The sequence below is a fragment of the Candidatus Flexifilum breve genome, from assembly GCF_016713355.1.
The window spans coordinates 461,372-519,042 of record NZ_JADJPI010000035.1 but is presented as its reverse complement, the minus strand read 5'-3'; the positions used below and the strand labels follow the sequence as shown (position 1 = coordinate 519,042).

Genomic DNA, 57,671 nt, shown 5'->3' with positions numbered 1-57,671 from the left:
CGGCTCGTTTGCCCGCGCGAGACCTCGATGTAATAGCCGAAGACCTTGTTGAAGCCGACTTTGAGCGTCGGAATCCCGTACGTTCTTTCTCTTTGGGTTCCAGATTGGCGATCCATTCGCGGGCGTCGCGCGTGGCGTTGAGAATGTCATCCAATTCCTGCGCGAAGCCGGGGCGAATGATGCCAATCGTCTCTTTGATGACGGCGGGGGCATCCTCCGAAATCGCCGCCTCGACCTGTTCGCGGATGTGGTCGCACGGGTCGAGGCGCTGCGCGAGCGGTTCAAGCTGAGGCACTTTGGTGATCAACTCACGAATCGGCGCCACCGCTTCAAGGCTTTGCCGCAGCGCCAGCAGGTCGCGCGGACCGGCACGCCGGATGAGTAAGCGATTGGTCAGGCGTTCAAGGTCAGAGACGAGGCGCAGATAGTCGCGGATTTCTGTCCTCAGCACCTGATCGCTGGTGAGGGATTCCACCGCATCCAAGCGCGCGTTCAAACGCGGCAAGTCGAGCAGGGGCTGGCTGATCCAGGTGCGCAGCAGGCGCGCGCCCATCGCCGTGACCGTTCGGTCGAGCACGCTGAGCAGGCTGCCTTTACTGGAACGCGAACGCACTGTCTCTGTCAGTTCAAGGTTGCGCCGTGTGAACTGGTCGAGCACCATGAACGACGCCGTCGTGTACGGGCGCACCGTGGCGATTTGCGCCAGATTGCCGCGCTGCGTATCGCTCAGGTAGTGAAGCGCGGCACCCGCGGCGCACACGGCATAGGGCATCTCGGCGAGGCCAAAGCCATCCAGCGTTTTGACGCCGAAATGCCCGGTCAGCACGGTCTGCGCTTGCCCGAATTCGAAACGCCAGTCGGCAATTGGCGTGAGCGACACGCCCGGCGGCAGCGTGACGCCCCGATCCACCCAACTGGCGGGCATAATCACTTCGCGCGGGGCGAGGCGTGCTAGTTCTTCGAGCACGAGCACGGCGGCATTGTCGCTTTCGAGCTGCGTACACGCGAACTCGCCCGTCGAAATGTCCGCGTAGGCAATGCCCGCTTTCGACCACTGGCTCGCTTCGCCGACCGGGAAGATCGCCATGAGGTAATTCGGCTGGTTTTCGGCGAGCAGTTCGGGTTCGACGACGGTGCCGGGAGTGACGACGCGCGTGACTTCGCGTTCGACGAGCCCTTTGCCGTTCGGCTCAGTGACTTGCTCGCAAATCGCGACATGGTAGCCTTTTTCGATCAAGCGGGCGATGTAGGCGTCAATCGCGTGGTGGGGGACGCCCGCCATTGGCACGCGTTGATCGCGTGAGACCGGACGGCTCGTCAGCACGAGATCGAGCTCGCGCGCGGCGACCTCCGCGTCTTCATCAAACGTCTCGTAAAAGTCGCCTAAGCGAAAGAACAGAATCGCGCCAGGGTACTGGCGCTTGATGTCAAGATATTGCTGACGCAAAGGCGTGGTTTGGGACATTGCTGTACTCGCGGTAACACGGCAAAATTAGTACATATTGTCGATATGAACAGTTATTCTAACAGGCGCGCCTCGCCTGTTACAACTGTGCAGGAAAAGTGAGCGAACATGAACGAATGCATCATTGGTGTTGATCTCGGCGGAACGCGCCTGCGGGTGGCGCAGGTCGACCGCGAGATGAACATTGTCGACCGCAAAGAGATCCTCACGCTGGCATCGCAGGGGTCGGAGAGCACAATTGAACGCATGAAAGAGATGATCCGGCAGATGCTGCCGAGCGATCCGAACACGCATGTCGCCGGGATCGGCATTTCCGCGCCGGGGCCGTCGAATCCGAATACCGGCGTGGTGGTCGCGCCGCCTAATCTCCCCGGTTGGCATAACGTCCCGCTCGTGCAGATTTTGCAGAAGGAATTCGGTTATTCGACCTACCTCGGCAATGACGCGAATGTGGCGGCGCTGGCGGAAATCGCGCGGGGTGCGGCGCGCGGCTTCCGCCATGTGATCTTCATTACGGTCAGCACTGGGATTGGCGGCGGCGTGGTGAGCGATGGGCGTCTGCTGCTTGGCAAGGATGGGTTGGGTGCCGAACTCGGCCATATTCAGATGATTGTGGACGGTGACCGCGTCTCCTCGTTGGAACGCGAAGCGGCTGGCCCGGCGCTGGCGCGTAAGGCCGTCGCCGCGATGGAAGCCGGACAAACGTCGATGATGCGCGACATAGTCCACGGTGACCTGACGCAGGTCAACGGCAGCACGGTCGGCAAGGCCGCGGTGCAGGGCGACAAACTGGCGCTGGCGATTGTCGAACGCGCGGGCTTCATCCTCGGCCTGGGCATGGTGACGTTCCTGCACGTGTTCAATCCGGAAATCATCGTACTCGGCGGCGGCGTGAGTACGCTTGGCGACCTGTTGTTCAACCCCATGCGCGACGCGATCAAGAAACATGCGCTGGACAGCTCCTACTGGCAAGACCTCGAAATCCGCCCGGCGGAATTGGGCGAGAACGTCAGCCTCGTCGGCGCGGCGGCGCTGGTCGTGACGAAGGGCGGCATGGAAGACGTGGGCGCGGTTGCGCACAAGCTCGACAAACCATAGTAACCGAGTAAAGTAGGTTCTCGAAAGAAACCCACGAACAGATGTAGGGGCGCACCTGTGTGTGCGCCCGAAACGGGCAGACACGTAGGTCTGCCCCTACACTTAGTCATTTCTTCCGGAACTGGGAGTCGGCTTTGCGGTCGATAGTCTTTTCGGGCTTGAAGCGCAGGCATGACCAGGTGTCATCCAGCGAAACGTTCGACACCGGGCCATAATCCGCCCCGTAGACCGTCTCCCAACCGAAATCGCGCGTCACATCCGTCTTGATGCCGCTCGACTTCTTGGGGTAGGTGAACCACAGCACACCGCCCGGCTGCAGCGCCGCGATCGCGTCCAGCGCCTGTGTTTCGATGTCCTTGCGGCTGCGTACGAACACCTGCACGAAATCGTACACGCCGCGCACTTCCTCGACGATGCTCACGCGTTCCGGCAGCGGCTGCAGCCCCTCCAGATAGCTCTCGGGCGCGTTGAGGATGACGGCGCGATACCCCGGTTTTAAGCTCAGTTTTTGAGCGAGTGTTTTCTCAGCCATAATCGTCACCTGAAGAATTAGAATATGTGTTCTAGTATATAAGAACCGTATAGGAAATTGCAAATTAGAGACGTGGCTGATTGAAGCGCGTTGCGTCCTATGTTACAATGCCGCGCATGTTAATGCTGCTTGACTACCGCGTCCGCCAGCGCGATTTTCTGCTCGAAATTTCGCGGGCCATCACCGCTCAACTTGATTTGAGCGAGGTGTTGAAGCGCGTCTTGAACGCGTCGGTCGTGATGCTCGGCGGCACGGTTGGTTTGATCACCTTACGCGATGTGGCCGGGGATTATCGCATTCGCGCGACGGTTGGTATCGACAGCGAGCGTTACCCCGAACTCAACGAGCAGCTCAGCAAGATCTTTGAACTGGAGATGCCTGCCTTCGACGCGCTCGATGCGCAGCTCCGCGAAATGGCGGCGCTGTTGGATAAGCGGTTGCGCCAGTCGTTCGCGCTGCCGCTGGTGTTCGCGGGCGAACCACTCGGCTTGCTGGTGGTGTTTCGCTCGGTCGTGACGACGGCAACACCCGATGATATTCAGGTACTGCAAAGTTTCGCCGATCAGGCGTCGATTGCGGTGCACAATGCACAGCTCTATGAGCGCATTGACCACGAGCGCAAACAGCTCGCGGCGATTGTGCAGTACAGCGCGGACGGCGTGATGATCCTCGATGCGCGTGGGCGCATCGTATCGTTCAACCACGCGCTGGAACGCATGACTGCGTGGCACGCTGACGACGCTATCGGGCTCGATTACGACGAAGTCTTCGAATGGAAACGGCGCGACAGTACCGACCTTAAAGAGGCGCTGGAGCACGGCTATCCGTTCACCGATGTCAACGGTGCGAACAACAAAACGTTATATGTCGAGGGGGATCTGCTCCGTCGCGATGGCATGTCCATCAGCATTGGCATTCTGTATGCGCCGCTGCTTTCGGCGGATGGTCACCTGACCAACATCATCGCTAACGTGCGCGATATCACCAACTTCCGCAAGGCGCAGGAGATGCAGAACGTCTTCATCTCCACCATTTCGCACGAACTGAAGACCCCCGTCGCGCTCATCAAAGGCCATGCGGCGACGCTGCGCCGCGAAGATGTCGATTGGGACACGGAGGTCGTGCGCGAGTATTCCGGCGTCATCGAAGAGGAAGCGGATCGGCTCAACGTGCTGATCGAAAATTTGCTCACGACGAGCAAAATCCACGCGCAGCGGCGCTTGGAACTGAATCTCGACGATGTGCGTTTGAATCACGTCTGCGCGAGCGCTGCTGAGCGTTTCAGCACACAGACGCGCAAGCATACGTTGATTGTTGATTTCCCGGACGATTACCCCGTCATTCAGGCGGACGAGCAGCGTCTCCGTCAGGTGATTGACAACCTGCTGAGCAATGCGATCAAGTATTCGCCCGAGGGCGGTGAAATCCGCGTGGGCGGCTATTTTACCGATGACACGGTGAGCGTGTTCGTCAAAGATCAGGGCGTCGGTATCAGCGAAGCTGATCAGGAGCGCGTGTTTGAGCGCTTCTTCCGCGTGGATGGTAAACTGAGCCGCCGCACGCAGGGAACAGGGTTGGGGCTGTTTCTCGCACGGTCCATCGTCGAAGCGCACGGCGGGCAAATCACCGTCGAAAGTCAGCCGGGAAAAGGATCCACGTTTACCTTCACATTACCGCAGCAATAACCACTTCTAGTTCTGGAGATAACTCTTGGCTCGACAAATGAATATCCAATGCCCAAACTGCCGGAATCCGATTACGGCAGTGGTCGAATCGGTCATCGATGTCACGTCCGATCCGCAAGCTAAAGCCCGCTTCCTCAGCGGACGGCTGAACGCTGTCACGTGCCCGAATTGCGGCACGCCCGTGAACATCGCCACGCCGATTTTGTACCACGACGGGAGCAAAGAGCTGCTGCTGGTGTATGTGCCGATGGAAACGCCGCTCCCCAAGCAGCAGCAGGAGAAGGTCATCGGCGAGCTGATGAAGGAACTGACTTCCAAGCTGCCGAAAGAGGCGATGAAGGGGTATTTGTTCAACCCCAAGCAGGCGCTCACTTTGCAAGGCATGATGGATACGATTTTGCAGGCCGACGGCGTCACGCCCGAAATGATGAACGAGCAGCGTGACCGTGTGCGTTTGATCGAGACCTTCATGTCGACACCCGCCGATCTGCTTGAATCGGTGGTACAGCAGAACGACGCCAAAGTCGACGCGCAGTTCCTGCAAACGATGTCGCTCATGGCGCAGCGCATGGTCCAGGAGAATCGCCCGGACCTCGCCGAGCAGGTGCTCGCCGTGCAGGAACGTGTAGCGACTTATTCCAGCTTCGGGCAGACGCTGCTGGAGGAGAACCGCCAGCAGGAAGAGATCGTGCGCGAAGTGGCGACCGAACTGCAGGCGCTCGGCAATGGGGCGACCCGCGCCGATTTCATCGAGCTGGCGCTGCGCTACGGCGCGGACGCCAACCGCTTACAGGCGCTGGTTGGTTTGGCGCGACCGGCGTTCGATTACCAGTTCTTCACCGAGTTTACGACCCGCGTGGGCAGCGCGCCCGCCGATCAACGTGACTATATGGAATCGGTACGCGAACAGCTCGTGCAGCTCACACAGTTGGTCGACCAGCAGCAGCAGATGGTCGTGCAGGAGGCGGCACAGCTCTTGCAGCAGCTCGTCAACAGTCCGGATGTCGACGCCGCGGTGGAAGAGAATATGCCGTATCTCGACGATACATTCATGGCGGTGCTCTCTGCCAACATCCAGGAAGCGCAGCGCACGGGCAACATTCAAATGTCCGCGCGGCTGAAGCAGGTCTACGACCGCGTGGTGGCCGCGCTGCGCGATAACATGCAGCCGGAACTGCGCTTCATCAACGATTTGCTCTCGCAGCCGGAAGCCGAGGCACGTAAAGCGCTGGCTGAACAAGCAGCTGATTTTGGCCCGGTGCTCATCGAGATGATGGATGCCGTGCACGAGATTTTGTCGTCGCGCGGTGAGGCGGAACTGCTGGAGAAACTCGCGACGCTGCGGCAGGACGCAGTGCAAGCGCTTCAATGACGCTGAACCTACGATTTTCCTACGCTATGGAAAATCGGTCGAAAGTGATGTAATCTTCATGACCGGATTACCTGTAAGGGTAGTCCGGTTTTTTGTTCGAAGATTTAGAGGATAATCCCACATGCCACGACGCATTCAATTTGCCAGCGCGCTGCTGCTTCTCGTGCTGGTTGCGCTGTTCTCGATGACGCCGATGACGGCGACCCAAGCGCAGACCGGCCCTACGCCGACCCCTAACGATCCCCTTTGGCGCGCTTTTTCGGCGGCGCGCACCGCAGTTGAAGAGAAGTTCAACGTCGACTTGACGATTGTCCAGAATTACTCGTTTGAAGAAGTCGAATTCGTCAACGGGATTGACGATTGCGTAGCGCTCGAAGACCCGACGACGGCTCGCAGCCTGTATTTCGGCTGGCGCTTCGTCATCACCGCGCTGGATGGCCGCCAATTTGAAGGCCGTACCAGCTTCGACACAACAATTGTGACCGCGTGCGATCAGGTAACGGCTCCGTCGGCACCCGAAGCAACCGCGGCTCCGGGCGCGGCTGGTCTGCCGGCTCCGGTGGCGGGCGCGGGGGCGACAGGCGCCTTTGAATTGGGCGGTCACGTCCTCGGCTTGAGCACGAACACGGTCAATGCGGCGCGCCGCGCTGGTATGTCGTGGGTCAAGCATCAGGTGCGGTACGCGGCGGGCGCTGACCCGAGCGGTGTCGCCAACCTGATCAATGGCGCGCACCAGAATGGCTTCAAGGTGCTGCTCGGCATCGTTGGTGATCCGGCGGCGCTCGGCGCCAGCTTTGACTCGTATGTCGCGGGCTTCGCGACCTACCTCGGCGGTGTCGCGGCGCTCGGCGCGGATGCCATCGAAGTGTGGAATGAACCGAACATCGACCGTGAATGGCCGGCTGGCCAGATCAACGGCGGCAGCTACACGCGCATGCTGGCGGCGGCGTTCAACGCCATCAAGGCGCGCAACCCGAACACCATCGTGATCAGCGGCGCTCCGGCTCCGACAGGCTTCTTCGGCTCGGCGGGCTGTGGCACTGGCGGCTGCAACGACGATACGTTCATGCAGCAGATGGCGGCGGCGGGCGCGGCGAACTACATGGACTGCGTTGGTCTGCACTACAACGAAGGCATCATCGCGCCGAGCCAGACCAGCGGTGATCCGCGTGGTGGTTACCCGACCTACTACTTCCAGTCGATGCTGGGCCGCGGCCTCGCACCGTTTGGCGGCAAACCGGCCTGCTTCTCCGAACTCGGCTACCTGAGCCCCGATGGTTTCAGCGCGCCGCTGCCTGCGAACTTCGCGTGGGGTCAAAATACCTCGGTCGCCGAACAGGCGTCGTGGTTGGCTGATGCGGCGACCCGCGCCGCGCAAAGTGGTCGCGTGCGTTTGATGATTGTGTGGAATGTAGATTTCACGCTGTATACGGCTGACGATCCGCAGGGTGGTTACGCGATGATCCGTCCGGATGGTTCGTGCCCCGCGTGCGACGCGCTCGGCACGGTCATGCGCCGCTGACCCAAAGTAATCCGCTTGTGAAGGGGCAAGGCACGCCTTGCCCCTACAGACAAATCAATCACCGGCTATCGGGAGCGTTTCTGCGTCGAGTTCATATCGGCGGAGGCGCTCCTGATATTTTCTGAGGATCGGATGCCCGTGATCGTTGAAGTGCCCTTTGACGTGTTCGGCATCGATCTGCGCGGCGCTGGTGGGCTGGTGCAGCTCCCGCGCAAAACGCCGCGATTTTCGCTTAAACTCCCACTGTTCTAGTCTGTCCCCCACTGCGCCGCCCAAAAGCGCTTCAGCCAGCCGTTTTAGCGCATTCCACCCCCGTCCGGCGGCAGGCTCGGGCTGCGGATAGAAGGGCGCCTTAGCATTTGGTAGATACGCGGTGACCCAACCATTGGCCGCGCGCAGCGCCGAATAAATGCCGGTGTCATAGAGCGGAATCATCTGCGTGATTTCGCGCGCCATGAACAGGTCGCGCCGGGTTTGTTCGAGCGCCGTGGCCGCGAGCACGTAATTGGGGCAGATCACAATGCCGCGGAGCTTAACCCAGCGTACCAGCAGAATCGAGCAGGCGCGCGCCAACCACACGCGATTCGGCGTTGTGACCAGCAGATAGTCGAGGTCGTCGGCCAGCCCAGCCGGATTGCGCAGCGCCAGCGCCCCGGTCAGCGCGACCATCCGTACGAAGGGCAGGCGCGCCAGCCACACGCCGTAGCGCTGCGCCTGTTCCCAGAGCTGCGCGGCGACTCGGTCGCGTTCCTGGCGCAGGGGAATGAGGTCGCGGCGGTGGCCGCAAACGACATAGCCCGCCTCGACGGTGAGGATGGAACGTAAATAGGTTGAGTGTTCGAGCGTGTGGACAAGTTCAGGGTAGGGGACAGGCTGATCCGCGATCAGGAAATGGTGGATTTCCGGTACGGTGAGCGCAAAGTCAAAGACATCTCCATACAGCACCGTGCGCAAGATCGCGGATTCAGTCGGGGTCACGTGGTGCCTTTCAGTCCCATTCCCACAGCCAGAGGTTCGTATAACTGCACGATGTGTTGAGGGCTTCAAAGTTGACGACGGCGATCCCCACCTGACCTTCGCGCGGTGGGTCGTCGACGGTGCCGACGTACTGGCGGTCAATATAGAAATAGAGTGTATTGTCGTCTGCGATGATGAGCAAGTGATGCTGACCCTGACCGAGCCCTTCGCGTGTTCCGTACAGGCCGGGGAGGAAGTCTTCGCCGTCGCGTTCGGAGATGCCATAACCCCCGCGTTGATCGATGTAGGCAAGGGTGTAGTGGGTCTCATCGGTGAAGCGGAAGACGATGCCGCAGCCGACGTCACCGCTCGGCGTGCCGCCCTGCATATTGACCGTGCCCCCGAGCGCGAAATTCGTGTAATTCGTCCCCCGACCGAGCATCAAGCGGTTGATGCCGGGGCGCGCGAACTGTACGGAGCTTTCCGGTAGGGTCAGCGACATGACGCCATCCGGCGCGATCAAGTTCTGGCGTTTGAGCGCCATGACCAAGCCGGTACCTTCGGCGAGTGGGATTTCGTTCGGGATGAGCCGCGCGCCGTTGACTTCTACGGGCGTCGTGATCACCAGATTGTCGAACTGCGCCGTGGTGGTGCTGGTGAGCGATGAGGTTGTGCCAATGGATAAGCCGACGGTTCCGCCTTCGGTCAGCGTGGCATCGTTGGCGCTGCCGACATACGCGGTGTTGTAGAAGAAGTCAAAGCCGACTCCATTCGCCATGAAACCGAGCGTGAAAGTCGGTTCGCCCGCAAGGATACTCGGATGCCCTGTCCAGTCGCGCAGCACAGTCGCGGTGCCGTCGGCATAGCGCGAGAAGCGCCACAACCCCTGCGCACTGATCTCGTACAGATAATAGGAATTGCCCTGCCGCCGCGCCGTGATGCCTGCCGTCCAACCGGATGGATTGGTCACCTCAATCACGTCGACCTGCGCCATGAAGTTGGCTGGCGCTGCGACATCAGTGTTCTGCGCGGTTCCGGTAGCGCGTACGCCCTCCACCGACATCGACAGAATATTACTCGAACGGGTCGCCTGTGCGTCGTCTGGGCTGTCCCAATCGCTCCCACTGAAGTCTTCGATGGTGAGCGGATTGCCGTAGCCGGGGAGCAGGGTGAGTGCGTAGTCGCCCGCGCTCCCCTCAAAGCCGGTTACGGTGACCGTGTAGGTTTCGGTGCGCGGCAGGGTGACGGCTTCGAGCAGGGCGTCAGGGCTATCGGGATAGGCGTAGTCATCGTTGCTGTACAGCGGTCGTCCGGCCTGATCACTCAGGGACAGGATCGGGTCAAGCTCCGGCGATTCAGCCTGCGCGATGAGCGACACGACCGCGCCGCTCTGCGCGCTGAAGGTAAATGTCTGCGAACCGCCCGCGGGCACACTGCCGGACATCTCCACGTAGGGTGTGAGAATCGTCTGCGCGCGGACGCCCACGAAGGGGATCAGCGCCGCGATGAAGATCAAGAAGATTTTGAGTCGAGCCATTCGGGATACTGCGCCTTCAGGCGGGCATAATAGGTCAGGAAGTCGTCGGCGGACATTTCGCCGCCATGCGACCAGCGGTGATTTTCGGCTTCACGCAGTCGTCGCTGCTCACCCGCGAGGCGCAAGTCTTCGCGTTCGCCCGCGGCCGCTTTGGAGCTGGCAAGTTTGGCGAAACGCTCGGCGTCCGCGAATGCTTCGACCTGTTTGGGCGAGAAGAATGTGTACACGGGGACGTAGGTGTCTTCGAAATAGACCGCACAGGCGAACACAGAGTGGCCTTTGGGCACGCGGGCGCGCTTGGTCACCGTGAAGCGCCACAGCGCCACTTGCGCCGGGTCTTCAGAGAGGATTTCGCCCTCGACCGTGCCTTTGCGCTTGAGGCGCACACCGTCCGCATCGACTTCAACCACCCGCCCACTCGTCCAGCGGCCCTGAAGGTAGCGTTCGAGCACCGCTGTGATCCCCCATGCGCCCGCAGAGGCGAGAAAAACGGCCAACAGATTGAAGCCGGCGTCGGCGATCACGCTGCTGAACACGAGGAACAGGATCGCCCACGAGGTGATGAACGCAACAATCACGGTCGCGCGCAGCGCCGAGTGTTCTTTGTCAAGCTGGACGACGAGTTTTTCGAACTGGCTCACACCGACTCCGGTTTTTGTGCGAAGAAGACGACACGCCCCGCCCGCATTGCGGTGGGGTCAAACTGCTGCATCTGTTCAGTCATGAGCGCCATTATGCCGAAACCCGCGCGTCCTAGCAAGGCGTTGACCACCTGAATCGGGAAACCGCGCAGGGTACGCGTCGTACTCCAGCGCCGCCACAGGTAACCCGCTCGCTCGAAGACGGTGTATTGGGCAATGTTGGCGAGGCGTTCATGGTCGAATTCTTCAGCGCGGAGGACAGTCAAGTCATCCGTATCAAGTATGTAGCTGAGCGGGGTCCGCTGCGCCAGACCTTCAATGGTGTGCAGGTCGAAGACGAACAGCTTACCGGGCGCGAGCGCTTTGAAGACGGCGCCGAAGACCATTTCCAGATCGCGCAGGCTGTTCAGCTCATTGAGCGTATCCAGCGAGAGCACGAGATCAATGTCGTGGAGATCATCCAGCGCCCGCATATCACCTTGCAGCCAGCGCAAACCGACGCCCGAGCTGGCGATCGATTTCTGCGCGAGTGTGAGCATCGCCGACGAGAGGTCGATGCCGACCGTGCTAAATTTGTTCGCCGTCAGCCAGCGGACGCTGGCGCCCGTGCCGCAGCCGAGATCGACGACCCGCCGACCCGCCCAATCCTGAGCTTGGGCGAAGGCGATGATCTGTGGCGTCACGATTTCAGCAAAACCGGATAAGCCCAAGCGGTCGTAAACCGGGGCGAGCGCGGCGTAGTCGTCAGTCATGCTCGGTTTTTACCCAACGCGCACGAACAGCGGCGCATACGTGTAGATCAGGTCGAGTTGGGGGCTGTAGATCACTACACTGCGCACCAGCGTGAGATCGACACTGGAGGGCAGCACATAGTTCTGGTTGCCAATCGCGCCACGCAGTTCCCCAACTTCGACCGCTGTCTCTTCGGCCAGCATCTCTTCGGAGGTCGCTGGTTCGGAGGCGGGCGAAAGATAGACGCGAGCATCGGGCGCGTTGGGCATGGCGAAGTCTTCGAAGCGCATGAGCAAACTGTTATCAGCTTGCTGGAAGATGGTCGCCGTCCCGCGTGCTGAGCGAATGGCGTCCAGCGTCAAGAAGGTGCCGGTCGCCGCCGTGATCGGCGCGTTTAGCTCTGGCATTTCCTGATCATCTTCGGGGGCGGCGCGGCGGGGCTGGAGGGCTGCGACCAGCATCGCCAGTGCTTGCTCGGGCTCGGTTTGGCGCAGATTCAGGTAGGCGCGCTGCTGTTCGGGCGGTAAGCTGAGGAACTCATCTTGCAGATCAAGCGCGAGACCGGGAAAGGCGATCTCTTGCACGGCGGCGTCTTGCTGTACGAGCGGCTGCCAGAAGGGGAACGTGTAGGTGGCGACCACAAGGATCGCCCCAATGAACAACAATAAGAGGCGTAAACGCATACTACGGACGCTTCAGCGGCATGATGTAGCCCTGACCGGGCACTGTGACCACATAGGACGGGTGGCGGGGATTCTCTTCTAGTTTCTGGCGCAGGCGGGAGATATTCACGCGCAGCACCGAGTAATCGCCTTGATACTGCTCACCCCATACGGCGTGCAGCAGCTCATCATGACTGACGACCTCGCCCGCGTTGCGCATCATCGTGACGAGGATGCCGTATTCGACGGGCGTCACCTGCAGTCGCTTGCCGCGAATGCTCGCCTGCCGCCGTGCCATATCGAGCTCGAGATGGCGGACGTTCAGCTTGGGATCGGGTATCGGCGTCCAGCCCACGCGGCGCAAGAGTGCCATCACCCGCGCGAGAAGTTCTTCTTGCGAGAAGGGCTTCCCCATATAGTCGTCTGCGCCCTGTTCGAGTGCCACAACTTTGTCGCGTTCCTGCGTTTTCCCACTGATGACGATCAAAGGGAGAAATGAACTGGCACGCACCTGCTTGAGGACATCCAGCCCCGACATATCGGGCAAGCCGAGGTCGAGTAGGACGAGGTCTGGCTGCTGCGCCGTGATTTCGTTCAGCGCGATCTCACCGCTGTCGGCAGTCGCCGTCGTATAGCCCGCAGTTTCAAGGAAGATGCTGACCATCTCCGCCGTATCTGCGTCGTCCTCTACGATTAGAATGTGTCGATTTTGCTCAGTTGCTGTCAACATAACATTTCTCGCAATACAGATTACGAGTTTGGAACATGAAACAAGACTAGTGTAATTAAATCACGGATTGGAGGGAAAAAGCAAACGCCAGTTTCCGACGTAAACAGAAAACCCGCCATCAGGACGGGTTCCACTGGGTCTATAAATGTGGGCGTTGGGCGGCCCTGGGCCGGGGCGGGGCCGCGGGGCCCGCCCCCGGCGGGGGCGCGGGCGCGGCGGCGGCGGCGCCCCGGCCCGGCGGGGGCCCGGGGGGGGGGCGGCGGGGGGGGGGGGCGGGGGGCGCCCGGGGCCCCGGCCCCCGCGCGCCCCCGCCGGGGGGCGCGCGCGGGGCCCCCCCCGCCCCCCCCGGCCCCCGGCCGCCGGGGGGCGGGGGGGGGGGGGGGGGGGGCCCCCCCCCCCCCCCCCCCCCCCCCCCCCCCCCGCGCGCCGCGCCCCGCCGGGGCGGGGCCCCCCCCGCCCCCCCCCCGCCCCCCCTCCCCCCGCGCGCCCGCCCCCCCCCCCCCGCCCGCCCCCCCCCCCCCCCCGCCCCCCCCCGCCGCGGCGCCGCCGCCCCGCCCCCCCCCCCGGCCCCCGGCCGGGGCGGCGGGGCGGGCGCGCGCCCCCCCCCCCCCGCCCCTCGCCGGCCCCCCCCCGTCGGCCGGGGGGGCGCTCGGGCCGTCCCCCCCCCCGGCCGGCCCCGGGCGCGCGCCCGGCGGGCCGGGGCGGGCGGCGGGGGGCGGGGGCGCGCCCGCCGGCCGGTCCCCCCGCGCCCGCCTGGCCCCCCGGCCGGCCCAATTCCGCCCCCCCGGCCGTAACCTGTCGGGGGGGGACGCCCCGGGCCCCGGCGGCCCGCTTCCCCCGGGCCCCCCCCCCCCGCGGGCCCCGGCCCCCCGGGGGCGGGCGGGGGCGCGGCGGCGGGCCCAAGCCTCCCTGTTAAAGCTTCGGTGGGGTGACGCCGACCTGCCCTTGATATTTACCTTTGCGGTCCGCATAGGTGACTTCGCACTGTTCGTCGCCTTCGAAGAACACGACCTGGGCGATGCCTTCATTCGCGTAGATTTTGGCGGGGAGGGGGGTCGTGTTGCTGATTTCGAGGGTCACGTAGCCTTCCCAACCGGGCTCAAAGGGCGTCACATTGGTGATGATGCCCGTGCGCGCGTAGGTCGATTTGCCGACGCACAGCGTGAGCACATTCGGCGGAATGCGGAAGTATTCGACGGAGCGCGCGAGCGCGAACGAGTTCGGCGGCACAATGCACACATCGGTTTCGACGTCGACGAACGACTGCGGCGAGAAGTTCTTCGGGTCGACGATGGCAGAGTAGACATTCGTGAAGATCTTGAATGAGCTGGCCACGCGCATGTCATAGCCATAGCTCGACAGCCCGAAGCTGATGACGCCTTCGCGTACCTGCCGCTCGACAAACGGCTCGATCATCCCATGTTCGAGCGCCATTTTGCGAATCCAGACATCGGCCTTGAGTCCCATGAGTTTCCCTCCAGTGTCAGAAAAGGGCGCAGCAGCGTGCGCCCTTACAGGATAAATCGATTTGCGAAAATTCGCCGCTTTACATGACTTCCGGCGCGGTCATGCCCATCAGGCGCAGCACCCGCTTCAGCACGATCTGCGCGGCACGGTAGAAGCGCAGGCGCGCTTTGGCGACTTCCGGCGGAACTTCGCTGTGCAGCACGCGAACATTATCGAAGATGGGGTGGAAGGTGTTCGCCAGTTCCAGCGCGAAGAACGCGACGCGATGCGGTTCAAGGTGCGTCGCCGCCAGTTCGAGCACTTCGCCGAGTTCCAGCGCTTTGCGCAGGAAGCTCATTTCGGCGTCGCCAAGCAGATTCAAATTCGCGCCGTCGTCGGTCACGCCGCGCAGCGCCGCTTCGCGGAAGATGCCCGCGCAGCGCACATGCGCATACTGGATGTAGTAGACCGGGTTTTCGTTCGTCTGCTTGACGGCGAGGTCAAGGTCGAAATTGAGGTGCGAGTCGCTGGTGCGCGCCAACAGACCATAGCGCACTGCATCGGCGCTGGTCTGGTCGATCAGGTCGTCCAGCGTTTCGAAATCGCCCTTGCGCGAGCTCATCTTGACCTTTTCGCCGCCGCGCAGCAGGTGCACGATCTGCACAATGATGACGCGCACCTTTGAGGCATCGAGGCCCAACGCAGTGAGGCCATGCTTGACCACCTGATGCTGCACATAATGATCCGCGCCGAGGATGTTCACGCAGATATCGAAGCCGCGTTCGATCTTGTTCTTATGATAGGCGATATCGGGAAGGGTGTAGGTCGGGTCGCCATTCGCCTTGACGAGTACGCGATCTTTCGCATCACCAAACTGCGTGCTGCGGAACCAGACGGCCTCACCCTTATCTCCCGCGTCGGCGCGTTCTTCGGCATCCGCGTCTTCAGGTACGGAGGCTTTATAGGTATAGCCGCGCTGGTCGAGTTCTTCGAGCGTATCCCACACCGCGCCGCTGTCGTACAGGCTGTTCTCGTTGAAGAACTGATCGTGCCGGATGTCCACGCGCTTGAGCGTCGTCTTGATGATCTCGAACATCTGCGCTTCGGCGTATTCTTTGAAGGGCTTCCAATCGGCGTCGCGCAGCGCTGCACCTTGATCAGCGACGAGTTTGGTGGCAATGTCTTTCAGGTATTCGCCCTGATACGAGAGTTCATTCTCGTCAATGGCATCGCCGAGCGCTTGCAGGTAGCGTAGGCGCAGACTCTTGCCGAGATTCGTCATCTGCACGCCGGCATTGTTGAAATAGTATTCGCGCTGAACCTCGTAGCCTGTCGCTTCGAGTACGCGCGCGACGGCATCACCGACGATGGCGCCGCGGCTGCGACCAATATGCAGCGGGGCGGTCGGGTTGGCGCTCACAAATTCGACCTGCGCGCGCTTCCCCTGGCCGAGTTCCAAGTGGAACAATTCATCGCCTTCCGCGATGATGGTCTCCACTTGAGACTTGAGCCACGCCGGATCAACGCGAAAGTTGATGTAGCCGGGCGGCGCAACTTCGGTTGAGGCGAGGAAGTCGGCGGTGGGCATATGCGCCGCGATCTTGTTAGCGATGTCGAGTGGATTGCCGCGGGCGAGTTTGCTCAGCGCCATGACGGCGACGCTGAAGTCGCCTTGATCGGCGCGCTTGGAGGGGCGCACGTCGAGCGTGGGAATGTCAAAGCTGGGCAGTGACGAATCGGCCTGCGCGGCGCGAATCGCCTCATTGACCATGCGGGTGAGTTCGTTGGGGAGGAGTTTCAAGATGTCCCTCATCAGTTGTAGTCCGAATTGGGACGCATTGTATGGATTTCAGCCGCGCCGCGCAAGGTGAGCCAGTTCGATCACGCCATCGTGACCGACGGGGGCGCGCGCCCCGCAGTTGGAACACACCCAGTGATCGCCTTCGTCGGTCAGGTGAGCGTGCCCACACCGCGGGCACAGCAGCAGTTCCCCGAGCGGACGGGCGAGGGTAGGCGTGGACTGGCCCTTTTTGTAGCCCAGCACGAGATCATAGTCGGCTTGCCAGCCCATGATCTCGACTTGCCCCATGCCGTTGCGCTGGAGCATGGCGGCCACGTCATCGTCGACGTAAGTCTTGCCGGGCATGAGCTTGGTGTTGATGCGGTTGGTCGCGAGCAGAATGCCGCCGGGGCGCAGCACGCGGATCAGTTCGATCAGCGTGGTTTCAGGGTGTCCCATGAATTCGAGGGCTTCGAGGCAGGTCACGACGTCGAAGCAGTTATCCGCGAACGGCAAATGCTCCGCCGGAGCCCACAGCAGATTGGCATGCGCGTCGTTGAACTTGACGGCGGCGTGACCTAACATGCGGCGGCTGAGATCCACGCCAATCACGCGACCCTGAAAATGCGCGTGCCGGAGCAGGGCGAGAGGTAAGCGCCCCGTCCCCGTAGCGGCATCGAGGACGAGCGGTGACTTGATCGGGGCGATGCGTTCCATAATGGGCTGCGCGAGGTACATGTGATCGTATTCGCGGCGGAAATGCTTGATGCCGTCGTAGCGTCCGGCGTACAGGTCATAGAGCCAGATCACCATACGGCGACCAAGATACACGCCTTCGGTGGCGATGAGCAGCCACCAACCAAGCGCGATCACCCCGGCCAGCAGAGCGGCGGCGAGGAGCAGCGTCAGGAGGTCGCTCACGTGAGTTTGCCGATGGAGCGCAGATAGTCGGCGGAACGGGCAATCCCGGTCGCGAGGTCGACTTGTGGCTGCCAGCCGAGCAGCTCACGCGCTTTGGTCATCTTGAACGTGATGTGACGACGGGCGAATTGAATCATGTCCGGCAGGTCGCGGCCCTCGCTCAACGGCGGTGAGACCAGCATGGCGATCCCGCCTACGGCGAGCATGAGCAGCGGCGGGATGGCCAGCCAGTTGTCGTGCCCAGCCAAGCGCGAATAGCTCTGGAGGTAGTCGCGCCACGTCGGTGACGGGTCGGGCGTGCAGTTAAACGCTTGATTGTGCGCGTTGGGGTGGGTCGCCACGAGGATGAGGAGATCAACTACATCATCAACATAAATCGGATAGGCGGAACCACTGCCATCACCGATCCACGGCGTTGGATTGAGACTGGCGAGGCGGAACATTTGCTCCGTCCACAGTCCCGACTTCGGCCCGTAGATCATGCTGGGGCGGATGATGGCGTAGGACAGGTTGTAGCGTGCGGCGATTTCGCGCACAACGTTTTCGCCCTGTGCTTTGGTGATGTTGTAGGGCATCGCGCCGGGGGCGAGTGCCATGTCTTCGGTGACATCGGTCGTGTAGTTTACGCCGTAACTGGCAATCGAGCTGACATGTACCAACCGCTTCACGCCCGCTTCACCCGCCGCGGCAGCGACGGAGCGCGTGCCGTCGACATTCACGGCGAACTGCGGCGCCACTCCATTGAAGACAGCCGCGACATGAAACACGACTGAACAGCCCTCGACGGCGCGGCGCATGCCGGCGGTGTCGGTGACATCACCCGGAAACCGTTCGATTTCCGGGGGGAGGAATTCGGCCTTCGCGGGGGTGCGCACGAGGGCACGGACGCGCGCGCCCTGCGCCGCCAACTTAAGCGCCAGCGCGCCGCCGAGAAACCCGGTCGCCCCGGTGACGAGAACTTGTTCACCTTGTAGAGACATTCTTTCTCCCTTAACGCCCTGTGATGTATACGCCCAAATGCGTCGCGACTGGGCGTTCACGCCCCGGAATACGCGTGTGAATCGGCGAATTGAGCACGCGCGGTTGACCATCGACTCCGGCGACTACGAGTGTACTCGATCCGCCGCCGTCGAGGTTTAGCGCATGATAAGCGCCATAACCGCGCAGCAGTTCCGCGAGTTCACTGAGGGTCACACCTTCGCTGTAGTTGGGCTGCCGTCCATCCACGATCATTAGGATCAATTTCTCGCCAGAAACATCTAAGCCGACGGCTGTCGCGGATGTAAGGCAGTGTCCGGCAGGTCAATTGCCTCGATAATGTTCACTCCATTGACTAGCAGGAATTGATAGCCGGTGATGGCATCGAAAATGTCGCCGCTACTGACACCAAACGAAACTTGGTGATCAGAGGAAATGTACAGCACATCTCTGGTGAGCTCGTCCTGCCAGTAGATCGTGCCGCGCGATGCATAGACGCCACTAATGGGATGTGCCGGATCGCCTGGGTGGGGGTAGTAGTCCCATGGGGTACGATCCCACCATGGATCGAAAAATCCACCATTGATCGCCAACTGCAGATCGAACTCGTCAAGGAACTCGGAGACGGTGCGGGCAGGCAAATCCTCACCCGGCATACCGGGAGTGACGAGGAATTCCAGACCGGGCGTGGTCAAGTCGATGGTGACAATATGGATCACCAGTGCGCGCGGATTGGCGCGAACCTGCCGCACATACTCGACGCCGGGGAATAGCTGCTCGTACACGGGGCTCGGCAGCGGTCGATGACCGTACCAGAAGCAGACCGCCGCCGTGACGCCACTGAGCAGAACCGGGATCGTCAGGACTACCGCGACAACACGGCGCCGCCGGAAGCGCCACAGGGCCACCAGCAGCAGCGCCAAGATGACCGTGGCGACTAGCGCGCCTGTGTTGACGATGATGCCTTCAGTGCTCATGCCTGCGCGGGTTCGCTTTCGTCCGGTTCGTCGCGGAACTGCAGATTGTACAGGCGCGCATACGTGCCGTTGAGCGCCATGAGTTCTTCGTGCGTGCCGACCTCAATCAGATTGCCTTTGTCGAGCACGGCGATGCGATGGGCGATGCGAATCGTGCTCAGGCGGTGCGCGATGATCACGGTTGTGCGGTTCTGCATCAGGCGGGCGAGGGCGTCCTGTACTTCGGCTTCGCTCTCGCTGTCGAGGCTGGACGTCGCTTCGTCGAGCAGCAGCACGCGCGGATCTTTGAGCAGGGCGCGGGCAATACTTACGCGCTGGCGCTGACCGCCGCTCAAGCGGATGCCGCGTTCGCCGACAATCGTCTGGTACTGGTCGGGCAGTTCCATGATGAAGTCGTGCGCGTTGGCGGCTTGCGCCGCGGCCATCACTTCGGCTTCGGTCGCTTCCAGCCGCCCATAACGGATGTTCTCGTAGATCGTGCCGCCAAATAACAAGCTTTCTTGCGGCACAATGCCGATCTGCTGGCGCAGGCTGGCCTGCGTCACCGCGCGCAGATCCGTGCCGTCGATGGTGATGCTGCCGCTGCTCGGATCGTAGAAGCGCGGGATGAGGTTGAAAACGGTGCTTTTGCCTGCGCCGCTCGGGCCGACCAGCGCAAGAATCTGCCCGGCCGGAATCGTCAGGTTGAGCGTATGCAGCACTTCCTGCCGTTCCTCATAGCTGAACGATACGTCGTTGAAACGGATTTCGCCATCTACCCGGTTGAGCGTAGCGGCGTTGGGTGCGTCCAGAATGTCGGACGGCTGCTGCAAAATGTCAAACACGCGCTTGGTCGCGCCCAGCCCCTGCTGGAACACGCTGTACAGGTTGAGCAGTGACCCCAGACTGCCTGCGACGGTCAAGCCGTAGACGAGGAAAGCGATTAGCTCGCCACCGGTCAGTCGTCCGGCGATGGCTTCGCGCCCGCCGAACCACAGCACCAGCGCCAGACTGGAGAAGGCCACGAACGCGATCAGCGAGCCGAGGGCTGCGCGGAGCCGCAGGGCTTCCAGGGCGACTTTGAAAGCGCCGCGAATGGCGTCGGTGTAGCGCACTTCTTCATACGGTTCGCGCACAAAAGTTTTGACTTCGCGCACGTTCTGAATGACTTCGCTGGCGACGGTCGTCGCTTTGGCGATTTCGTCCTGAATGCGGGTGCTGGCACTGCGTAGCCGCCGTCCCAAGACGAGCGCAATCACCGCCATGACCGGGACGAGAACGAGGATGAACAGCGTCAGCCGCCAATTGAGCGCCAGCATGATCACGATGGAGCCGATGGCGATGATGATCTGCTGAAGCAGCGTGTTGATGTTGTCCGTGAGCACCTGACGGATCATGGTCACGTCGCTCGAAAGGCGCGAAATGAGTTCGCCGGAACGCCGCTTGGTGAAAAAGGCAAGCGACATGGCGATCATGTGTTTGTAGAGGTCGGCGCGCAAATCCATGATGATGCGTTCGCCCACGTAGTTAAGGGTGAACGTTTCGATCATCTGGGTGACGGCGCGCAGCAGGAATACGCCGATCAGCACCAGCGTGATCTGGTCGAGCAGGCTGATGTCGTTCGCGACCAGCACCGAGTCGACCACGCGCTGAATCGTCGCCGGGAAGACCAAGCTGAGGACCGAACTGGCGACCAGCGCAACGAACGCGATGCCCATGTAGCCGAGATAGGGGCGGAGGTAGCCGAACAGCCGCCTCCACGGAACAGGAATATCCGGCGTTTCTTCTTCTGGCTGCGTGCCCCGCCGCGACCGCCGTGAGAACATACCCATGTGCTGTTTATCCGTAAACTGGTTGGACTACGCTTGTGCTGATGGCAGCCGGAAGGTGAAGGTGCTGCCCTTGTCGAGACTGCTGGAGGCTGAAATTTCGCCGCCGTGCCGCTGGACGATGCGCCGCGCGATGGTCAAACCGAGGCCACCGCCGGGAATCGCCTGCACGCGCTCGTCTTTGGACCGAAACAGCCGGTCGAAGACCATTTCGATTTCGTCTTCCGAAATGCCGAAGCCGCGGTCGGCGATAGAGCAGAAGGCGGCGGTGGTGTCGCCCCACGCATGCACGGCGACCATGCGTTCCTCATCGGAATAGAGCAGGGCGTTGTGCAGCAGCTTGCTAAGGACGACCTTGATGCGATCCGGATCGCCCATGACTGGGGGCAGCGGATCCTGAATGGCCACGAAGATCGAAATCGACTTTTTCTCGGCCAGCGGGTTGAGCGTGGCGATGACATCGCTGATCACATCGCGCAGGTTGATTGAGATATGCTTCATTGGCATACCCGCTTCCAACCACACGAGGTCGACGAGATCGCCCGCCACGTCATACAGCTTCTGGGTGGTCTGCTGCACGCGCTTGAGGAAATACGCCTGCTCATCGTTGAGTTCGCCGGTGCGCGCGACGAGGTCGGTGTAGCCCGTGAGCGCGCTGATCGGGTTGCGCAGATCGTGCGTCATTGTCGACGAAAGCGCTTCGCGGCGTGATTCAAGCTCGCGCTGCTCGGTGACATCGTGCAGGAGGATGATGCGGCGCCCGTCCGCCAGCGTCGCGGCCATGCCCGCCGCGAGCCGTTTGCGCGGCAACCGCACATCGAGAGTTTGGTCGCCTTCGCGATTGAACAGATTCATCAACGCGGGAAGTGCCTTGAAGACTTGAATCGGATAACGACCGATGACCGAGTCCGGGGTGACGCCCAACAGCGCGGCTGCCGCCGGGTTGATCTCGGTGATCATCCCCGTGTCATCCGCCAGCAGGATTCCATCAGGTGAACGACGATACAAAAATTCACTAACCAGAGCATCCACGATGTTACGCCTCGTCCAGCACCTGCTGCCACTCTGCAGTGGGTGGCAAATCTACCACGTTGCCTGATGCAAATTCGATGTGGGTTCCGTCCGCGCTGCGGGTGACGGTGACTCCGTATTGTGTCACAGAAACCGCTTTCCCCCAATGGTACGCGCCGCCTGTCCAGACCTGTTTCTTCGACTGGATGCGCACCCCGAGCACGCGCAGCAGCAAATGGACGGGGATGATCCCCTTGACGCTGCCGGGCTCACCGAGGCCGCGGGGTTCGTCCGGGTGGTAGAACTCGTAGAAGCGCTTGTCGCGGGTGAGCACGGTGACCTGCGCATTGATCAGTCGCTGGAGCAGATCAGTCGCCAGATCGACATGCCCTGTCTCGATCAAGCCTTCGCCGATGAGCGTCAGCCAATAGGGATGCACGCCCGCGCTGCCCTGCGCGGCCTGCGGATCGAAACGCGGGTCGTGCGTGGAGATCATGGTCACACCGTTGGGGCGCAGAAACTGCGCTTGGAGGTCGGCGACGAGGCGCGCGGCGCGTTCCGGCGCAATCTCCACGGACCAGAGCGGCAACAGCGCGTTGATATCGAACCCGGTCAGGTCGAGCGTGCGCACGCTCACGGTGAACACGCGGGACAAGCCCTCGACATGCACGCGGTCGACCTGCTGGAAGGCGTGTTTAGTGGTATACGTGCCGCGCCCGGTCGACCAGACAAAGTGGGTGCTGTCGGCGACTTCGCGAACTTTTTGCCCGCTGGAAGTGACACCATCAATGTATAGGCCGATCTTGGGCGTATCCACCCCGCCGTTGATCTGCACGATCAGGCGGTTGGGCGGAACCAGTTGTTCGGCGAGGAAGTGCTCGTCATCGCCGCGCCCGTTCTCCAACAGCGTGCGTCCGACGGGCGTCGCGTGCGTGTCGCGGTCGCGGTAGGTATAGCGTTCGCCGTTCCATAACGTGTCGAGCGCGGCCTTGAGCGTGGTAATGCGCTCGGTCAAATGCTGTTCGCCGGCCGGGTCGCCAATGCAGTAAGCGATTTCGCGCAGACTGACGGCTTCCGAGAGCAGATAGGCCAGCAAATCCGGCGTTTCGACGGCGCGAATATCGGCGTTTTGTCCCCACGGCAAGCCCTGCGCGAACGTTGGGAAGAACGGATAGCCCGTCTGCAGTTCGCTTTGCCATTCGGGGAAGCCGTCCTGATCGGCGTCGAGTTCGGACGCAAACCAGCGCTCGAAGAATAGGCCGAGCTTGGGGTAAACGTCGCGCAGCGCGGCAGAATCATCCGTATATTGGTAGAGACCCCATGCCAACCGCGCGAGCAGCGGCAAACTCAGCAAGCCTTGTTTCTGCCCGGCTAAACCCGGTCGCCAATCGATCCAGCCGTCTGGTCGCTGTATGGCGAGGTAATTCTTGAGCACGCCCCACGCCCATTTCGGCTGCACCGGCGCGATAGCGAGCGCGGTCAGGTAGGCGGTGGTCGGCGTTTGACCTCGCCACGAACGCGGGTGATCGGTGCCATCGCCGCGCGGGCTGAAGCCATGTTCTGGCTGCCGTGTCTCAACAAATGAGGCATACGGGAGGCTGGCGGTCGGCTTGAGGAACGACTGCACCAAGTGGTGATAGCTGAAGGCGATGGCCGCATTGAGGGCGAAATCCCCCGTCTCAATCTGCGGAATCTCGTTCAGTCCGCTGGCGACTTTGCGCAGCGCGGGCGTCCAATTGTCGGTGAGCAGCTTCTGGGCCAGACCTAGCGAGGCGTTTGCATCGGTCAAGCCAGCATGGACAAAGCGAATCACCGTTTGCCCCCGTGCGGGCAGCGGCAGCTTCACATTAAGTTTCGAGGTACTGTCCGGCGACGCCGACCCATTTTCCAGCAGAACAATTGGCTGCAAGCGGGGTAGGTTGCCCAGACTCAGCGCATGTCCGCCTTCGGGGCGTGCTACAACGTTGAGCCTGATTTCTTTGCCAGAGGCCGCCGCAAAGCCGACCAGATCGAGCGCGAATTCAGGTAGAGCACTGGCTGAGGTGTTCTTGACGGTGAAGCGCCCGCCCACCACATGCGATTCAATTGCCCAGTATTCGGCGCGGAGGCTGATGGTCGGCGTGATTTTGCCTTCAAGGCGCACGTATCCCGGCGCGAACTGCGTCACGACGGGCGGCGCGGCATAGGCTTGGTGTTGGTAGACGGGACGACGATCAACCAGCCACATGGGGACGAGGCTGGCCAGACCGACGCGCCCGCCGTAGCGCGTTTGCAGCGCCAGCGCGGGCGACTCAGCCTGGCCGAGCACCACTTCCCAGACTTGATCGTCGAGGTAGTCGGTTGAACTCAGGCGAGCGTCGGCAGCGATCTGCAGGGCTGTCGGGCTGTGCGGCGTCAACTGCCAACGTCTCTCGCTCATGTGAACTGTCCTATGCTCCGCCTAACTGCCACGTCGAATCAATCTCGTTAAAGCGGAACTGCTCTCCGCCTAGACTATATACGACGTGATAGCCCGTGCGGTTGCCCGCCGCGTCCAGTTGATCGGTGACATGGTACTCGTAGCGGCTGATGTAGCCGACTTCCGGCTGTACCGCCCAGCCGAGCAGGTCACGCAGGCCGGGGACTTCGCGCCACAGCTTGCCAAAGCCCCGTTCCGGTTGGATGCGGCCTTCCGGTGGTACGAGCGCGGGATCCGTTTCGGGTTCACCTTCGACGAAGTTATCTTCATACACATACCAGTCGCCGCGGCCTTCGCCCGTGATCACGAGCACCCAGATTTGGCGCACGCGCCCGACCCAGTACATGCGCCCATGTTCAAAGAGCTGCTCGGCGACCTGCACCTGCGTAATGTACGGAGTGGGGAAGTCGGCGGGCAGCAGCGTCGGCGCGCTGGCCGTGGAGGCGGGGGTGGTCGCCAGTGGGAGCGCGGACGGTGCTTCCGTCACAGTTGGCAAGGTGGGAACATTAGTGAGTGTGGTAGTTGCTGTCGGGAGGGAAACGACTTGGCTTTCATCGGTCGTCTCTGGGGTAGCGGTGACCACTACGTAAACCACCGTCGGAGTGCCGCAGGCCGCTGTTACCAGCAGCAACAGCAGAGACACGAGAAATAGACGCATACGTTGTTCTTCTCCAGCACAAGCATTGAGCGCTTGTGAATAGTTGGTTTGGCGCGGAAACGCCAAAAACCGATTGTATCAGAGCCTAACGCGTATGCAAGACAAATTGATATGTCCAGCCTTAAGCGAGAATGCTAAACTTCCCATGTTAGACTGTATATGAATTGCGAAGGATAGGTACAGACATGACGAACGCGTTGAAGCCGCGCTCCGTAACGCTCAATAAGACTGAAGGATTCCTTGAGATTATTTGGGGCGATGATCAATTGTGTCGTTATCCGCTTTCGGAACTGCGTGAGGCCTGCCCCTGCGTTGAATGTCGCGGTGGACACCAGTACATGGGACGACAGTACGACCCGGACGATATTCTCATGCTGACACCGAAGCGGACCTATACCATTCAAAACATCGAACTTGTGGGCAATTACGCACTGCTGCCTACCTGGGATGATGGACATCACACTGGAATCTACACCTGGGAATACTTGAGGCGTTTATGTCCGACAGCCGACGCAAAGTAAGCATGAACAACTTTGACAGCGAACCACTCGGGTTGTGGTCGCTGGCCTCGATGAATTCGCTCCGCCTTGAGGCGATGGAGCTGTTTGACCGATCACTGGCCGAACACAAGTCGTATCCGCTGGAAGGGTTCATTGAGCGCCAACTTGCCCAAGAACAGCCGCCGCTCGATCTGCTGAGTCAGGTCGCGGAGGACGTGCACCAGCGTTTGATGACACTGCGCCAGAATCACTTTGAAGTGCGCGATGATGTGTTGAAAACGCTGCGGGTCGACTTCAAGGTCGATCTCAGCCCGCTCGTCCCGCCGAATACGCTTGAGAACTACCATCTGCTCAGCCTAGAAGATGCGCTGTGCTATCTCCACCTGCAGAACTCGGGCTTATCCGATGATGATCGGCTGGTGCTCAAGAAGATGCTGCAAACCTCGCTGGATCGGGCAACGCAGCTCTACCACGATGTGATGATGGCCGAGCATCTCTACGACTACCTCAGCGACTGGCTGATGGGGCTGCATGTGCTGTCGGTGCGCGACTCATGGGCATCCACCGATTGTGACCGGGGGCTCGTTCACTAACGAAACGGGTTTGGGGCAGTCACGCGACTGCCCCGCTTTGTATCACGCGCCGGGCATGCGGGTGAGGGCACGCACCACGTAGTACACCCGGCCATCCGGCGTATTCACTTCCACCGTTTCGCCGACCCGCTTGCCGAGCAGCGCCTGCCCAACGGGCGATTCGATCGAGACCCCCGCGCGTCCATACGTCACTTCCGTACTGCCGACCAGATCAAAGGTGCGTTCCTCGCGCGCGTTGAGATCCCACACCGTGACACGGTCGCCGGGATCCGCCGTGGTCGGATCAGGATCTTCGTCGACGATGTCGGCGTGCGCCAGGACGAGCTGCAAGTGTCCGATCTGCTCGTCGAAATGCTCCTTCATCGTCTCGATTTCGAAAAACGCGGCTTCCTCATTCGGGTTATCGCCGACGTCGTCTTTGTAATCCGCCAACTGATCCAGGCGTTCCTGACGGCGGGCTTCGAGATCGGCCAATTCAACCTGCAGCCGCTCGTAGCCCTGCCGCGTCAAAGTGAAACGCTGAGCTGCCATACATCCTGCTCCTCACTCATTGGAGCAGTAATTATACCTGAAATTAAGGCATCAGGCCGGATGTCAGTTGATCGATGACCGGATTGCCCAGCAGTTGACACGTCTCCGAACCGCCTTCGGTGCGGATTTCCGTCATTGGTGCATCGGCATTGAAGTAGTTGTAGATCGTGAGCGACATGTTTTCGATGAGCGGCGCGGTCTCGAAGAATTCCAGATAGATGGGGTTGTGCAGCACCACCACGAAGATGTAATTGCCGCCGGGCGAATAAACGACCGCCGCGTCGCCGTGTGTGTCTTCGATCCAGCCGTGCTTGTGCGCCACGCGCACCGATTCGGGCACGCCCATTTCGATGAACGAGCCGATGCGGTTGTAGGTCATCAGGTTGAGCATTTGCGCGCATTCGGTCTGCGTGAACGCGGAACCGAGTGAGTCGATGAGCAGCCCGGTACCCTCGGTCGCGCACTGGTACATGCCATCCAAGAGCGTGCCGATTTCGGACACGTTGATTTGGTTGTACGGATCCGGTTCGGCGCGCACTTGATCGACGGTCGTGGTTTCGGTGCGCGGCGCCTGCGGCGTGATGAACGGGTCATTGGCATAAGGCGTGTAGATGAAGCTGTCCGCAAAGCCGAGTTCATCCATGAAGGCGCTGACGGTGTTTGCACCCGTGTAGGGGTTGCCGCTGCCGACTGCCGCGAGGATCTCGTTGGTCGAGATGTTCTCGCTGCAAATCATCGCTTCGGCCAGCATGTTGGCGGAGGCGTCATCCGGGGGCAGGGTGATCTGACTGTAGTAGGTGGCGAGGATAGCGATCTTGTTGACACTCATGCCGCTGAAGGCTGTGTCCGTCCCAATGGTGAAAGCTTCGCCTGTTTGCAGGTCTTTGACGAAGAACGCGCCGAGGCGGCTGGTCTGCGGGTCGAAGCCCGCGGCGATCATCTGATCCCACAGTTCGGCGCCAAGCGCACGGAATTCCGGGCTGAGCGGCACATCGCCAAACTGAGCCGAATCGACAGCGGAGGGTGTCGGCGTCAAGGTTGGCAGCGCAAACGTCAACTGGCTGATGGAGGGCAGCGCATACAGGTCACCTTGAATTTCGAGCAGATCAGTTGCCACCCACGCCAGTCCATTGGGCGAGGCATCGTAGCGGATCTGAATCCATTGGAGCTGCGTGTGCCATGCGAGGATCTCATACACCTCACCCGCACGTCCTACGCCGACCCGGTCGTACTCTGTGCCCGGGCCATAGCGGATGTTGATCTCGTTCATGACGGTACCTGTGACCGCGGCGGCGGGCGGCGGGGTGGTCGCGACGACTGCCGCGGAGAGCGTGGGCGTGGGCAGGTTGGGCGCAAGCGTTGCGGCGGGCACGGTGGGTACCATGAGCGCGCCCGTCAGCGTGGCTTCGGTGAAGGGAATCGTATTGAGGTTGCCCTGCACCGTGACGAGGTCTTGAAAGACCCAACCGAGCGGCTGTCCGCTGGTCGGATCGCCGAGCAGCAGCCACGGGTAGAACTGGCTGCGCCCCACGACCGGATAGCGAGTGCCAGCGGTAATTTGGCCGAGCAGATCGGCGTTTACATCGGTGGCGGCGCGGAGGTTTGCCTGTTGAATCGCTTCGGCGGTGACGCCTGTCTGGGCGCTAACGCTCATCGCGATCACGAGAACGAAAAATATCATGAGGAGCTTGAATCGCAAAGTTAAACATCCTTGAACTTCGTTCGGCAGGCCGCATTATAGCATTAACTTTTGTGGGAAACTTCCCCTTGACTCCCCGTTTGGCTCTGCTAGAATACCCTTCATTAGCGCCGAAGTGGCGGAACTGGCAGACGCGCTACGTTCAGGGCGTAGTTCTGGAAACGGAGTGTGGGTTCGAATCCCACCTTCGGCACTGACAAAAGACCCCGGGTTCACCTCCGGGGTCTTTTCTATTTCTGCTATAATAAGGCTCATGGCAGACAAACGGACACTCACAGACAAGAAAAAACGGGGCGGTAGTCAGATCTCCGGCGTACAGGTGATGTTCGCCGCGATTCTTTCGATCGGCCTCATCCTCGCGATCAACTTCAGCACCCGCATCTCCGCTGGGCAGCCGCTCCAAGCGGCATATAATCGCGTACAGACTGAGATCTCCGAGCTCCAGGCAGAACAAGCCGATTTGACCGCACTGCGGGATTATGTGCGCAGCGATGCGTATGTCGAGCAGTGGGCGCGCGATGATGGCAAGATGATTCGTCCCGGCGAAGTGCTGGTGGTGCCTGTGCCTTCGGGACGGTCGATTCAGGCGACTCCCGCGCCTCAGATCAGCCTGGAGGATGTGCGCACGACGGCTGATGAACCCGAGCCGTGGATGCTGTGGTGGCAGTTGTTCTTCGACAACGCGCCGCCCGAATTCTAGAGGGGCGGTTGAACGCCCGGCAGCCGTGTGACGCGCGCGCTGACGCCGTGCGCGGTGAAGACCTGATCAACTTCCGCCTGCGCCAGTTTGACGACCCCTATGCCAAGATGCTGACCATTGAGCGGTTCGGTGACGCTGCTCGTCAGCGTGCCGACTTCGCGCCCCTCATGCAGCAGCGGGCAGGGAGCGGTCACGGCGGCCTCTAGTTCGAGCGCGACGATGGTCTTGGCGATGCGTCCGCGGCTCTCCATGCGGGCGATGATTTCCTGACCGGTATAACACCCCTTTTTGAAACTCACTTCATCCCATAAGCCCAGTTCGAGCGGAATGTAATCGGCGGTGAGTTCGCGCCCCACACCGGGACGCGCTGCGCCGATGCGTAGGACGTTGTAGGTCAGCGAACCTGCCGGAAGCAACCCGAAGGCCGCGCCGGCCGTCAGCAGGTGATCCCAAACGGCTTCGGCTTGTTCAGCCGCTGGGAAAACGCGCCAGTGCGACCCGGCCAGCGGCTTGTCGCGGGCGACCAGCAGATCGTCCAGCTCGACCAGGCCCAGCACCGGGAGATCGGCGGCGGCGGGGAAGGCGGCGGCAATGACCTGATCAGCGGTTGGCCCGTGCAGCACGAACTGGCGGCGCTCAGTCGCTAGGCTGGCTACCTTCAGTTCATCGTTGAAGAAGACGTTGCGCTGCAGATACCCGCGCAGTGCGTCGCCGCGACCCGGTTCGGTGAGCACGAACACCCGGTCGGCGGGCAGCACATACACCGTTGCCCGGTCGAGCACGCGCGCGGTGGCGTTGGTGAAGATGGTCGGTCGCCCGCTGCCGACCGGGATTGACTCCAGATCGTTGGTTGAGATGCGATGCATGATGGCGAGGCGATCCCGCCCGGTGAGCAGGAGGCGGCCTTCATGCGACCGTTCCATGAGCACGGCGCTGTTGAGGGCGGCGGCATATTCACGCCGTTGGTCGCCGTAATGCAGGGGGATGCCGTCGTTCGCCAGCGCTGCCCCTAACGCGGTATGGCGCTCGACCAGACTCATCCGACCAACCCCTTGACGAAGTCCAGATTGGTCTGTTGCTGTATGGGTTCCCACTGCCAGCGCTGCGGCAGCGTCGCGGTGTCTTCCAAGCGGTACAGGTAATTGAACGTGATCACTTCACCAGTCGCGGTGAGCTCGTAGTCGAGCGAGAGCGGCGGCACATATTTGTCGTGCGGAAGTTCGGCGTGAATTAGGCGCTCAAGGCTCGGTTCGATACCGAGCTGGCTGCGCAGCGCGAACAGGGCGCGCTCGAACGGCTGATCATCTTTGCCAATCACGGCTGTCGGGAAACTGCCGTCACTGCACAGAACCTGATCGCCGCGCAGCGGAATCACGCGGGCAACGTATTTATACGGATGCGCGAGCTGGGCGCTAACACTGGCTGGGCGGTCAGGTGTGCCCGCGATTTCGGCGCGCACGATTTCCAACAGTCCGTGCGCCGCCTGCGCGAATTCGTCGTTGATGACGATATAGTCGCAGTTGGAGGCGAGATCCAGCTCCAGTGGGACGCGGAGCAGGCGCTTGCTAATTTCGGCTTCGCGATCCCCACGGGCGCGCATCCGCTCAATCAGGCTGCCGATAGACGGTGGCTGAATGAACACGGAGACGGTTTGCTCAGGGTAGCGCTGGCGGATAGTCATCGCGCCATAGATGTCAATATCGGCGATGATCGGTTGACCGTGGGTGAAAGCATTTTCCACGACGCGCCGCACCATGCCGTAGAATCGGCGGTGCACTTCCTGGTATTCCAACATCTGATCGTCAGCAATCAGTTTCAGGAATTCGTCGCGCGTGACGAAAAAATGTTCACGTCCTTCCAGTTCGCCGTCGCGAATGGCGCGGGTGGTGGCCGTCGGCAGTTGGGTGATTGGGCTGTTGGCCATCACGTGTTTCATCAGTTGATTCTTGCCGACTCCGGCAGGCCCAACCAGCGCAACCAGCAATCCAGCCATCTTCATGCTCACTGTGTATCGTCCTCGTTCTGCTTGATTGATCACCTAGTGTATCAGTCAGGTGCAGATCAGACGATGGAGAATTTGCCAGAAAAGATAGGGGATTGCTAAGAAAAAGCGGAGGGTGGAAACTGTCTGTTTCCACCCTCCGTTTGCTTGAGGTTAGTTCTCGATGACGACGATGTTGGTGACGTAGTAGCCGTCCCCACCTGTTGAGGCGCTGCGGGTATCCACTCGGAAGCGGAAGGTGACCGTCGCACTGCCGCGGTAGGCATTGAGGTTGACGGTGCGCGTCTGCCAGTCATTCGCCGGTCGGATATTTGCGCTCCCACCGCTAAGAGTTTCGCTGCCGACAGTGCTCCACGTGAAGCCGCCGTCCGTCGAGACTTCGAGATAGAACGCGTTGTTCGTCCCAGCATCGTACATGCGCAGGTACTGCATGTTGTAGTTGTTCGCCACGTTCGACATATCGATGAAGCCGTTGAGCATCAGCGACACGTTGCCGGGCACGGTCGATGTCACCACGTTCCAACCGCTGCCATTCCACGTGTTCGGGCTGTCAGAGATCGAGTAGCTGTTGACCGCCGCGGACAGCGAGACGATGGCATCACCGCCGTTTTCGAAGTAGTCGAAGTACAGGTAACGGTTAGTGAGGTCGGTGGCCGAGGTGATGGTGAGCTGACCGTAGTCGAGCGTGACCGAGCGGTTGTACCAACTGTTGATGATCAACCCGGCGGTGGCTGGAACTGCTGTACCATCGCCCGCCACCGTGCCTGACGTCCCCGACGAGTCGTTCAACCACAGGCGCACGCCGTCGTCGGAGAGCGACTGGAAGTTGTAGGTCGTCCCGGCGGAGAGCTGTACCTGTCGGATCCAGCGGGCAGCCCAGTCTTCGAAGAAGGCGCCGCCTGCCGAGTTCGGCGAGGAGATCATCGGACGCGTGCCCGTGCCGAAGTTGTAATTGATGTTGGACAGCGACTCCGGCCCGACGATCTGGTCTGATATCGGCGCAGGTGCGGCGATATCATGGCGATACAGGTTGAGGATGGGGTTCATGAACCCGCCCGTGTTCTCGCCCCAATCGGCGGAGTTGCACGCGCCCCCGTTGTTCTCACAGTCGAAGTAATAGCCGATCCAATTGGAGCTGCCGAGGTTGGCCGGATCGGTGCCCGTGCCCGCGAAGAACTGCTGCGTGATACCCCAACTGCCTTCGGTGATCCAGCGAATCAGGTTCTGTGCCGGTTCCGTGAAGGTGAGCGGGATCGTGTCGTAGCCGAAGGTGAAGGTCAGGTCGTCGATGTACGCGCCGTCGGCCTGATTCGTGTTATTCGGGACGTTCATCACGAAGCGGACGCGGATGCGCTTGCCAATATACGACGTGAGATTCACATCTTCGCGCACCCAGTTGACCACTTGCGAATTGGTCTTTTCCACTGCCGAGCTGCCCGTCACCGACGTGTTGACTGCCGTCCAATCCGACCAGCCAGCCAGATTGTCGTAGCCCAGCGTCGTGTTCGCGGTGTCTTCGTAGCTGATCTCGACCCGGAAGTTGTCGTTGTTGTTGATTTCGTAACGCGTCCAGAAGAACATGCGCGGCAGCGAACCCACAGGTGTGCTGCGCAGGTCAACCACGGGCATGTATTCCAAAATGTTGCGCGTGTTGACGGTGTACTGACCGGACAAGCTGTCGGTGATCGCCAGTGAGCCACGGCGCACAAAGCCCGCTGCGCTCGTCTGGTTCCACGCGGCACTGTACCAGCGCGCATCCCAGGTGCCCGCCACAATCGTCGGCGTGATGAAGTCGATGCTGTCTTCCAGCGTCCCGCCGCCGGTGCCAAAGGCCGTCGTCGTGGTCGTCGACCACAGGCGATGCGTGGCGGTTGGCGCGTCCTTGATCTCGATCTGGTCGAGGTAGACGCCGTCCGCCGTTGTGTCGCTGCCCGTATCAAAACGGAAGCGAAGGCGGAAGTCGTCGTTATACAGGTCACCGTCACCGGCGATAGTCGACCACGCCAAACCAGTCGCATTTTGCAGCGCGTAAACGAGCGAGATCTCCGCGCGTTCCCACGTGCTTTGCGTCCGATAGCTGGTATCCGCCGAGCTGTTGTAAGCCCAGATTTCCGACCACGTGTTAGTCACGGGCGAGAAGAGATCGACGGCGAGTTCCACTGCCGCGCCGTTCACCTGCCGCTGGAAGTAGAACGTGAGCCGCGGATCAATCGCTGCGGGACGAGCGGCCGTGTCTGCGTCATTCTCGGGCGTATCGTTCAGCAAATCGATGAGCTTCTTGAACTGCATGGACGTCGAGGCGTTCGCCGCGTAATTGCCCGCGGGGCTGTCACCATACGAATTCGCCGTGCCGAGCGCACCGAGGATGGGCGAACCGACCTGACCCCAGCGGGGACTGGAGCCGTTGATCTGCCAGAAGGCGGCGGTCTGCGCGGAGCTTTCAGCTTCATCCGCAAACGGGTAGGACGTGTAGGCGACCGTCGACGAGCGTTCGATGCGGATGTCATCTACATAGATGCCGTCGCCCGCAACCGATGAAGTCCCGCCGCCGACCGGATAGTACATGGTCGTGTAGAAGGCGAGCCGCAGGCGGAAGGGCGCGGTGTCGTAGTTCGGCACGTTCGTCAGCGGCACTTCGATGAGCTGCATCGCCATGTTGTTACGCGCGACCTGCTCGTTGAGCGCGGGCGTCCCACCGGGCGCGGCGAAGTCCAGGAGCAGACCACCGTTGATATCCGTCCAACTATCCGGATTCTGCACGTCCGGCGCGCCCGTTCGGTTGCGCGCATCACGCGTGTACTGCAAGCGTACGCTTGCGCCGACCGGGACATCGTAGGCAAACCAGAACGACAGGATCGGCGCGCCGGTATCGCCTTCATAGTCGGTCGTCAAACCGGAAATGCGCGCCGTCGTGATGTCGATATCGTTCTTGAATTCCAGATAATGGATCCGATACGGACTGTTGCTGGCGCTCACCGGTGAATTGGTCGTCGTGGGAATGGGATAGTTGCTGCCGGGGCTGTCATCCCATGCCGTGCCATCACGCGAGATATTGCTGGTCAGGTCCCAACGGCGCGCCGTCGATGTATTGCCGGGCAGGCTGGTATACACATCGGTCACGAGGTGATCGCTGTCGGCGTTGTAGACGAAATCACTCATCTGCGTGCGCGAGTTGAGGTTCCAGTAATCGCCCACCGTGAATGACGTGGGACTCGCTGGTTGATCCAGCAGTTCGATGTCGTCGATGCGCCAGCGGAAATTGCCGGAGGTCGCGCTCGAAGCGACGAAGCGCATGGTGATCGTATTGCCGAGAGCCGGGCACTGCGAGCGAACGTTGATCTGATTGCGCGTCCAGTTGTAATTGGCCGTGTTGCCGCTGTGCAGCGTGATTTCGCACCAGTTGAAGGCGCTGCGATCCAGCACGCCCGCGTTCAACACATAGTTCCCGATTTGCACTTTGAGGCTGGCGCCGGCGTTGGCATCGAGATCCCAGTAATCCCAGAAGCTGAGCACGGGGTTGGATGCGCTGGCCAGGTCGATTGAACCACGCAGTTCCAGATGGCAGGTCGTGCCCGCCGACCACGTATTGCTCGACGGATTTTCGTCCATGACGTAGATGCGGCTGTTGCTGTTGGTGTCGTCGGACTCTGGACCCCACGCGCAGTTACTGGCGCTGACGATATCGTCCGGGTTGCCGTTGACGACGGCCATCGTGAAGGTCAGACTAGCCGCACCGGAGTTATCGGCGTATTGAACGCGAATAGTGTGCGTTCCGGCAGCGAGATTGAGCACGAGCGTCTTCAGGCCATCGGCATTGTCAATTTCGAGATATTCCGTGCCGTCCACATAAAGGCGAGCAAAGTCATCTAAGCCGACCTGCAGGCCAAACTGAACCTGGGCGGCGCTGGCCAGCGTGATGCCGCGCGTATAATCTGCGCCCCAGGAATTGCTGCCTGTAAGACCGGAGCTGGCCGGTCTACCCGTGCCCCAGTTAAAGGTCAAGCCGGAACTGACGCCAATATTGACATCTTGCAGAACCGGCGTATCCATACTGAAATCGGATTTGACGGGCGTGCTGGGATCGGTATCGTCGTAGTAGTCGACGATCCATGGGTCAGTGCCCAAGTCGACGGCATAACTGCCGAATTGATCGATGCGCCACCACGCGGGCTTGTTCATCTGGTCGATGTGGGGCACGCTGAACGTCAAATCTGACGGAGTCGGCGAGGGGCCGGGCGAGGCCGTGAATGTTGGCGAAGGCGTGACCGTCTCGCTGGGCGTCATGGAGGGTGTGAGCGTCTGCGTCGGCGTCGCCGTGCGGAATTCGCGCGCTTCCGCTAACGGTGGGCGCAGCACGGGTGTCGGGAAGGGCGTTTCACCTTGCCGGTTCGCCGCGACCCACGTCACGGTGCCCCAGAAGAGATCCGGGCGTCCACCTTCATTGGACAGGACTTGGTCCGTCGCACCGCACAACCGGGCGTTCTCGCCCGAGAGATTGAAGGCGACGTTGCAGAAGACGTTCCCGATGGCGGGGCCAGTCGCCCACAGGACGACGCCCATCGAGATCGCGAGCAGCGCCATAATCAGCGCATACTCAACCATCGCTTGACCAACTTTATGAGGGAGAGAGGTCCCTGTAATCTTTGCGTTCATGCAGCCAACCCACGTGTATTTGGATGTTCCCACATTCACTATCTTAACGAACGCACCGTGATCGCGCGCGCATAAAATTGTTCTTAAGTTGTGCTAATGCCTAGACAATTCGTCCTGTCCAAGCGAGAGTGTTATCCTCAGGCTTAATTGTACGCGTTCTCACAAAAGAGGTTTACATGAGCGCACAAATTATTGATGGACAGGCGATTGCAGATGAAATTCGCACTAACATTGCCGCAGAAGTCGCGCGTTTTCAAGCTCAATTTGGGTATCCGCCGGGGTTGGGCGTCGTGCTCGTCGGCGACAATCCCGCGTCAGCGCAGTATGTGCGCATGAAGCGTCGCGCGTGCGAATCGGCGGGGATGAAGTCGGTCGGACACATCCTCCCGGCCAGCGCGATCCAGGCCGAAGTTGAGGCAGCGGTCAAGGCTCTCAACGATGACCCAACGATTCACGGCATTCTCGTCCAACTGCCGCTGCCACCCCACATTGACGAACCGACTATCCTGAGCATGGTCAGCCTTGAGAAGGATGTCGACGGCTTCCATCCGATCAACATTGGCCGCCTGGCGATGAAGGGGCGCGAACCGCTGTTCACCCCGGCGACGCCGACCGGGTGCATGGTGCTGCTGGAACGCATGGGCGCGCAGTTGGAAGGCGCGAACGCCGTCGTGATCGGACGCAGCAACATCGTTGGCATGCCCGTCGCGCTGATGCTGATGAAGGCCAACGCGACCGTCACCGTGTGTCACAGCCGCACGCGTGACCTGCCGGACATTGTGCGCCGCGCGGATGTGGTGATCGCCGCGATTGGTCGCCCGAACTACGTCAAGGGCAACTGGCTCAAACCGGGCGCGATTGTCATCGACGTGGGGACGAACCAGATTGACGATCCGACCGCGCCGAGAGGCTACCGCTATGTAGGCGATGTCGAGGTGGCGACCGCGCAGGAGGTCGCTGGCGCGATCACCAAAGTGCCGGGCGGCGTCGGCCCGATGACGATCACCTTGCTCATGCAAAACACGCTCAAATCGGCGTGGCGGTCGGTGGGAGCGACAACGTAGCAAGACTGGTACAGGTGTGCTAGACTGTGCGCCAATATCTCTCCACTTTTTTAAGGTTAGTTCATGACGACGCTGCTGGTCAAACATATCCATACCCTCGTGACGATGGACAGCCAACGACGGGAGATCAGCGACGGGGCAGTTTTCGTGCGGGACGGGGTGATCGAAGCGGTGGGTACGCTCGCGGAGATGCCCGCGCAGTCAGCGGACCGCGTGATCGAACTGCGCCAGCACGTTGTCATGCCGGGGCTGGTCAACACCCATCACCACATGTACCAGAGCCTCACCCGGGCGCTGGCGCCGGACGCCGAACTGTTCGGCTGGCTGCGCACGCTCTACCCGATTTGGGGACGCCTGACGGGTGAGGCGGTCTATGTTTCGGCGAAGCTGGCGATGGCCGAGCTGATCCTCTCCGGATGCACGACTTCCAGCGATCACCTGTACATATACCCGAACGATGTTCGGCTCGAAGATGAAATCCGCGCGGCGCAGGAGATCGGGATGCGCTTCCACGCCGCGCGCGGTTCAATGAGCGTAGGCGAGAGCAAAGGCGGTCTGCCGCCCGACGAGCTGGTCGAAGGCGAAGAAGCCATCCTCATCGACACTCGCCGCGTGATCGAGGCGTGGAACGATGCGAAACGGCACTCGATGCTGCGCGTGGTCGTCGCGCCGTGTTCGCCGTTCTCGGTGAGCCAGCATTTGATGCGCGAATCGGCCACGCTGGCGCGGAGCTACGGCGTCCGCCTGCACACGCACCTCGCCGAAAACGCGAATGATGTGGCTTACAGCTTAGAGAAGTTCGGCGTGCTGCCCGGCGACTACGCCCGCGATGTCGACTGGGTGGGTGATGATGTGTGGCACGCGCACTGCGTCATGCTTAACGAGCGCGAGATCGGCCTATTTGGGCGGACGGGCACGGGCGTCTGCCACTGCCCCAGTTCGAATATGCGCCTCGCGTCGGGCATTGCGCCCGTACGCAAGATGCTGGATGCCAAAGTCAAAGTCGGCTTGGGCGTGGATGGTTCCGCATCGAATGACAGCGGGCATCTGCTGACCGAAGCGCGCATGGCTATGCTGCTGCAGCGGGCGGGTGGTAACCCGGCAGCGCTTTCGGCGCGGCAGGCGCTCGAACTGGCGACGTTGGGCGGCGCGGCGGTGCTAGGACGTGACGACATTGGCGCGCTCGCGCCGGGCATGTCTGCCGACATCATCGGCTACCGCGTTGACACACCCGCGTTTGCTGGGGCGCAGCACGATCCGGCGGCGGCGCTGGTGTTATGCCAGCCCGGCACTGTTGATTTTTCCATGATCAACGGGAAGGTGGTGGTCAAGGACGGCCACCTGCTCACCGTTGATTTGCCCGTACTGCTCGAAAAACATAATCAGATTTCGCGCCGTTTGATTCGAGGGGATTAACTGACTTATGTCACTGGCTGAACGCATCGCCGCCGCTCGGGGCGACCTGCCCGCGCATCTCGTGCTGAGAAATGCGCAACTCGTCAATGTGTTGTCGGGTGAAATCCATTCGACCGACATCGTCGTGCATGACGGCCATGTGGTCGCGCTCGGGGCAGGGTACAACGGCGAACAGGAAATCGATCTTAAGGGGCGCTATGTCGCGCCCGGGTTTATCGACGCGCACGTCCATATCGAAAGCAGCCTGTGCACGCCGCCGGAATTCGCGCGGACGGTGCTGGCGCATGGCGTGACCACGGTCGTCACTGATCCGCACGAGATCGCCAATGTGCTTGGGCTGGAAGGTATCCGCTTCATGCTGGAGCGGGCGAAGCACGGCGCGGTCAACATGTTCGTCATGGCGTCGAGCTGCGTCCCGGCGACGCATATGGAGACGAGCGGTGCGCGCCTGGAAGCGGACGACCTCGCGCCGCTGCTCAACAGCGAGTGGGTGCTCGGTCTCGCCGAGATGATGAATTATCCCGGCGTGATTTACGGCGATCAGGCCGTACTCGATAAGTTAGAGCTGTACGGCAAACACGTACTGGATGGACACGCTCCAGCGGTGACGGGCAAACCGCTCAATGCGTATGTCGCGGCAGGCATCAACAGCGATCACGAATGTACAACGGTCGAAGAAGCTCTCGAGAAGCTGCGCCTCGGCCTGACGATTTTCATCCGCGAAGGTACGACGACGCACAATCTGCGCCCGCTGCTGCCGCTCGTGAGTACCGAAAACCACTCGCGGCTGTGCTTCTGCACCGACGACCGCCAGCCGAAAAGTCTGCTCGACGAAGGCTCGATTGATCACATGGTGCGCGTGGCGATTGCGGCGGGCATCGACCCGATCATCGCCATCCGCATGGGCACGATCAACACGGCGAATTACTTCCGCCTGCACCAGCTCGGCGCGGTCGCGCCCGGTCGGCGCGCGGATATGATTGTGTTCTCCGATCTCAAAGACCTGCGCGCTGAACTCGTATTTCGCGGCGGTATGCTGGCGGCGGAGAACGGAGCGGTTGTCCAGCCGAAAGCGCCGCTCCGTCCGATTGATTTGCGTAGTTCGATGAACGTCAACCGGAGCGCGCTCGATTTTCGCATTCCGGCACAAAGCGGGCGCATCCGCGTGATCGGCGGGACAGACGAGCAGGTCGTCACCGGGCACGATTTCGCTGATGCGAAAATCGAGAATGGTTATGCTGTTTCCGACGTAGATCGCGATATCCTGAAGATGGTTGTGATCGAGCGGCATCGCGCGACGGGCGGCATGGGGAAGGCGTTCATCAGCGGGTTTGGTTTACGCCGCGGCGCGCTGGCCGGGTCAGTGGCGCATGATCACCATAATCTCGTGGTGATCGGCGCGAACGACGACGATATGCGCATCGCCGCCGAAGCAGTCAGCGACATGGGCGGCGGGCTGGTCGCCGTTGACAACGGTCAGGTGGTCGCGACGCTGGCGCTTCCGGTCGCCGGGTTGATGAGCGAAGAGCCCATCGACGAGGTGCGCCGCCAGTACGACGCGCTGATCGCCGCCGCGCACCGCATGGGCAGCGAGATGGCTGATCCATTTATGGCGATGAGCTTTATGGCACTGGAAGTCATCCCGAAACTGAAGCTGACCGATGTTGGCCTCGTCGACGTCGAGCAGTTCAATGTCGTGGACCTGTTTGTGTAGCCGAGAGGGGGAGTCACGATCATGGCTGATGATCTGTTGAGCGCACTGCGTAATCTGGCAAACCGGTGGGCAATGAAGGCGCGTGATTTCAACCGGGACGCCAAGACGGAGACCGACGAGGTCAAATCCTCGTACCACAAGGGCTATGCCGAAGGCTACTACCGCGCGGCGACGGAGCTCGCGGCGCTGCTGAAAGAGCAGGGCGATAAGCCGATCAGCGCGACTCCGGCTGCGCCTGTGGCTGTGCCCAAAGCCGCGGCTGCGGTCAGCGCACCTGCCGCCCCGACATACGCGACGATTACAGTCGGCGAAGTGCTGACCCTGCTCAGCTACGAAGGCATTGACCCGCGCGATATCGAACAGCGCAAGGATAACACCTTCCGCGCCGTGTTCTCCAAGTGGCAGAACACGATGGATCACGAGCGGATTGAGAAGATGAAACGAGCGGATAACCGGGTCATCATCCTGAGTTCGGGACGAACGAAGGACACCAACGACCCGTTCATTGAGTTTGCATTCAAGGGGAATTAGATGGTAGACGCGGCAAAAATCAGCGCGATCCAGTCCCGCGTGGCGGAACAGCGCGAAGACATTATTCAGTTCTTGAAAGATCTGTGCGCGATTCCGAGCTATGACAGCAAGATTCGCGACGTGTGCGAACGCGCCGCCGCCGAAATGCAGAAACTCGGCTTCGACAAAGTCTGGTTTGACCAGATGGGGAACATCGTCGGCAAGATCGGCGATGGCCCGAAGAAGCTCCTGTATGACAGCCACCTCGACACCGTGGGCATTGGCGATCCGGACTCATGGGAATGGGATCCGTTTAAGGGCAAGGTCGAAAACGGCGTGTTCTTCGCGCGCGGGGCATGTGATGAGAAGAACAGCAGCCCCGGCATGATCTACGGGCTGGCGATGGCGCGTGACCTCGGTCTGCTGGACGGCGTGACCGGCTACTACTTCGGCAATATGGAAGAATGGTGTGACGGGATCGCCCCGCACGCCCTGGTCGAGGCGGAAGGGCTGCGCCCGGATCTCGTCGTGATCGGCGAACCGACTAAGATGCAGGTGTATCGCGGGCACAAAGGCCGCGTGGAGATGCAGGTCGTCGCGAAGGGCAAGAGCGCCCATGCCGCCAGCAACTTCCTCGGCGACAACGCGATTTACAAGCTGCTGCCCGTGATTGACGGCATCAGCAAGCTGGAACCAGAACTCGGCGATCACCCGTTCCTCGGACATGGACGCATCACCGTGACGGATATGCACGTCAAGACGCCGAGCATCAACGCCGTGCCGGATGAAGCGCTCATCTACATTGACCGCCGCGTCACCTTCGGCGAAGAGCCGCAGGCCGAACTGCAGCGCATCAAGCATTTGATTGGCGACCGCAGTGACATCGAAGCGTCGATTCTGTTCTACGACGATCCGAGCTATACGGGCTTCGTGTTCCCGGTCGACAAAATTTTCCCGGCGTGGGCGCTGGAAGAAAGTCATCCGTTTGTGCAGGCGGGCGTCAAGGCGGGCGAACTGCTGTGGGGCACGCCGATCCCGACGGGCAAGTGGGACTTCTCCACGAACGGCATTTACTGGATGGGCAAGGCGGGCATTCCGAGCATCGGCTACGGGCCGGGTGATGAAATTCACGCGCACACCGTGATCGATCAGGTTAAACTCGACGATGTTGTCAAAGCGACCGAGTGGTACGCGCTTTTGCCGGGCTTGGTATAATTACAACACATTACATACTCTAGGAGACGGAAATGCAGACCGATTTGCGGGGTCGTGACCTGATCACGACTCAGGAATGGACCCGAGACGAAATTGACACGCTGCTCGACGTGGCGTGGGATCTGAAACGCAAGCGCGCATTGGGCGAATCACACGCGCTGCTGCGCGACAAAGTGTTGGCCATGCTGTTCTTCTTCACCAGCACGCGCACCCGCGCCAGCTTTGAAGCGGGGATGGCGCAGCTCGGCGGTCACGCGATGTTCATCGACAGCGAGACGACGCAAATCAGCCACGGCGACACGGCGAAGGAAATTGGTGAAATCATCGGTCGCTATTCGGACGGGATTGCCATTCGTCAGTGCGACTGGAACTTCGGCAACAAGTACATCCGCGAAGTCGCCGCTGCCAGCCGCGTCCCCGTGCTGAATATGCAGTGCGACGTGTACCACCCGTTCCAGATTCTCGCCGACCTCATGGCGATTCAGGAACGCTTCGGTCGCGACCTGCGCGGCAAGACGATCAATGTGAGCTGGGCGTATGCCGCCAGCTACCAGAAGCCGATCAGCGTGCCCCAAGACCTGATCCTCATGATGACCCGCTACGGCATGAACGTCAAACTGACGTACCCGCCGGAATACAAACTGATGCCGGAAATCGTGGAACAGGCGCAGGATAACGCCAAGAAGAGCGGCGGCGCGCTGGACATCAGCCATGACTTTGACTACGGCTTCAAGGACGCGGACATCGTCTACCCGAAGAGCTGGGGCTCGTGGCTGACCACGGAAGACAAGAACGAATCGGCCAAGATTGGCAAGAAATACACCGACTGGATCACCGACCTCGCGGCGTATGGCGCTGGCGAAGGATCACGCCGTGTATATGCACTGCCTCCCGGCGGATCGCGGCATCGAAGTGACCGACGAAGTCATCGACGGCCCGCAGAGCATCGTCTACGACGAAGCCGAAAATCGCCTGCACGTGCAGAAGGCGGCCATGGCGCTCACGATGCGCTAGGCGCGGTGCAGCAGCTAGTTTCGTGCAAAACAGCCGTTAGCTCGAACCGGGCTAACGGCTTTGTTGTAGAATATAGGTATTAGTGCTTTTTGCGAGAAGGTGATCCCAAATGGTTGGAAAATTAGCGGCGGTTGCCATTGGCGGCAATTCGCTGATTCTTGACCCGAAACGCCCGGACGTATCACATCAATGGGAAGCGGTCGACGAGACGTGCAAGCACATCGCCAGCATGATCGCAGAGGGCTGGAACGTGATCGTGACGCATGGCAACGGCCCTCAGGTGGGCTACATCCTGCGGCGCTCCGAACTGGCCGCACACGAAGTTCACACCACGCCGCTCGACCTGATCGTGGCGGATACGCAGGGCGCCATCGGCTACATGCTCCAGCAGTCGCTGGATAATGAGCTGCGCCGCCTCGGCATCAACCGCACGATTTTGACGGTGGTCACTCAGGTGCGCGTCGACCCTGAAGATCCGGCTTTCAAGAAGCCGACCAAGCCCATCGGCGGCTTCATGACCGAAGAGGAAGCGCGCAAGTACGAAGCCGAAGGCTGGAATGTGGTCGAAGATGCCGGGCGCGGGTGGCGGCGCGTGGTCGCTTCGCCGAAACCGCTGGCGATTCAGGAGATCAACGCCATTCGCGCGCTCATCATGAACGACTATCTGGTGATCGCGGTGGGCGGCGGTGGCATTCCGGTCATGCGCAATGAGCGGGGCGAACTCAAAGGCACGTACGCGGTGATCGACAAAGACCGCGCCAGCAGCTTGCTCGCGCAAACGCTGCGCGCCGACCTGTTCATCATCTCCACGGGCGTGGAGAAAGTCGCGCTCAACTACAATAAAGCGAATATGCAGGTGCTCGACCAGATGACGCTGACGGAAGCGAAGCGCTATATGGACGAGGGACATTTTGCGCCGGGGAGCATGCTCCCGAAGATCGAGGCCGCCGTCGAATTTGTGCGCATGGGCGGCCCACAGGCGATCATCACCGATCCGCCGAACCTCGCACGGGCGCTGCGCGGCGAAACCGGCACGCGCATTATCCCGGGATAAGTTCATGGCTGACGTTTTGAAGCTCAAGTGCAGTGTTTGCGACCGTGAATACGGCCCGAACGAAGTGGAATATACCTGTCCGGTATGCGGCGATGTTGGCACGCTGGATGTGCTCTACGACTACGAACACCTGCGTGCCACGCTGGAACGTGACACCCCGCGCTCGGAGCGGTCGATGTGGCGCTACCGTGATTTGCTGCCGATCAAGCCGGAGACCGTCGTGCCACCCCTGCGCGTGGGCGGGACGCCGTTGTTCCAGTCGCCGCGCCTCGCTGCCGATCTCGGTCTACGCGAAGCGTGGCTCAAAGATGACGGCGCGAACCCGACCGGATCGCTCAAAGATCGGGCGAGCGCACTGATCGTCGCGCGGGCGCTCGAAGCGGGCATCGACACAGTCAGCACGGCGAGCACGGGGAACGCGGCAGCGGCGCTCTCCGGCGTGGGCGCGTCGGTGCAAAGTGGTAAGATGCGCATCATCATCTTTGTGCCTGCCTCTGCTCCCGAAGCCAAGATCGCCCAGCTGCTAGTCTACGGTGCAGAAGTGATTCTGGTCGAGGGGACGTACGATCAAGCCTTTGACCTGTGCAAAGACGTGTGTCTTGAACAAGGGTGGTACTGCCGCAATACGGGCATGAATCCGTACACATCTGAAGGCAAAAAGACCGTCGCCTATGAGATCGCCGAAGGCTTGGGCTGGAATGTGCCGGATGTGGTCGCGGTGGGCGTGGGCGATGGCAACATCATCGCCGGCGTGTACAAAGGCTTCTATGATCTGTATCAGTTGGGCTGGATACAGCGGATTCCGCGGCTGATCGGTGTACAAGCATTGGGAAGTTCACCCCTTGTCAGCGCGTGGGAGCAGGGCTTGAGCGCCACCGACATACAGCCCGTGGAGGTCGACACCATCGCCGACAGCATTTCGGCGGGATTACCGCGGGATCGGTCGCGGGCATTGAAGGCAGTCCGCCAGACGAACGGCGCATTTATCGCCGTGCCCGATGACGAAATCATCGCGGCGATTCCGACGTTGGCGCGGCTGACCGGCGTATTCTGCGAACCTTCGTGCGCGGCGGTTTACGCCGGGGTGAGACGTGCGGTACAATTGGGCATGATCCGATCTGATGAACGGGTGGCGTTTCTCCTCACCGGCAACGGTTTGAAGGACATCAAACGCGCGCAGCAATCGGTGAGCGGTGGACTGCGCGTGGCTCCCAATCTTGATTCGGTGAGACGCGCATTGCAACTTGAGGTTTCATGAACAGCCAACCCCGGTATTCGATTGTCGCCCCCATCTACAACGAAGAGGGCAATATTGCACTGCTCTACGAACGCATCGTGCAAGTAATGGAGTCGACGGGCGAACCGTGGGAACTCGTCCTTGTCAACGATGGCAGCCGCGACCGGTCGCCGGAAATGATGGACGAACTGGCGGGGCGCGATCAACGCGTCAAGGTGCTGCATTTTGCGCGCAATTTTGGTCATCAGACGGCGGTCACCGCCGGGATGGACCATGCCAGCGGCGATGCTGTCGTGCTGATCGATGCCGATTTGCAAGACCCGCCCGAATTGATCCTCGAAATGATCGAACGGTGGAAAGCCGGGTATCAGGTGATCTACGCGGTGCGCGAACAGCGTAAGGGCGAAAGCTGGTTCAAGCTGTTCACGGCGAAGTGGTTCTATCGCGTGGTGTATCGCATTACCGAGATTGATATTCCACTGGATACGGGCGACTTCCGTCTGATGGATCGGCGCGTAGTCGACGTGATGCGGCAGATGCGTGAACACAACCGCTTCATCCGCGGCATGACGAGCTGGGTCGGCTTTAAGCAGACCGGCGTCAACTATGTGCGTGAGGCCCGGCATTCCGGCGAGACCAAATACCCGCTGCGGAAGATGCTGCGTTTCGCGATGGACGCGGTGACGGGCTTCAGTTTCTTCCCGCTGCAAGTGATGGTGTATGTGGCGCTGGTGCTGGGGATCTTGTCGCTGCTCGCGATCCCAGTGATCGCGTTCTTGCGCGCGACGCTCGGCGTGGCCTTCTTGGGGGGCCAAGCGACGACGATTGCGCTGTTGTTGTTCCTCAGCGCGTTCCAACTCTTTTTCTTGTTCATTCTTGGGCAGTATGTAGCACGGGTGTATGACGAGGCGCGCAACCGTCCGCTGTATGTGGTGGCGCTGCGCCGCAACTTCGACGAACAGTCGCTGCCATCGCCCCAGCATGCGCGTGAGCACCCGGAAACGGAATAGATCTATGACCGATAACGACAGTGATCAGAAGCAGCGAGTCGAAGATTATCAGCGGGTCGTCTTGCAGTACGAACAGCTTGACGAGGAGATCGACAATTTGCTGATGGCGCACCAAGGCCGCAGTGACCGTATGTCGCCGGAAGATCACGCGCGTTATCGCACGCTAGCCCGGCAGCGCGACGAACTCTACAACGAGATGCGCGCGCTCGAACAACTCTTACTTTCGGACGACGAATAAGCAAGTCGAGACAATCATGATTACGGGACCCCTGTTTGAAGAAATGCTCCACCCGCAGAAGATCGCGCCGCACATCCGCCAGAAGGCGTTGGCCGCGAAGCGGGATAATCCGCTGGATCCGATCAACCTGTTCAATATCACATGGCGCAATGAACATGATCAGGTCTATCACATTGTGCTGCCCAAGGCGCTGACGGGCGTCGATGCGAACATCGTGGTGATCTACGGGAATCAGTTCCCGTCGGGCAGCCACAAAGTCGGCGCGGCCTATTCCGTGCTGCTCGAAAAAGAGCTGTTCGGTGAAGTCGACCCGGCTGTCCACACGCTCGTGTGGCCATCGACGGGGAACTACGGCATCGGCGGCGCGTGGGTCGGCGGGCGCATGGGCTGCAAGAGCATCGTCGTGCTGCCGGAAGGCATGAGCCGCGAACGTTTTGAGCGCATCGCGACCTATGGCGCGACAGTCAACAAGACGGTCGGCTCGGAAAGCAACGTCAAGGAAATTTATGACGAGACGCACCGCCTGCGCCAAGACCCGAACATCCGCATCCTCAACCAGTTCGAAGTGATGGGCAACTATCGCTTCCACTACCATGTGACCGGCAACACGATTGTCGAACTGGCGGCGGAACTGGCGGCGAAGGGCGTGGGTAAGGGCAAGATTTCGGCGTATGTCTCTGCGATGGGCAGCGCCGGCACGATTGCGGCGGGTGACCGTCTCAAGCAGGTGTGGCCGGATCACAAGATCGTCGGGCTCGAACCGATTCAGTGCCCGACGCTCTACAACAATGGCTACGGCTCGCATGACATTCAGGGCATCGGCGATAAGCATGTGACGTGGATTCACAACGTCCTCAACATGGACGCGATGATGTGCATCGACGACATTGAGAGCAAGCTCGGCTTGCAGCTCCTCGCCGAAGAAGCGGGACGCGCGGCGCTCGTCAAGCGTTACGGCTTGGACGAGGCGCTGGTCGAGCATATGAGCCAGTTGTTCGGCATCAGCGGCATCTGCAACGTGCTCGGTGCGATCAAAACGGCCAAGTACTACGGCTATGGCAAAGACGATGTCATTGTCACGGTCGCGACCGATGGCATGGATCGCTACCCGTCGGTCATGCAGAGTATGGCGGAATGCTACGGCGCGCTGGATGAAGCGAAAGCGGTCGGGCGCGTTGAAGGCGTGTTCCACGGTCAGCGCACCGACTGGGTGCAGGCGGGAACCCCGGAAGCCCGGCAGCGCTGGCACAACCTGAAGTATTACACGTGGGTCGAACAGCAGGGCAAGAGCGTGCAGGAACTCGATGCGCAGCGTGACCCCGCGTGGTGGGAAAACCATCAAGCGATGGTGCAGGAGATCGACGCCCGCTTGACGGCACTGCGCGCGCAGGAATCGCTGTTTGCCTAAATCATGTTTCCCGAAGATCGCGTCCTCGTGGGTGTCATTCAGACCAAGCGCGATCTCGCGTTCGCCCGGGACGATCATTGGTATCGCATCCCGCAAGCGCAGATGCCGCGCGGCGTGACGACCGAGTACCTCGCCTTCTTTTTGAGCGGGAAGGTCTTTGGGGAGAAAAGCAAAGCCATTCAATATTACGCGCCGATGCGCGGGCTGGAACTGGTCTACCGTAAAGACCTGATTCCCGACCCCAAGCATCCGCGCGCGAACAACGTGTATTATCGGGTGGCGCTCGGTGATTTGGAGGCGAAAACGCCGCCGATCACCAACCCCACGCGCCGCCCGATCAGCTTTATCTACACGACGTGGGATCGGTTTTATCAGGCTCACACGGTTGCCGACCTGTACAGCACCGACGATTTTTTCGTGGATCGCATCTACTATGCGCTGCGGGATCATGGGGTGAACCCGGTGCGTATGTGGGCGGCGGAACACCGAAGCGATCCGTTCGCGCCGGGGTTGAAGATATTGTGTGAGAATGGCGCGAGCGTCATCGCCTCGACCGGGCGGGTGAGCGGCGCGTATTTTTTGGATGCGGCAGCGAACGACGACGAGATTTTGCAGGCGATCTTCAAGCAGATTGCCAGTAATGGCGGCGCAGTGACCATTAATATTCCGTCGGGAGAATAGACCTATGTTGATACTCAATGGACAAATTGTTACGCCGGACGCGATTCTCACCGATCATGCGCTGTATGTTGAGAATGGGGTGATCTCGGCCATCGGGCGCACTGGCGAACTGCGCGCGCGCTATCCGCAGGCCGAAACACTTGATGCGCGTGGGCAGTTGGTTATGGCCGGGAATATCTGCGCGCACACCCACTTCTACGGTGCGTATGCGCGGGGCATGGCGATCCCCGGCGATCCGCCGAAGAACTTCCCCGAAATCCTCACCCGTTTGTGGTGGAATCTCGACAAGGCGCTGGACAAAGACGCCGTGCGGGCGAGTGCGCTGGTCTGCCTCGTGGATGCAATCAAGCATGGCACGACGACGCTGTTCGATCACCATGCCAGCCCGAACTTCATCGAGGGCAGCCTCGATGTGATCGCCGATGCCGTGGATCAGGCAGGGCTGCGCGCGGTGCTGTGCTACGAAGTCACCGATCGCGACGGCCTCGACAAAGCTGAAGCCGGCATCGCCGAGAACAAGCGCTTCCTCAACGCTCAACGCGACCGCGTGCGCGGGACGTTCGGCCTGCATGCCAGCCTCAGCTTGAGCGATGCGACGCTCCGTCAGTGCCGGGACGCGCATCCGAAAGGTGGCTTTCACATCCACGTTGCTGAGCACGAGGCCGACGAAGAAGACAGCGTCGCCAAGTATGGCAAACGCGTCGCGCAGCGCCTCGCCGACCTTGATCTACTCAATGAGTGGACGATCACGGCGCACTGCGTGCATATCGACGCGGCGGAGCGAGCGCTCCTGCGGGAAAAGAACGTCTGGGTGACGCATCAGCCGCGTTCAAATATGAACAACGCGGTCGGCGCGATGGCGTGGGATACCCTGTTCAGCGAAGACTTCAAGCTGTGCATTGGCAACGATGGCTTCAGCAATGCCATGTGGGAAGACTGGAAAGCGGCCTACCTGCTGCACAAGGTGACCAGTCGTGATCCGCGGCAGGCGAACGGCGGGGCGATCTGGCAGGCCGCAGTCAATAACAATGCGCGCATGGCGAGCCAATTCTTTGGCGGTGCGCCAATTGGACAGTTGATCGAAGGCGCGCGGGCAGATATGATCTTGGTCGACTATCACCCCTTCACACCGCTCTCTGTCGGAAACCTGCCGTGGCATGTCCTGTTTGGTTTCGAAAGCTCGATGGTGACGACCACTATCGTCGATGGGCGCGTGTTGATGCGGGATCGTCAGTTGACCACATTGGATGAACGGGCAATCGCCGAAGAAGCACTGGCGCTTGCGCCGGGAGTTTGGGAACGCTACGCGGCTTACGCAAGGAGATAACATGACGGACAAAGACCCGATTCTGCTGTGTATCGCCGTTCTGGGCGGCACGGGCAAAGAAGGTTCGGCTCTGGCGATGCGCTGGGCTTTAAATGGTTACAAAGTGGTCATCGGTTCACGCGACGCCGAAAAAGCTAAGCAGCGCGCCGTAGAACTGAATCAGGAACTGGGCGGCGATTACCTCGAAGGCATGGACAATCAGGCAGCGGCGACGATTGGTAATCTGATCGTGGTCAGCGTGCCGTATGCCGCGCACAAAGATACGCTTGAAAGCGTTAAGGACAAGCTGGCGGGCAAGATCGTGGTCGATGTGACTGTGCCGCTCCTGCCGCCGAACATCACGACTGTCAATGTACCCGAAGGCAAAGCGGCGGCGCTCGAAGCGCGCGCGATCCTCGGTGATGATGTGCGCCTCGTCTCGGCATTCCAGCACGTAAGTTCGAGCAAGCTCAAGAAGGTTAACGAGACGGTGGACTGTGACGTACTGGTGTGCGGCGATGATGCCGATGCCAAAGTCGATGTGATGCATCTGGTCGAAGCGGCGGGCATGCGGGGCGTCGATGCCGGGCCGCTGGTCAACGCGGTCGCCGTCGAGGCGATGGGGCCGGTGCTGCTGTACATCAACAAGAAATATGGCGTCAAGGGAACGGGCATTCGCATCACAGGCATCTAAGGGTGACACAACTTACATTAACCGCGCTGCGAGGGATTCCACTGGTTCAGCCGGGGGATGATCTCGCGCGCTTGATCCTCGACGCGCTCGCCGCGAACGATCTCACGCTTCAAGCCACCGATGTACTCGTCGTCACGTCCAAGATCGTCTCAAAAGCAGAAGGACGCGTCGTCGCTCTGCGTGATGTGACGCCGGGCGAGCAGGCGCACGAGCTGGCGGCGCAGACCGGCAAAGATCCGCGCGTCGTCGAACTGGTGCTGCAGGAGAGTCGGGGCGTGTCGCGGGTTGCGCCGAACGTGCTGGTTGTAGAGCATCGACTCGGGTTTGTCTCAGCGAATGCGGGGATTGACCAGTCGAATCTCGAAGGCGGCGATGAGCGGGTGCTGCTCTTGCCCGTCGACCCCGATTTATCGGCGCGCGTCATCCGGCAGCGACTATTGGAGGTGACTGGCGTAGCCGTTGGCGTCATCATCAGCGATTCACATGGGCGACCATTCCGGTTAGGCAACGTCAACGTCGCCATTGGTGTGGCGGGCATGCCTGCGCTGGTTGATCTGCGCGGCCAACGCGATCTTTTCCGACGTACGCTGCGAATCAGCATACAGGGCTATGCGGATATGGTCGCGGGGGCGGCAGGGCTGCTCACGGGGGAAGGCGCGGAAGGTCTGCCCGTCGTGCTCGTGCGCGGCCTGACCTATCCCGACATCGACGGGCGCGCCAGCCAGATCAACCGCCCGGCCGAACACGATTTGTATCGTTAGCCTCACCCCTGACCCCTCTCCCATGGGAGAGGGGCGCGGGGTATTTACTGGAATAGATGATGGGCGATTCCGCCTTGCTTGAAGCCATAACCAGCCGCCGCTCGATTCGGCGGTATCGGCCTGACCCGGTTCCGCAGTTGGTTATCGAAACGGTGCTGACGGCGGCGACATGGGCGGCCTCAGCCCACAATCGCCAACCGTGGCGCTTTTGCGTGATTCAGTCAGCGGAGCACAAGGAACGGTTGGCGCGGGCGATGGGCGACCGTCTGCGGCGCGATCTCGAAGCGGACGGCACGTCCGAAGAAGTCATTGCGGCGGATACCGGGCGCTCGTACAGCCGGATCACGTCTGCGCCAGTGCTGATCGCGCTTTGTCTGTCGCTGGTCGACATGGATCACTACCCGGATGCGCGGCGCAACGACAAAGAATTCATCATGGCCGTGCAGAGTACAGCGATGGCGGGTCAGAACCTGCTGCTGGCGGCCCATGATCAAGGTTTGGGGGCGTGTTGGATGTGCGCGCCGCTCTTTTGCCCGGATGTGGTCAGCGCAGCATTGGATCTGCCCGTGGACTGGCAGCCGCAAGCGCTGATCACGCTGGGGTATCCCGCGGAAACGAAAGAGAAAACGCGACGTCCATTGGAAACGGGGGTTGTGTGGCGCTAATCGAAACAGCCAAAGTCGTCGTGCTGGTCGGTGGGGTGGGTGGGGCGAAGCTCGCGCATGGCCTTGCGCAGATTCTAACGCCGGAAAACCTGACAGTAATCGTCAACACGGGCGATGATTTCTGGCATTATGGCCTGAAGATTTGTCCGGATCTCGATACGGTGATGTACACGCTCTCTGGTTTGGTTGACAAAACCAACGGATGGGGAGTAGGCGGTGACACGACCCGCCTGCTGGAGGCGTTGGGACGCTACGGCGAAACCCCGTGGTTCCGGCTTGGCGATCAGGATGTGGCGACGCATCTCCTGCGCACGAACTGGATACAGGCGGGCGAACGCCTGACGACGATTACCGGGAAATTGAACAAAGCGCTGGGTGTAAATTGTACGGTTTTACCAATGACCGACGCGACCGTTTCGACGATGCTGGATACGGTCGAACAGGGCGAACTGGAATTTCAACCCTATTTCGTGCGCTACCGCTGGCAGCCGACCGTCAAGGCGATCCGCTATGCCGGAATCGAGGCGGCGACGGTGAGCGCGGAGGCGTGTGCGGCCATATTGGCGGCGGATGTCGTTCTAATCGGCCCGTCGAACCCATGGCTGTCGATCACGCCGATTCTCTCGGTGCCGGGGATGCGCGATCTCCTAGTCGCGCGAGACGTGCCGCGGGTCGCTGTCAGCCCGATTGTGGGTGGCAAAGCGATCAAAGGTCCGGCGGCGAAACTCATGGCCGAACTTGGTTATACCGTTTCGGCGGAAACCGTCGTACAAGTTTATGGCAATGCAATCACTGGGTTCGTATATGATGAAACAGACGCAGATTTGCGGATTGCCGGTCTGGATGCGGTAACATTTAATACGGTGATGCAGTCGGACGCTGACCGGGCGAGTTTGGCGCGTCACATTCTTGAATGGACATTGAGGAAGACATAATGAGCATTTGGGCGATAATACCGGTCAAGCCTTTAAGCCGCGCCAAGAGCCGCTTGGCGGATGTCTTAGCTCCGCACGAGCGGGAAGTCCTGGCCGAAACCCTGTTTCGCCGGGTGGTGACAGTGGTCAAGTCCGTCCCGGCGATTGCCGGGACACTGGTGATCAGCCGGGATACGCGGGTGTTGAGCATCGCGCGCGACCTCGGCGTGAACACGGTGCAGGAGAGCGGCACGCCCGAACTCAACAATGCGCTGATGCGTGCGACGCAGGTCGTCAAAGGCTGGCGCGGCGAGGCGGTGCTCGTGCTGCCTGCTGATTTGCCGCTGGTGGCGGCGGAAGACGTGATGGAAATCATCGCGCTCGGCAAGGAAGATATGAGCGTGGTCATCGCCACTGACTATCATCAGGACGGCACCAATGCCATGCTGACGCGCCCGCCGGGATTGATCCCCTACGCGTATGGTGCAGGCAGCTTTGAGCGGCACATGAAACTGGCACAGGAGGTCGGCGCGGACGTGACGGTCTACCGCTCGGAGCGGTTGGCCCTCGATATTGATACACCCGCAGATCTCGAAGATTATTATCGGCTAACTGGTGTTAACCGGGGGCAGTTGTTCCCGACAGGCACCCCACTGGGAGAATAGACATGGCAGACCGAGTAGCACTTTATTTGCAAGACGCCCATTCTTTGCAGGATGCGATTAAGTACGTGCAGTACGCCGAATCGCGTGGCTTTGAAGCCGTCTGGCAGGCGGAAAGCCGCCTCGTGCGCGACGCGATTGTGCCGATGGCCGCTTTTGCCGCGACGACCAGCAAGATCAAGATCGGCTCAGGCGTGATCAACAACTGGACGCGCAACCCCGCCGTGATCGCCGCGACGTACCTGACGCTCGACGATCTCGCGCAGGATCGCATCATTCTCGGCATTGGCGCATGGTGGGATCCGCTGGCGCAAAAGGTGGGTATCACCCGCAGCAAGCCGCTGCTCGCCATGCGTGAAGTCGTGACCACGGTGCGCGACCTGCTGGCGCGTAAGCGCGTGACCTTCCACGGCGAATTCGTCAACCTTGATGATGTCGAACTCGATGTAGTCCATGGGCGCAAAGAACCGCGCAACGTGCCGATCTACATCGGCGCGACCGGTATGCAGATGATGGCGCTCACCGGCGAAATCGCCGATGGCGCAGTGCTCAACTATCTCGTTTCGCCGAAATATAACCAGCAGGCGCTGGAACAGCTTGAAGTCGGCGCGAAGAAAGCCGGACGCCGCCTTGACGACATCGACCGCCCGCAGTTGGTCGTGTGCTCGGTCGACAACGATCGCAAGAAGGCGCTCGATAACGCGCGCAAGCTGGTGACGCAGTACCTCGGCCAGCAGCCTCACATTATGAAGGCCAGCGGCGTAAGCCAGGAATTGCTCGACGAAATCGGGCAGGTGCTGACGTGGCCGGCGACCGAAGAACAGATCGAACAGGCGATGCGCCTCGTGCCCGATGACGTGGTGCAGATGATCACCGCGTCGGGTACGCCGGACGAAGTGCGGGCGAAAGTGCGCGAGTACGTGCAGTACGGCGCAACCTGCCCGATCCTGTACCCGCTCGGCGATGATGTGCGCCTGATGATCGATACGTTCGCGCATGGCTATTCACATTAGCACTGACGATGTGCAGCGCATTCAAGCGAGCGTCTCTCAGAGACGCTCGCTTTATAATGCGCTGGTGTGCCTCATGCTGGCGTTGGCCGTCTACGCGTTATATATGACGCTTGGATCGTACCAGGGACAGCCGCTTCTGCCGCTCGATGACGCCTATATCCACTTTCAATATGCGCGCAGTATTGCGACCGGACAGCCTTACGCCTATAACCCCGGTCTGCCGCCGACCTCGGGCGCGACCAGCTTCCTCTATCCCTACCTCCTCGCCCTCGGCTACCTGATCGGCTTCACTGGGCTGAATCTCGCGTGGTGGGCGACGGGTATCGGCCTGCTGGCGCTGGCTGCTTCCGGTTGGCTGATCTACCGCCTGAGCCGGGAGTTCGCGCCGGAAGGCGTGTCGTGGCTCATGTCGCTGGTGTTCATCCTGAGCGGAGAATTCATCTGGCACGCGGTGAGCGGCATGGAGACAGCACTCGTCGTCATGCTGACGCTGTTGACCCTGTACGCGACGGTGCGCCGTGACGTGCGCTTGACGGCGGTCGCCGGAATGCTGCTCGCGTTGATGCGTCCCGAGGGTGGCATGCTGGCGGTGATCGCCGCCGCAGTCGTGCTGTATCAGGCGATGCAGACGATCCCCGTCCAGAACCGATTCGGCATTCCCCGCCTGTGGCTGTGGCGGAGGGAATGGCTGCTCCTGCTGCTGCCCCTGCTGGCACTCGGCGTGCAACCGCTCGTCAACTTCTTGATCACGGGGACGGCGGTCGCGTCGGGCAATGCGGCGAAATCGCTGTTCGGCATGATCCCGTTCGACCTCGGCGTGATTGTTGGCCGACTGTGGGATAACTTTTCGCGCATGTGGCTGCAATTGAGCGGACTGCGCGCCGCGCGCGAACCGGGCTACTACGCGCCGCTGCTGTTCGTGCCCGCCTTGATCGGTCTGTTCGCCGTTTTCCGCTGGCGGCGCTTCGCGGCGCTGGTGCTCGCCGTGTGGCTGCTAGTGGGTTTCGCGGCCATTTCCACGCTGGATACGGCGTTCTGGCATTTCAAACGCTACCAGATGCCGCTGATCGTGCTGCTGTATCCGCTGGCAGGGTGGGGCATCGCCTATGTGCTGCGCCGCTTGCCGCGTTCGGCCCGCTTGATCAATTTGCTTGCGTGGGTGACGCTGCTGCTGTTCGTGCCGCTCTCGACCCTGCAATTCGTGGTGCATTACCGCACGAATACGGGTTATGTCGCCGCGCAGCCGCTGCAGATGGCGCATTGGCTGCGCGAGAATACGTCCGAGGGCAGCGTGATCGCCGTGCATGATGTGGGCATGATGCGCTACATGGGCGGGCGCACGACCGTGGATATGGTTGGCTTGACGACCCCCGGCGCGGCGGATTACTGGCGCAACGGGCCAGGTTCGGTGGGAGAGTTTCTCGAACAGGTGCGTCCTGACTACATCGCCTCGTACGGGGTGGGGCATGGCCTCGGCCTCGGCTATCTCGAAAATACCGACTTGTATGCAGAGGCGCTCGTGCGCTACCCGGTCACGCTCGACCCGACCTCGAATGTGGCGCTGGCGGCGGAGACGCAGGGCATTTTTGTGCCGAACTGGTCGGCGGCGGAGCAAGCACCGTACCCGGTAACGACGAATTTGGTGACGCCGTACCTCGCCAACATGCAGATGATCGAAACACTCGATGTGGCCGATCTCGAATCGGAGCGGCGGCACGATTACCTGTGGCGGAGTCCGCTGCCGCTCGGCGGTTTTCCGACTGAATACAACCAGTTCGACTCGCTGGGCTGCATGGTGCTGCTCGGCACGGCATGTGAACTGATGGACGGTGGACGCCATATCAACGGCGAAGAAGCGTTCACACTGCATCTGACGGCGGGGCAAGCTGCGATTCTGGTCACGCGGGTGCATGCGGCTAACCCCGGCGAAATCGACGTGTATGTGGGCGATACGCTCATTGACACCCGGCTGATTCCGGCGCTGCCGGGTAGCTGGTTGGAGATCCCCACGCTGCTCCCCGCGGAATTTGTCACGGAAACTACGCGAATTCGGATTATCCCACGCACGGCGGGCGACTACATGCCCTACATGCACTGGGTTTATCAGGGCACGGCTACAGTGAGTACTTTCGTTGATGCGCCGCTTGGAACATTTCAGGATGGTGCGATTGCCATTTACGACCCAGGTGTTGGTTACGAGGTGACGGAGGGCGGCGACTATCGGCTTCTGCCGGAATGGGCTTGGTCGACCGATGGACGCGCGACGGGCAACCTCAAGATGTTCGTGCATGTGCTGGATGCCGACGGGCAGATCGTCACTCAGTCGGATATGTACCCCGGCGCGGGCGCTTTGCCACCCGAAAATTGGATAGCTGGTTCGTTTCGTGAGAGAATTACGCTAGAATTTAGTCAGCCACCGCCGGGGCGTTACACCATTGTGATGGGGTTGTATGATGCAGTGACGATTACCCCGCTCATGCCGGTCGGGGGTGACGAGTTCGGACGGTTGGTTATCGGTGAAATAACGGTCGAGTAGGTATGGACGATACACGCGAAGTGTATGAGGCAGTTCTCCAGGCGCAGACGACGGGCGAACCCGCGGCTTTAGCCACGGTGATCGCCGTTTCCGGGTCGGTGCCGCGCCATGTGGGGAGCAAGCTGCTCGTCCGCGCCGATGGCTCGTTCGTCGGCACGGTTGGCGGCGGTGCCATGGAAAGCCGCGTGCTTGCCGAGGGGCAAGCGGTGATCGCGGACGGACAGGCTCGCCGCCTGAGCTATACGCTCAACGACATTGGCGCGGGTGACCCGGGCATTTGCGGTGGAACGCTCGAAATCTTCGTCGAGCCGATTGCCGTGCCGCCGACGCTCCTGGTCATCGGCGCGGGGCACGTCGGCAAGGCGCTGGCCGAACTGGGTAAGTGGATGGGGCTGCGCGTCGTCCTCTCGGATGATCGCGCCGAATTCTGCAACCCCGACTTCTTGCCGGGAATGGATGGCTATGTCGTGTGCAAACCCGGCGAGATTCCGCAGCAGGTGAGCATTCACGGGCAAACCTATATTGCCGCGGTCACGCGGGGCTTGCCCATTGACATCCACCTGATCCCGGCGCTGCTGGCGACGAGTGCACCCTATATCGGCGTGATTGGCAGCCGCCGCCGCTGGGCGCTCACGGTCAAGGCGCTGCGCGAACAGGGAATCAGCGATGACGTGCTCAAGCGGATTCGCGCGCCAATCGGGTTAGAATTGGAAGCAGAAACGCCCAAAGAGATTGCGTTGAGCATCCTCGCCGAAATCATCATGATCCGGCGCGGGGGCACAGGCAAACCGATGCAGTGGTTGGGCGACGAGACAGAGTGAAAACGAGTTCGATGTGAAGATTCTGTGTGTGAGCGATACCGTCGTTCAGCAGATGGAAAATGCGGCGCATCTGCGCCGACGCTATAACGA

At 60.9% G+C, this 57,671-nt stretch carries 51 protein-coding genes, 1 tRNA gene and 2 pseudogenes (3 of these 54 only partly in view); 30 read left to right on the top strand and 24 right to left on the bottom strand.

Features of this window, described 5'->3' with window-relative positions:
* Nucleotides 1-35: pseudogene (gene mutS / locus IPK17_RS25210) on the bottom strand (DNA mismatch repair protein MutS); its annotated part reaches 892 nt to the left of the window's first position; the annotation flags it as partial.
* Nucleotides 1-1,465, bottom strand: the 5' portion of a protein-coding gene (locus IPK17_RS25205) for a MutS N-terminal domain-containing protein (RefSeq protein ID WP_502749009.1). It extends 68 nt beyond the left edge of the window; only the first 1,465 of its 1,533 coding nucleotides appear in the window; it begins with the start codon at nucleotides 1,463-1,465; its stop codon lies off the left edge, out of view. The gene IPK17_RS25205 and the pseudogene mutS, both read right to left, overlap by 103 nt.
* Before the next feature lie 108 nt (nucleotides 1,466-1,573).
* Here IPK17_RS25205 and IPK17_RS25200 point away from each other — a divergent pair, with 108 nt between their 5' ends.
* On the top strand, nucleotides 1,574-2,563 hold the full coding sequence (locus IPK17_RS25200; protein ID WP_343420456.1) for an ROK family protein: 990 nt from the start codon (nucleotides 1,574-1,576) through the stop codon (nucleotides 2,561-2,563).
* A gap of 106 nt (nucleotides 2,564-2,669) precedes the next feature.
* Here the strand turns inward: IPK17_RS25200 and IPK17_RS25195 are convergent, their stop codons facing one another.
* Nucleotides 2,670-3,095, bottom strand: a complete 426-nt coding sequence (locus IPK17_RS25195) for a hypothetical protein (RefSeq protein WP_343420455.1) — start codon at nucleotides 3,093-3,095, stop codon at nucleotides 2,670-2,672.
* 116 nt (nucleotides 3,096-3,211) lie between these two features.
* Between IPK17_RS25195 and IPK17_RS25190 the strand changes: the two genes are divergently transcribed.
* The 3 genes from IPK17_RS25190 (at nucleotide 3,212) to IPK17_RS25180 (ending at nucleotide 7,674) form a co-directional block, all read left to right on the top strand.
* Nucleotides 3,212-4,780 (top strand): ATP-binding protein, encoded by a 1,569-nt coding sequence (locus IPK17_RS25190; protein WP_343420454.1) that lies wholly within the window; start codon nucleotides 3,212-3,214, stop codon nucleotides 4,778-4,780.
* 25 nt (nucleotides 4,781-4,805) lie between these two features.
* Nucleotides 4,806-6,152: a CpXC domain-containing protein gene (locus tag IPK17_RS25185; RefSeq protein WP_343420453.1), complete on the top strand. Its 1,347-nt coding sequence runs from the start codon at nucleotides 4,806-4,808 to the stop codon at nucleotides 6,150-6,152.
* A gap of 121 nt (nucleotides 6,153-6,273) precedes the next feature.
* Complete coding sequence (locus IPK17_RS25180; RefSeq protein ID WP_343420452.1) at nucleotides 6,274-7,674, top strand: hypothetical protein; 1,401 nt, start codon at nucleotides 6,274-6,276, stop codon at nucleotides 7,672-7,674.
* 54 nt (nucleotides 7,675-7,728) lie between these two features.
* Here IPK17_RS25180 and IPK17_RS25175 read toward each other — a convergent pair whose 3' ends face one another.
* The 16 genes from IPK17_RS25175 to IPK17_RS25100 all read right to left on the bottom strand — a co-directional run bounded on the left by IPK17_RS25175 (nucleotide 7,729) and on the right by IPK17_RS25100 (nucleotide 24,970).
* Entirely contained in the window at nucleotides 7,729-8,652 is a 924-nt protein-coding gene (locus IPK17_RS25175; RefSeq protein WP_343420451.1) for a hypothetical protein, read from the bottom strand.
* Nucleotides 8,653-8,662: 10 nt separating this feature from the next.
* The gene (locus IPK17_RS25170) at nucleotides 8,663-10,168 is read right to left on the bottom strand and encodes a hypothetical protein (RefSeq protein ID WP_343420450.1); all 1,506 of its coding nucleotides are present in this window, start codon (nucleotides 10,166-10,168) and stop codon (nucleotides 8,663-8,665) included.
* Nucleotides 10,144-10,809 (bottom strand): hypothetical protein, encoded by a 666-nt coding sequence (locus tag IPK17_RS25165; protein WP_343420449.1) that lies wholly within the window; start codon nucleotides 10,807-10,809, stop codon nucleotides 10,144-10,146. Before IPK17_RS25165 ends, IPK17_RS25170 begins: the two co-directional genes overlap by 25 nt.
* On the bottom strand, nucleotides 10,806-11,561 hold the full coding sequence (locus IPK17_RS25160; protein ID WP_343420448.1) for a class I SAM-dependent DNA methyltransferase: 756 nt from the start codon (nucleotides 11,559-11,561) through the stop codon (nucleotides 10,806-10,808). Before IPK17_RS25160 ends, IPK17_RS25165 begins: the two co-directional genes overlap by 4 nt.
* Nucleotides 11,562-11,570: 9 nt before the next feature.
* Entirely contained in the window at nucleotides 11,571-12,224 is a 654-nt protein-coding gene (locus tag IPK17_RS25155) for a DM13 domain-containing protein (protein WP_343420447.1), read from the bottom strand.
* 1 nt (nucleotide 12,225) lies between these two features.
* Nucleotides 12,226-12,933, bottom strand: coding sequence for a response regulator transcription factor (locus IPK17_RS25150; RefSeq protein ID WP_343420446.1), 708 nt, complete (start codon nucleotides 12,931-12,933; stop codon nucleotides 12,226-12,228).
* A gap of 912 nt (nucleotides 12,934-13,845) precedes the next feature.
* Complete coding sequence (gene dcd / locus IPK17_RS25145; RefSeq protein WP_343420445.1) at nucleotides 13,846-14,400, bottom strand: dCTP deaminase; 555 nt, start codon at nucleotides 14,398-14,400, stop codon at nucleotides 13,846-13,848.
* Nucleotides 14,401-14,479: 79 nt separating this feature from the next.
* Entirely contained in the window at nucleotides 14,480-16,180 is a 1,701-nt protein-coding gene (gene argS, locus IPK17_RS25140) for an arginine--tRNA ligase (RefSeq protein ID WP_343420444.1), read from the bottom strand.
* Nucleotides 16,181-16,228: 48 nt separating this feature from the next.
* The gene (locus IPK17_RS25135) at nucleotides 16,229-17,080 is read right to left on the bottom strand and encodes a methyltransferase domain-containing protein (protein WP_343420443.1); all 852 of its coding nucleotides are present in this window, start codon (nucleotides 17,078-17,080) and stop codon (nucleotides 16,229-16,231) included.
* The gene (locus IPK17_RS25130; protein ID WP_343420442.1) at nucleotides 17,077-18,060 is read right to left on the bottom strand and encodes an NAD-dependent epimerase/dehydratase family protein; all 984 of its coding nucleotides are present in this window, start codon (nucleotides 18,058-18,060) and stop codon (nucleotides 17,077-17,079) included. Before IPK17_RS25130 ends, IPK17_RS25135 begins: the two co-directional genes overlap by 4 nt.
* 10 nt (nucleotides 18,061-18,070) lie before the next feature.
* The gene (locus IPK17_RS25125) at nucleotides 18,071-18,313 is read right to left on the bottom strand and encodes a phosphodiester glycosidase family protein (RefSeq protein WP_343420441.1); all 243 of its coding nucleotides are present in this window, start codon (nucleotides 18,311-18,313) and stop codon (nucleotides 18,071-18,073) included.
* Nucleotides 18,314-18,339: 26 nt separating this feature from the next.
* On the bottom strand, nucleotides 18,340-19,035 hold the full coding sequence (locus tag IPK17_RS25120; RefSeq protein WP_343420440.1) for a hypothetical protein: 696 nt from the start codon (nucleotides 19,033-19,035) through the stop codon (nucleotides 18,340-18,342).
* On the bottom strand, nucleotides 19,032-20,846 hold the full coding sequence (locus tag IPK17_RS25115; protein WP_343420439.1) for an ABC transporter ATP-binding protein: 1,815 nt from the start codon (nucleotides 20,844-20,846) through the stop codon (nucleotides 19,032-19,034). The genes IPK17_RS25120 and IPK17_RS25115 overlap by 4 nt, the downstream gene beginning before the upstream one ends.
* A gap of 27 nt (nucleotides 20,847-20,873) precedes the next feature.
* Nucleotides 20,874-21,875: a sensor histidine kinase gene (locus IPK17_RS25110; protein WP_343420438.1), complete on the bottom strand. Its 1,002-nt coding sequence runs from the start codon at nucleotides 21,873-21,875 to the stop codon at nucleotides 20,874-20,876.
* 4 nt (nucleotides 21,876-21,879) lie between these two features.
* A complete protein-coding gene (locus tag IPK17_RS25105) occupies nucleotides 21,880-24,273 on the bottom strand; it encodes an MGH1-like glycoside hydrolase domain-containing protein (RefSeq protein ID WP_343420437.1) in 2,394 nt (797 codons plus the stop codon).
* A gap of 10 nt (nucleotides 24,274-24,283) precedes the next feature.
* Nucleotides 24,284-24,970 carry a hypothetical protein gene (locus tag IPK17_RS25100; protein ID WP_343420436.1) on the bottom strand — a complete coding sequence of 229 codons (687 nt, stop codon included), beginning with the start codon at nucleotides 24,968-24,970 and terminating at the stop codon, nucleotides 24,284-24,286.
* Between the two features lie 185 nt (nucleotides 24,971-25,155).
* On the opposite strand from IPK17_RS25100, the gene IPK17_RS25095 reads away from it, so the two are divergent.
* Both IPK17_RS25095 and IPK17_RS25090 read left to right on the top strand, forming a co-directional pair.
* Nucleotides 25,156-25,491 (top strand): gamma-butyrobetaine hydroxylase family protein, encoded by a 336-nt coding sequence (locus IPK17_RS25095; protein WP_343420435.1) that lies wholly within the window; start codon nucleotides 25,156-25,158, stop codon nucleotides 25,489-25,491.
* A gap of 2 nt (nucleotides 25,492-25,493) precedes the next feature.
* On the top strand, nucleotides 25,494-26,063 hold the full coding sequence (locus IPK17_RS25090; RefSeq protein ID WP_343420434.1) for a hypothetical protein: 570 nt from the start codon (nucleotides 25,494-25,496) through the stop codon (nucleotides 26,061-26,063).
* Nucleotides 26,064-26,105: 42 nt separating this feature from the next.
* Here the strand turns inward: IPK17_RS25090 and IPK17_RS25085 are convergent, their stop codons facing one another.
* A complete protein-coding gene (locus IPK17_RS25085) occupies nucleotides 26,106-26,594 on the bottom strand; it encodes a GreA/GreB family elongation factor (RefSeq protein ID WP_343420433.1) in 489 nt (162 codons plus the stop codon).
* A gap of 43 nt (nucleotides 26,595-26,637) precedes the next feature.
* Complete coding sequence (locus IPK17_RS25080) at nucleotides 26,638-28,293, bottom strand: serine hydrolase (RefSeq protein ID WP_343420432.1); 1,656 nt, start codon at nucleotides 28,291-28,293, stop codon at nucleotides 26,638-26,640.
* 109 nt (nucleotides 28,294-28,402) lie between these two features.
* Between IPK17_RS25080 and IPK17_RS25075 the strand changes: the two genes are divergently transcribed.
* Nucleotides 28,403-28,486 (top strand) — tRNA-Leu (locus IPK17_RS25075).
* A 60-nt stretch (nucleotides 28,487-28,546) separates the two neighbouring features.
* On the top strand, nucleotides 28,547-28,993 hold the full coding sequence (locus tag IPK17_RS25070; RefSeq protein ID WP_343420431.1) for an FtsB family cell division protein: 447 nt from the start codon (nucleotides 28,547-28,549) through the stop codon (nucleotides 28,991-28,993).
* Here IPK17_RS25070 and ygfZ read toward each other — a convergent pair.
* The 3 genes from ygfZ to IPK17_RS25055 all read right to left on the bottom strand — a co-directional run bounded on the left by ygfZ (nucleotide 28,990) and on the right by IPK17_RS25055 (nucleotide 35,597).
* Nucleotides 28,990-30,033, bottom strand: coding sequence for a CAF17-like 4Fe-4S cluster assembly/insertion protein YgfZ (gene ygfZ / locus IPK17_RS25065; RefSeq protein WP_343420430.1), 1,044 nt, complete (start codon nucleotides 30,031-30,033; stop codon nucleotides 28,990-28,992). The genes IPK17_RS25070 and ygfZ overlap by 4 nt on opposite strands.
* Complete coding sequence (locus IPK17_RS25060; RefSeq protein WP_343420429.1) at nucleotides 30,030-30,986, bottom strand: guanylate kinase; 957 nt, start codon at nucleotides 30,984-30,986, stop codon at nucleotides 30,030-30,032. Before IPK17_RS25060 ends, ygfZ begins: the two co-directional genes overlap by 4 nt.
* 162 nt (nucleotides 30,987-31,148) lie before the next feature.
* A complete protein-coding gene (locus tag IPK17_RS25055) occupies nucleotides 31,149-35,597 on the bottom strand; it encodes a Flp family type IVb pilin (RefSeq protein WP_343420428.1) in 4,449 nt (1,482 codons plus the stop codon).
* Nucleotides 35,598-35,824: 227 nt separating this feature from the next.
* Between IPK17_RS25055 and IPK17_RS25050 the strand changes: the two genes are divergently transcribed.
* From IPK17_RS25050 to IPK17_RS24945, 22 genes and pseudogenes are all read left to right on the top strand, one after another.
* Complete coding sequence (locus IPK17_RS25050; protein ID WP_343420427.1) at nucleotides 35,825-36,712, top strand: bifunctional 5,10-methylenetetrahydrofolate dehydrogenase/5,10-methenyltetrahydrofolate cyclohydrolase; 888 nt, start codon at nucleotides 35,825-35,827, stop codon at nucleotides 36,710-36,712.
* A 63-nt stretch (nucleotides 36,713-36,775) separates the two neighbouring features.
* A complete protein-coding gene (locus tag IPK17_RS25045) occupies nucleotides 36,776-38,128 on the top strand; it encodes an 8-oxoguanine deaminase (RefSeq protein ID WP_343420426.1) in 1,353 nt (450 codons plus the stop codon).
* Nucleotides 38,129-38,135: 7 nt separating this feature from the next.
* On the top strand, nucleotides 38,136-39,842 hold the full coding sequence (ade, locus tag IPK17_RS25040) for an adenine deaminase (protein WP_343420425.1): 1,707 nt from the start codon (nucleotides 38,136-38,138) through the stop codon (nucleotides 39,840-39,842).
* Nucleotides 39,843-39,863: 21 nt separating this feature from the next.
* Nucleotides 39,864-40,373, top strand: a complete 510-nt coding sequence (locus IPK17_RS25035) for a hypothetical protein (RefSeq protein WP_343420424.1) — start codon at nucleotides 39,864-39,866, stop codon at nucleotides 40,371-40,373.
* A complete protein-coding gene (locus tag IPK17_RS25030) occupies nucleotides 40,374-41,567 on the top strand; it encodes a YgeY family selenium metabolism-linked hydrolase (protein WP_343420423.1) in 1,194 nt (397 codons plus the stop codon).
* Between the two features lie 32 nt (nucleotides 41,568-41,599).
* A pseudogene (locus tag IPK17_RS25025) lies at nucleotides 41,600-42,581 on the top strand (ornithine carbamoyltransferase).
* A 109-nt stretch (nucleotides 42,582-42,690) separates the two neighbouring features.
* Nucleotides 42,691-43,635 (top strand): carbamate kinase, encoded by a 945-nt coding sequence (gene arcC, locus IPK17_RS25020; protein WP_343420422.1) that lies wholly within the window; start codon nucleotides 42,691-42,693, stop codon nucleotides 43,633-43,635.
* Nucleotides 43,636-43,639: 4 nt separating this feature from the next.
* Entirely contained in the window at nucleotides 43,640-44,893 is a 1,254-nt protein-coding gene (locus IPK17_RS25015; protein ID WP_343420421.1) for a threonine synthase, read from the top strand.
* The gene (locus tag IPK17_RS25010; RefSeq protein WP_343420420.1) at nucleotides 44,890-45,882 is read left to right on the top strand and encodes a glycosyltransferase family 2 protein; all 993 of its coding nucleotides are present in this window, start codon (nucleotides 44,890-44,892) and stop codon (nucleotides 45,880-45,882) included. Before IPK17_RS25015 ends, IPK17_RS25010 begins: the two co-directional genes overlap by 4 nt.
* A gap of 4 nt (nucleotides 45,883-45,886) precedes the next feature.
* Complete coding sequence (locus IPK17_RS25005; protein ID WP_343420419.1) at nucleotides 45,887-46,120, top strand: hypothetical protein; 234 nt, start codon at nucleotides 45,887-45,889, stop codon at nucleotides 46,118-46,120.
* Nucleotides 46,121-46,136: 16 nt separating this feature from the next.
* Complete coding sequence (locus IPK17_RS25000; RefSeq protein ID WP_343420418.1) at nucleotides 46,137-47,528, top strand: PLP-dependent cysteine synthase family protein; 1,392 nt, start codon at nucleotides 46,137-46,139, stop codon at nucleotides 47,526-47,528.
* Between the two features lie 27 nt (nucleotides 47,529-47,555).
* Nucleotides 47,556-48,209 carry a DUF8743 domain-containing protein gene (locus tag IPK17_RS24995; RefSeq protein WP_343420417.1) on the top strand — a complete coding sequence of 218 codons (654 nt, stop codon included), beginning with the start codon at nucleotides 47,556-47,558 and terminating at the stop codon, nucleotides 48,207-48,209.
* Nucleotides 48,210-48,213: 4 nt separating this feature from the next.
* Nucleotides 48,214-49,536, top strand: a complete 1,323-nt coding sequence (ssnA, locus tag IPK17_RS24990) for a putative aminohydrolase SsnA (RefSeq protein ID WP_343420416.1) — start codon at nucleotides 48,214-48,216, stop codon at nucleotides 49,534-49,536.
* A gap of 1 nt (nucleotide 49,537) precedes the next feature.
* Entirely contained in the window at nucleotides 49,538-50,209 is a 672-nt protein-coding gene (npdG, locus tag IPK17_RS24985; RefSeq protein WP_343420415.1) for an NADPH-dependent F420 reductase, read from the top strand.
* A 2-nt stretch (nucleotides 50,210-50,211) separates the two neighbouring features.
* Nucleotides 50,212-50,970 carry a coenzyme F420-0:L-glutamate ligase gene (cofE, locus tag IPK17_RS24980; protein ID WP_343420414.1) on the top strand — a complete coding sequence of 253 codons (759 nt, stop codon included), beginning with the start codon at nucleotides 50,212-50,214 and terminating at the stop codon, nucleotides 50,968-50,970.
* Nucleotides 50,971-51,026: 56 nt separating this feature from the next.
* Nucleotides 51,027-51,635 (top strand): nitroreductase family protein, encoded by a 609-nt coding sequence (locus tag IPK17_RS24975; RefSeq protein ID WP_343420413.1) that lies wholly within the window; start codon nucleotides 51,027-51,029, stop codon nucleotides 51,633-51,635.
* Entirely contained in the window at nucleotides 51,626-52,570 is a 945-nt protein-coding gene (gene cofD / locus IPK17_RS24970; RefSeq protein ID WP_343420412.1) for a 2-phospho-L-lactate transferase, read from the top strand. Before IPK17_RS24975 ends, cofD begins: the two co-directional genes overlap by 10 nt.
* On the top strand, nucleotides 52,570-53,214 hold the full coding sequence (cofC, locus tag IPK17_RS24965; protein ID WP_343420411.1) for a 2-phospho-L-lactate guanylyltransferase: 645 nt from the start codon (nucleotides 52,570-52,572) through the stop codon (nucleotides 53,212-53,214). The genes cofD and cofC overlap by 1 nt, the downstream gene beginning before the upstream one ends.
* A 2-nt stretch (nucleotides 53,215-53,216) precedes the next feature.
* A complete protein-coding gene (locus IPK17_RS24960; RefSeq protein WP_343420410.1) occupies nucleotides 53,217-54,224 on the top strand; it encodes an LLM class flavin-dependent oxidoreductase in 1,008 nt (335 codons plus the stop codon).
* Nucleotides 54,208-56,760, top strand: a complete 2,553-nt coding sequence (locus IPK17_RS24955) for a DUF8728 domain-containing protein (protein WP_343420409.1) — start codon at nucleotides 54,208-54,210, stop codon at nucleotides 56,758-56,760. Before IPK17_RS24960 ends, IPK17_RS24955 begins: the two co-directional genes overlap by 17 nt.
* Nucleotides 56,761-56,762: 2 nt before the next feature.
* Complete coding sequence (locus tag IPK17_RS24950) at nucleotides 56,763-57,581, top strand: XdhC family protein (protein WP_343420408.1); 819 nt, start codon at nucleotides 56,763-56,765, stop codon at nucleotides 57,579-57,581.
* 13 nt (nucleotides 57,582-57,594) lie between these two features.
* A protein-coding gene (locus IPK17_RS24945) for a metallophosphoesterase family protein (RefSeq protein WP_343420407.1) crosses the window boundary here: on the top strand, nucleotides 57,595-57,671 show its 5' portion. Its footprint extends 538 nt past the window's final position; the window shows 77 of its 615 coding nt (coding positions 1-77); it begins with the start codon at nucleotides 57,595-57,597; the stop codon falls past the right edge of the window.

Excerpts from the sequence above, each read along its gene's own strand:
- npdG (WP_343420415.1), top strand. The coding sequence starts at position 49,538 with ATGACGGACAAAGACCCGATTCTGCTGTGTATCGCCGTTCTGGGCGGC.
- ade (WP_343420425.1), top strand. The coding sequence starts at position 38,136 with ATGTCACTGGCTGAACGCATCGCCGCCGCTCGGGGCGACCTGCCCGCG.
- IPK17_RS25030 (WP_343420423.1), top strand. The coding sequence starts at position 40,374 with ATGGTAGACGCGGCAAAAATCAGCGCGATCCAGTCCCGCGTGGCGGAA.
- IPK17_RS25050 (WP_343420427.1), top strand. The coding sequence starts at position 35,825 with ATGAGCGCACAAATTATTGATGGACAGGCGATTGCAGATGAAATTCGC.
- IPK17_RS25130 (WP_343420442.1), bottom strand. The coding sequence starts at position 18,060 with ATGTCTCTACAAGGTGAACAAGTTCTCGTCACCGGGGCGACCGGGTTT.
- IPK17_RS25085 (WP_343420433.1), bottom strand. The coding sequence starts at position 26,594 with ATGGCAGCTCAGCGTTTCACTTTGACGCGGCAGGGCTACGAGCGGCTG.
- IPK17_RS24955 (WP_343420409.1), top strand. The coding sequence starts at position 54,208 with ATGGCTATTCACATTAGCACTGACGATGTGCAGCGCATTCAAGCGAGC.
- IPK17_RS25125 (WP_343420441.1), bottom strand. The coding sequence starts at position 18,313 with ATGATCGTGGATGGACGGCAGCCCAACTACAGCGAAGGTGTGACCCTC.
- IPK17_RS25060 (WP_343420429.1), bottom strand. The coding sequence starts at position 30,986 with ATGGCTGGATTGCTGGTTGCGCTGGTTGGGCCTGCCGGAGTCGGCAAG.
- IPK17_RS25180 (WP_343420452.1), top strand. The coding sequence starts at position 6,274 with ATGCCACGACGCATTCAATTTGCCAGCGCGCTGCTGCTTCTCGTGCTG.
- ssnA (WP_343420416.1), top strand. The coding sequence starts at position 48,214 with ATGTTGATACTCAATGGACAAATTGTTACGCCGGACGCGATTCTCACC.
- dcd (WP_343420445.1), bottom strand. The coding sequence starts at position 14,400 with ATGGGACTCAAGGCCGATGTCTGGATTCGCAAAATGGCGCTCGAACAT.
- IPK17_RS25045 (WP_343420426.1), top strand. The coding sequence starts at position 36,776 with ATGACGACGCTGCTGGTCAAACATATCCATACCCTCGTGACGATGGAC.
- IPK17_RS25095 (WP_343420435.1), top strand. The coding sequence starts at position 25,156 with ATGACGAACGCGTTGAAGCCGCGCTCCGTAACGCTCAATAAGACTGAA.
- IPK17_RS25160 (WP_343420448.1), bottom strand. The coding sequence starts at position 11,561 with ATGACTGACGACTACGCCGCGCTCGCCCCGGTTTACGACCGCTTGGGC.
- IPK17_RS25120 (WP_343420440.1), bottom strand. The coding sequence starts at position 19,035 with ATGAGCACTGAAGGCATCATCGTCAACACAGGCGCGCTAGTCGCCACG.
- IPK17_RS25170 (WP_343420450.1), bottom strand. The coding sequence starts at position 10,168 with ATGGCTCGACTCAAAATCTTCTTGATCTTCATCGCGGCGCTGATCCCC.
- IPK17_RS24975 (WP_343420413.1), top strand. The coding sequence starts at position 51,027 with ATGATGGGCGATTCCGCCTTGCTTGAAGCCATAACCAGCCGCCGCTCG.
- IPK17_RS25000 (WP_343420418.1), top strand. The coding sequence starts at position 46,137 with ATGATTACGGGACCCCTGTTTGAAGAAATGCTCCACCCGCAGAAGATC.
- IPK17_RS25070 (WP_343420431.1), top strand. The coding sequence starts at position 28,547 with ATGGCAGACAAACGGACACTCACAGACAAGAAAAAACGGGGCGGTAGT.
- IPK17_RS25035 (WP_343420424.1), top strand. The coding sequence starts at position 39,864 with ATGGCTGATGATCTGTTGAGCGCACTGCGTAATCTGGCAAACCGGTGG.
- IPK17_RS24950 (WP_343420408.1), top strand. The coding sequence starts at position 56,763 with ATGGACGATACACGCGAAGTGTATGAGGCAGTTCTCCAGGCGCAGACG.
- IPK17_RS25200 (WP_343420456.1), top strand. The coding sequence starts at position 1,574 with ATGAACGAATGCATCATTGGTGTTGATCTCGGCGGAACGCGCCTGCGG.
- IPK17_RS24960 (WP_343420410.1), top strand. The coding sequence starts at position 53,217 with ATGGCAGACCGAGTAGCACTTTATTTGCAAGACGCCCATTCTTTGCAG.
- IPK17_RS25155 (WP_343420447.1), bottom strand. The coding sequence starts at position 12,224 with ATGCGTTTACGCCTCTTATTGTTGTTCATTGGGGCGATCCTTGTGGTC.
- IPK17_RS25190 (WP_343420454.1), top strand. The coding sequence starts at position 3,212 with ATGTTAATGCTGCTTGACTACCGCGTCCGCCAGCGCGATTTTCTGCTC.
- arcC (WP_343420422.1), top strand. The coding sequence starts at position 42,691 with ATGGTTGGAAAATTAGCGGCGGTTGCCATTGGCGGCAATTCGCTGATT.
- IPK17_RS25195 (WP_343420455.1), bottom strand. The coding sequence starts at position 3,095 with ATGGCTGAGAAAACACTCGCTCAAAAACTGAGCTTAAAACCGGGGTAT.
- IPK17_RS25100 (WP_343420436.1), bottom strand. The coding sequence starts at position 24,970 with ATGCGTCTATTTCTCGTGTCTCTGCTGTTGCTGCTGGTAACAGCGGCC.
- IPK17_RS25150 (WP_343420446.1), bottom strand. The coding sequence starts at position 12,933 with ATGTTGACAGCAACTGAGCAAAATCGACACATTCTAATCGTAGAGGAC.
- IPK17_RS25015 (WP_343420421.1), top strand. The coding sequence starts at position 43,640 with ATGGCTGACGTTTTGAAGCTCAAGTGCAGTGTTTGCGACCGTGAATAC.
- ygfZ (WP_343420430.1), bottom strand. The coding sequence starts at position 30,033 with ATGAGTCTGGTCGAGCGCCATACCGCGTTAGGGGCAGCGCTGGCGAAC.
- IPK17_RS25010 (WP_343420420.1), top strand. The coding sequence starts at position 44,890 with ATGAACAGCCAACCCCGGTATTCGATTGTCGCCCCCATCTACAACGAA.
- IPK17_RS25115 (WP_343420439.1), bottom strand. The coding sequence starts at position 20,846 with ATGGGTATGTTCTCACGGCGGTCGCGGCGGGGCACGCAGCCAGAAGAA.
- IPK17_RS25005 (WP_343420419.1), top strand. The coding sequence starts at position 45,887 with ATGACCGATAACGACAGTGATCAGAAGCAGCGAGTCGAAGATTATCAG.
- IPK17_RS25055 (WP_343420428.1), bottom strand. The coding sequence starts at position 35,597 with ATGGTTGAGTATGCGCTGATTATGGCGCTGCTCGCGATCTCGATGGGC.
- IPK17_RS25105 (WP_343420437.1), bottom strand. The coding sequence starts at position 24,273 with ATGAGCGAGAGACGTTGGCAGTTGACGCCGCACAGCCCGACAGCCCTG.
- IPK17_RS25090 (WP_343420434.1), top strand. The coding sequence starts at position 25,494 with ATGAACAACTTTGACAGCGAACCACTCGGGTTGTGGTCGCTGGCCTCG.
- cofC (WP_343420411.1), top strand. The coding sequence starts at position 52,570 with ATGAGCATTTGGGCGATAATACCGGTCAAGCCTTTAAGCCGCGCCAAG.